Below are 57,671 nucleotides of genomic sequence, written 5' to 3'. Positions count from 1 at the left end.
AAATACTCTTAAAAATTATGTATATGTCATTAAATTGTTGGTTGATTTTAATTAAAAGTATGGAAATTAAGGGGCTCTTATGTATATAAAAAAATGAATTATGATAAAATGTAAGAAAATATTTAGGTCGATTGGAGAGATACAAGTGTACCAATTAGAAGACGACAGTTTAATGTTACATAATGACTTATATCAAATAAATATGGCTGAAAGTTATTGGAATGATAATATTCATGAAAAAATGGCTGTATTTGATTTGTATTTTAGAAAAATGCCATTTAATAGTGGCTATGCTGTTTTTAATGGTTTAAAACGCGTCATTGATTTTATAGAACATTTTGGATTTTCAGAATCTGATTTGGAATATTTAAAGTCTATTGGCTACAAGGATGATTTCTTATCATATTTAAAAGATTTAAAATTCACAGGAAGCATCCGTTCGATGCAAGAAGGCGAGTTATGCTTTGGTAACGAACCATTGTTACGCGTAGAAGCACCATTGATTCAAGCGCAATTAATAGAAACAATTTTATTAAACATTGTAAATTTCCATACACTAATTACAACAAAGGCAAGTAGAATTCGTCAAATTGCATCAAATGATAAATTAATGGAGTTTGGTACACGTCGTGCGCAAGAAATTGATGCAGCATTGTGGGGCGCTAGAGCTGCTTACATCGGGGGCTTTGATTCTACAAGTAATGTTAGGGCGGGGAAATTATTTGGTATACCTGTGTCTGGTACACATGCACATGCATTTGTCCAAACTTATGGAGACGAATATGTTGCCTTCAAAAAATATGCTGAAAGACATAAAAATTGTGTGTTCCTAGTAGATACATTCCATACTTTAAAATCTGGCGTGCCAAATGCAATAAAAGTTGCAAAAGAATTAGGTGACAAAATTAACTTTGTAGGTATTCGATTAGATTCTGGAGATATCGCTTATTTATCTAAAGAGGCAAGACGTATGCTTGATGAAGCAGGATTTACTGAAACTAAAATTATCGCGTCTAATGATTTGGATGAAGAAACGATTACGAGTTTGAAAGCACAAGGTGCAAAAGTAGATTCTTGGGGCGTTGGTACAAAGCTGATTACAGGATACGATCAACCAGCATTAGGTGCAGTATATAAACTTGTAGCTATTGAAAATGAAGATGGTTCATATAGTGATCGTATTAAATTATCAAATAACGCTGAAAAGGTTACGACGCCAGGTAAGAAAAATGTATATCGCATTATAAACAAGAAAACAGGTAAAGCAGAAGGCGATTATATTACTTTGGAAAATGAAAATCCATACGATGAACAACCTTTAAAATTATTCCATCCAGTGCATACTTATAAAATGAAATTTATAAAATCTTTCGAAGCCATTGATTTGCATCATAATATTTATGAAAATGGTAAATTAGTATATCAAATGCCAACAGAAGATGAATCACGTGAATATTTAGCACAAGGATTACAATCTATTTGGGATGAAAATAAGCGTTTCCTGAATCCACAAGAATATCCAGTCGATTTAAGCAAGGCATGTTGGGATAATAAACATAAACGTATTTTTGAAGTTGCGGAACACGTTAAGGAGATGGAAGAAGATAATGAGTAAATTACAAGACGTTATTGTACAAGAAATGAAAGTGAAAAAGCGTATCGATAGTGCTGAAGAAATTATGGAATTAAAGCAATTCATAAAAAATTATGTACAATCACATTCATTTATAAAATCTTTAGTGTTAGGTATTTCAGGAGGACAGGATTCTACATTAGTTGGAAAATTAGTACAAATGTCTGTTAACGAATTACGTGAAGAAGGCATTGATTGTACGTTTATTGCAGTTAAATTACCTTATGGAGTTCAAAAAGATGCTGATGAAGTTGACCAAGCTTTGCGATTCATTGAACCAGATGAAATAGTAACAGTCAATATTAAGCCTGCAGTTGATCAAAGTGTGCAATCATTAAAAGAAGCCGGTATTGTTCTTACAGATTTCCAAAAAGGAAATGAAAAAGCGCGTGAACGTATGAAAGTACAATTTTCAATTGCTTCAAACCGACAAGGTATTGTAGTAGGAACAGATCATTCAGCTGAAAATATAACTGGTTTTTATACGAAGTACGGTGATGGTGCTGCAGATATCGCACCTATATTTGGTTTGAATAAACGACAAGGTCGTCAATTATTAGCGTATCTTGGTGCGCCAAAGGAATTATATGAAAAAACGCCAACTGCTGATTTAGAAGATGATAAACCACAGCTTCCAGATGAAGATGCATTAGGTGTAACTTATGAGGCGATTGATAATTATTTAGAAGGTAAGCCAGTTACGCCAGAAGAACAAAAAGTAATTGAAAATCATTATATACGAAATGCACACAAACGTGAACTTGCATATACAAGATACACGTGGCCAAAATCCTAATTTAATTTTTTCTTCTAACGTGTGACTTAAATTAAATATGAGTTAGAATTAATAACATTAAACCACATTCAGCTAGACTACTTCAGTGTATAAATTGAAAGTGTATGAACTAAAGTAAGTATGTTCATTTGAGAATAAATTTTTATTTATGACAAATTCGCTATTTATTTATGAGAGTTTTCGTACTATATTATATTAATATGCATTCATTAAGGTTAGTTTGAAGCAGTTTGGTATTTAAAGTGTAATTGAAAGAGAGTGGGGCGCCTTATGTCATTCGTAACAGAAAATCCATGGTTAATGGTACTAACTATATTTATCATTAACGTTTGTTATGTAACGTTTTTAACGATGCGAACAATTTTAACGTTGAAAGGTTATCGTTATATTGCTGCATCAGTTAGTTTTTTAGAAGTATTAGTTTATATCGTTGGTTTAGGTTTGGTTATGTCTAATTTAGACCATATTCAAAATATTATTGCCTACGCATTTGGTTTTTCAATAGGTATCATTGTTGGTATGAAAATAGAAGAAAAACTGGCATTAGGTTATACAGTTGTAAATGTAACTTCAGCAGAATATGAGTTAGATTTACCGAATGAACTTCGAAATTTAGGATATGGCGTTACGCACTATGCTGCGTTTGGTAGAGATGGTAGTCGTATGGTGATGCAAATTTTAACACCAAGAAAATATGAACGTAAATTGATGGATACGATAAAAAATTTAGATCCGAAAGCATTTATCATTGCGTATGAACCTCGAAACATACATGGTGGATTCTGGACTAAAGGCATTCGTCGTAGAAAGCTTAAAGATTATGAACCAGAAGAACTGGAAAGTGTAGTAGAACATGAAATTCAAAGTAAATGAGAATGAAACAATTGCTGATTGTTTGTCACGAATGAAAATGCAAGGGTATATGCCGGTAAAACGTATTGAAAAACCCGTGTTTCAAGAGCAAAAAGATGGCACGGTTGAAGTATCACATCAAGAAATCATTTTTGTAGGTAAGAAAATCCAATAACATAATCCAATTTAAATAAAGACTATTTGAAGAGGAAAGGCTATTCAAAGTTTGAGTAATTTTACTTTGAATAGCCTATTTGTTTATACATGCAAGATGCTCGATCCATATTGTATGAGAAATCCCCAGCAAGCTATATAAAGCATATGCTGGGGGTTCTTAATATTTTAAAAATTATTGTTAGATTATATATATCGTCGCTTTTTCTAAAACAATCTCATCGCATGAAATTTTTTCTTCCTAGAGACCTTTAATAAGATTAATAGTTTACTTAATCATATCTAGATAGTCTTATGACTTATGCTTAATGAAAGTCATTCTAGGAGAAGTTCCCAAAGCTTCTGTGTTCATAATTGTTAGTAGTATTTTATTATCATTTGGTATAAATATTTCAATAACAATTGAGCTATTATTTTTATTATATAATGTGAGTTGTTTGTGTTCTGTATTTATATATTTGCAAATGTAATCAGAATCGTCTGAGGTACTGAGAATAAATTTTAAAGGACTATCATTTAAATCTTGAGGATGCCATTCTCCCTCAATAATATTAAGATAATACTTAGCCTCTGAATTACATTTGAATTTATCAATACTAAATAATTCAATTTGTTCCATAATATTATTTACCTTTCTAAAATACAAATTTTAATAACCATAAATAGATGAATACCATCGATAATGGTCGCCATTGGATACTGGAATAACATTGTTTTTAGCATCTTGAGTCATAAAACCATTATCCCATGGATTCCATATAATTATAACCTCTTGTCCATTATCTAATTTAGCGTTCCCAACAACTGCCATGGCATGCCCTGCGTGCATACCATTTCTTGATTCTACTCTACTACCTAAAACAGCAATTCCTTTATTATTTTTAGTAAGATTGTCAACTTCATTATATGTAGTCATTCTATTAAGAAGTTGTGGACTTCTTCCCTGAGTTTGTCCAAAATAAATCATCTCTCTTGGCGTTAAACCAGTAAATTGGAATCGTTGTCCTTGTAAGTTTGGGTGTAAAAATCTCATCACAGCTTCTGCATGATATTTGTTAGTATTATAAGTCGCATTTAGTAATGCAGACATCGTATAGCCTGCACACCAACCATTGTTACCTTGAGTTTCTCTTATCTTGAAATTCTCAAGTTTATTTATATATTGCTCGTTGTAAGTATAATTATTACTTTTAAATTGACTAGTTGGCATAGTGACAGAAGCTTTTTGCTTTAGTTGCGTTACATTATTGCCAGTAGGTATACTCTCAGTCTTTTTTAACTTTTTATCTTCTAGACGTGGTGTTTTTAGTACTAGTTTAGCTTTATGATTTTGAGTAACCACATAGTAACCTTTTGAGTTTGTCAAAATAGTAATTTGTTGATCTTTATATTGATTTAAGACTTTAGATAAAAATGGAGAAACATTGATTGTGTATTTAGAAGATGAACTAGAATACTTAGTGATTTTTGGTGAAATTGTAACTATATAATCGATATTACCTTCAGTGTTCAAAACTGGAAAATAATAATTACCATCACTCTTTTTGTTGAATTTATAAATTTTAAAAGGTTCACCAAGTGTATACGAGGCTTTCTCTTTATTATAGATTTTATCAAGTGAAGTAACATAAGAAAGATAGTCTTTTTGCGCTAAATTACGTACGTCAGTAGGAACACTCTTGTCCTCGACATTAACTTGCACATGCTTCTTATCTTTTGCTTTGATATTTGAATTGCTCTCAGCGTTTGCAATAGGGGTAACACTTAAAGAAAACATTAAACTTAAAGCTATTAATTTTGGAAAGTTTCTTTTCATATAAAAACTCCTTTATTTTATTATAAAATAATTATATTAAATTTAGTTAAGAGTTTCAATATAAAATTTTAATCTATGTTTAAAAAATAATTAATTTTTACACATTATCAGTTTATGTAATAATTTAGTAGCTTATTTACTAAATTGCAAACATCTCATTCAATAATTAATATGATCGAAAGTTTCATGAAAATATATTAGTCGATTTTGAAAGAAGCGTAGTCAATTTATGTCTTTCTATAAAAATTTACTATTAAAAAAATCTCTGCGTATTTTTCTATAATCAGTTTCGTATTTATACGATTCTGGAGTTCAATATTAATGTCTTATATTTAAAATGCCACACCTATGCAATAGAATATATATTCTTTTTGTGAGTAGAAAATTTGTTATATTAGAAGCGAATAATTTTAAAACATATTATGAAATGTAAGAAGAAATATTATGAAACTAGGAAAAGTAGATTGTTGAAAATTCCATACAATAGGAGAAGTAAAGTGAATAAATTCTGGTATTACTAAAGCTATTGATTGTCCTAATTGTAATAAAAAGTTGGATAGTGTAGTTGAGGGGAGAAAAACTAAAATGCAAAAATATATTCTTAATGGATCATTATAAATACCAATTAGATTAAAGTATTGCGAACATTTACAATTAGAAATCAGTATTAATCTGCCATAGATAATTGTATTAATGTAAAAAATAAAATAGAATGAGAATATACGGAAATTTTTTATACATTTATAACCAATTCTGTTAAACTGTGAAGAGTAGAGTTAAAAACGAACTTTTTATTTATTTTTATTAAAAATGTTCTGTTTTTGAAAATTCGAGTATACATACGATAGGAGTTAAAAAAATGATTGAACGCTATTCTAGAGAAGAAATGTCTAATATTTGGACTGATCAAAATCGCTATGAAGCATGGTTAGAAGTGGAAATTTTAGCATGTGAAGCATGGAGTGAATTAGGACATATACCGAAAGCTGACGTACAAAAAATTCGTCAAAACGCAAAGGTAAATGTCGAACGTGCACAAGAAATTGAACAAGAAACGCGCCATGATGTTGTAGCCTTTACTAGACAAGTTTCTGAAACGCTAGGTGAAGAACGTAAGTGGGTACATTATGGTTTAACTTCTACTGATGTTGTAGATACAGCTTTAAGTTTCGTTATTAAACAAGCAAATGACATTATTGAAAAAGATTTAGAAAGATTTATCGACGTTTTAGCTGAAAAAGCAAAAAATTATAAATATACATTGATGATGGGACGTACACATGGAGTGCATGCAGAACCAACTACATTTGGTGTCAAAATGGCATTGTGGTACACGGAAATGCAACGTAACTTACAACGTTTCAAACAAGTAAGAGAAGAAATTGAAGTAGGGAAAATGAGTGGTGCAGTAGGTACTTTTGCTAACATTCCTCCTGAAATAGAAAGTTATGTGTGTAAACATTTAGGTATTGGCACAGCGCCTGTATCAACGCAAACATTGCAACGCGATCGACATGCATACTATATTGCGACATTAGCATTAATCGCGACGTCACTAGAAAAATTTGCCGTTGAAATTCGTAACCTTCAAAAAACCGAAACAAGAGAAGTTGAAGAAGCATTTGCAAAAGGCCAAAAAGGTTCATCTGCAATGCCTCATAAACGAAATCCAATTGGTTCTGAAAATATCACAGGTATTTCAAGAGTCATTCGTGGTTATATTACTACAGCTTATGAGAATGTGCCATTATGGCATGAAAGAGATATTTCTCATTCTTCTGCTGAGCGTATTATGTTACCAGATGTTACAATAGCACTAGATTATGCATTGAATCGTTTCACAAATATTGTGGACCGTTTAACTGTATTTGAAGATAATATGCGTAATAACATAGATAAAACATTTGGTCTGATTTTCTCACAACGTGTCTTATTAGCATTAATTAATAAAGGTATGGTTCGTGAAGAAGCATACGACAAAGTACAACCAAAAGCGATGATATCTTGGGAAACGAAAACACCTTTCCGTGAATTAATCGAACAAGATGAGTCTATTACAAGTGTTTTAACAAAAGAAGAATTGGATGAATGTTTCGATCCTAAACATCATTTGAATCAAGTTGACACTATTTTCGAACGCGCTGGATTAGCATAAAATTAAATAAAGTAACGATTCAGATTTAATAAAATATAAATCGCTACACTTTAATAGATTAATGCGTTAAAATGACATAAAGAATAAAATTATAGGGGTTGTTTCGATATGCAAATTGAAAAATTACGAGGTGCAGCGTTAGATGAATTGTTTGATGCAATACTAACGTTAGAAAATAGAGAAGAATGTTACCAATTTTTCGATGATTTGTGTACTGTAAATGAAATTCAATCACTGTCTCAAAGATTACAAGTTGCTAAAATGATTAAGCAAGGTTATACCTATGCAACGATTGAACAAGAATCTGGAGCATCGACTGCAACGATTTCTAGAGTGAAGCGTTCATTACAATGGGGTAATGATGCTTATACAATGATTTTAGATCGTATGAATATTGAAACAAATGAATAATAAATGAACGATAAACAATGGTTATCTATCTGCACTAATAAGGTAGATAATCATTGTTTTTTCACGAAAAAATTTACAGAGTAAAAGAACTTAAATTTCATATTAAGTCTTTAGAACTCGACACTTAAAAATGCTATAATCATATGTATGTTAAAAAAGGAGTTTCGGAAAATGTATGACATTAAAAAATGGCGCCATATTTTTAAATTAGACCCAGCTAAACATATTTCAGATGATGATTTAGATGCGATTTGTATGTCTCAAACAGATGCAATTATGATTGGTGGAACTGATGACGTTACTGAAGATAATGTCATTCATTTAATGAGCAGAGTAAGAAGATACCCATTGCCTTTAGTACTTGAAATATCAAACATCGAAAGTGTAATGCCTGGTTTTGATTTTTATTTTGTACCTACAGTACTGAACAGTACAGATGTTGCATTTCACAATGGTACATTATTAGAAGCGCTTAAAACATATGGACATAGTATAGATTTTGAAGAAGTAATATTTGAAGGGTATGTCGTGTGCAATGCTGATAGCAAAGTGGCAAAACATACCAAAGCAAATACAGATTTAACAACAGAAGATTTAGAAGCATATGCCCAAATGGTCAATCATATGTATCGATTACCGGTTATGTATATAGAGTATAGTGGCATTTATGGCGACGTATCAAAGGTTCAAGCTGTCTCAGAACATCTAACAGAAACGCAACTTTTTTATGGTGGCGGTATTTCCTCAGAACAACAAGCGACAGAGATGGCAGCTATTGCAGATACAATTATCGTCGGTGATATTATTTATAAAGATATTAAAAAAGCTTTAAAAACAGTAAAAATAAAGGAGTCTAGTAAATGAATGCGTTATTAAATCATATGAATACAGAGCAAAGTGAAGCTGTAAAGACAACAGAAGGACCATTGTTAATTATGGCAGGTGCTGGTTCAGGGAAGACACGTGTTTTAACACATAGAATTGCTTATTTATTAGACGAAAAAGATGTCTCACCATACAATGTTTTGGCTATTACTTTTACAAATAAAGCTGCAAGAGAAATGAAAGAACGTGTTCAAAAATTAGTAGGTGATCAAGCAGAAGTTATTTGGATGTCAACATTCCACTCAATGTGTGTTCGTATTTTACGTCGTGATGCAGATCGAATTGGTATAGAACGCAATTTTACGATAATTGATCCTACAGACCAAAAATCTGTTATTAAAGACGTCTTAAAAAATGAAAATATTGATAGTAAAAAGTTTGAACCTCGTATGTTTATCGGTGCGATCAGTAATTTGAAAAATGAACTTAAAACACCTGCAGATGCTCAAAAAGAAGCCACAGATTATCACTCGCAAATGGTAGCAACGGTTTATAGTGGATATCAACGCCAATTGTCGCGTAATGAAGCGTTAGATTTTGATGACCTTATTATGACAACGATTAACTTATTTGAGCGTGTACCAGAAGTTCTAGAATATTATCAGAACAAATTCCAATATATTCATGTAGATGAGTATCAAGATACTAATAAAGCACAATATACATTAGTTAAATTATTAGCAAGTAAGTTTAAAAACTTATGTGTTGTAGGTGACTCAGATCAGTCAATTTATGGTTGGCGTGGTGCTGATATTCAAAATATCTTATCATTTGAAAATGACTACCCAGAAGCGAATACAATCTTTTTAGAGCAAAATTATCGTTCGACGAAAACGATTTTAAATGCGGCTAACGAAGTGATTAAAAATAATTCTGAACGTAAGCCAAAAGGACTGTGGACTGCAAATACGAATGGTGAGAAAATTCATTACTATGAAGCAATGACAGAACGTGATGAAGCGGAATTTGTAATACGAGAAATTATGAAGCATCAACGTAATGGTAAGAAATATCAAGATATGGCAATTTTATATAGAACAAATGCACAATCACGTGTACTTGAGGAAACATTCATGAAATCTAATATGCCATACACAATGGTTGGTGGCCAAAAGTTCTATGACCGTAAAGAAATCAAAGATTTATTAAGTTATTTGCGTATAATTGCCAATAGTAATGATGACATTAGTTTGCAACGTATTATTAATGTTCCAAAAAGAGGTGTAGGTCCTTCATCTGTTGAAAAAGTTCAAAACTATGCACTTCAAAACAATATCAGTATGTTTGATGCACTTGGAGAAGCTGATTTTATCGGATTGTCAAAAAAGGTGACACAAGAGTGTCTTAATTTTTACGAGTTAATCCAAAGCTTGATAAAAGAACAAGAATTTTTAGAAATTCATGAAATAGTTGATGAAGTATTACAAAAGTCTGGCTACCGAGAAATGCTTGAACGTGAAAATACATTAGAATCTCGAAGTAGATTAGAAAACATCGATGAATTTATGTCAGTACCAAAAGACTATGAGGAAAATACCCCATTAGAAGAACAGTCATTAATTAACTTTTTAACGGATTTATCGTTAGTAGCTGATATTGATGAGGCAGATACTGAAAATGGCGTAACACTAATGACGATGCACTCGGCTAAGGGTCTTGAATTTCCAATCGTCTTTATAATGGGGATGGAAGAATCTTTATTCCCACATATTAGAGCGATTAAGAGTGAAGATGATCATGAAATGCAAGAAGAACGTCGTATTTGTTATGTAGCAATCACAAGGGCTGAAGAGGTGTTATATATCACTCATGCGACATCAAGAATGTTATTTGGTCGCCCTCAGTCAAATATGCCATCTAGATTTTTAAAGGAAATTCCAGAATCACTATTAGAAAATCATTCAAGTGGCAAACGACAAACGATACAACCTAAGGCAAAACCTTTTGCTAAACGTGGATTTAGTCAACGAACAACGTCAACGAAAAAACAAGTATCGTCATCTGATTGGAATGTAGGTGACAAAGTGATGCATAAAGCTTGGGGAGAAGGTATGGTGAGTAATGTAAACGAGAAAAATGGCTCAATCGAACTAGATATTATCTTTAAATCACAAGGGCCAAAACGTTTGTTAGCGCAATTTGCACCAATTGAAAAAAAGGAGGATTAAGGGATGGCTGATTTATCGTCTCGTGTGAACGAGTTACATGATTTATTAAATCAATACAGTTATGAATACTATGTAGAGGATAATCCATCTGTACCAGATAGTGAATATGACAAATTACTTCATGAACTGATTAAAATAGAAGAGGAGCATCCTGAGTATAAGACTGTAGATTCTCCAACAGTTAGAGTTGGCGGTGAAGCCCAAGCCTCTTTCAATAAAGTCAACCATGACACGCCAATGTTAAGTTTAGGGAATGCATTTAATGAGGATGATTTGAGAAAATTCGACCAACGCATACGTGAACAAATTGGCAACGTTGAATATATGTGCGAATTAAAAATTGATGGCTTAGCAGTATCATTGAAATATGTTGATGGATACTTCGTTCAAGGTTTAACACGTGGTGATGGAACAACAGGTGAAGATATTACCGAAAATTTAAAAACAATTCATGCGATACCTTTGAAAATGAAAGAACCATTAAATGTAGAAGTTCGTGGTGAAGCATATATGCCGAGACGTTCATTTTTACGATTAAATGAAGAAAAAGAAAAAAATGATGAGCAGTTATTTGCAAATCCAAGAAACGCTGCTGCGGGATCATTAAGACAGTTAGATTCTAAATTAACGGCAAAACGAAAGCTAAGCGTATTTATATATAGTGTCAATGATTTCACTGATTTCAATGCGCGTTCGCAAAGTGAAGCATTAGATGAGTTAGATAAATTAGGTTTTACAACGAATAAAAATAGAGCGCGTGTAAATAATATCGATGGTGTTTTAGAGTATATTGAAAAATGGACAAGCCAAAGAGAGTCATTACCTTATGATATTGATGGGATTGTTATTAAGGTTAATGATTTAGATCAACAGGATGAGATGGGATTCACACAAAAATCTCCTAGATGGGCCATTGCTTATAAATTTCCAGCTGAGGAAGTAGTAACTAAATTATTAGATATTGAATTAAGTATTGGACGAACAGGTGTAGTCACACCTACTGCTATTTTAGAACCAGTAAAAGTAGCTGGTACAACTGTATCAAGAGCATCTTTGCACAATGAGGATTTAATTCATGACAGAGATATTCGAATTGGTGATAGTGTTGTAGTGAAAAAAGCAGGTGACATCATACCTGAAGTTGTACGTAGTATTCCAGAACGTAGACCTGAGGACGCTGTCACATATCATATGCCAACCCATTGTCCAAGTTGTGGACATGAATTAGTACGTATTGAAGGCGAAGTAGCACTTCGTTGCATTAATCCAAAATGCCAAGCACAACTTGTTGAAGGATTGATTCACTTTGTATCAAGACAAGCCATGAATATTGATGGTTTAGGCACTAAAATTATTCAACAGCTTTATCAAAGCGAATTAATTAAAGATGTTGCTGATATTTTCTATTTAACAGAAGAAGATTTATTACCTTTAGACAGAATGGGGCAGAAAAAAGTTGATAATTTATTAGCTGCCATTCAACAAGCTAAGGACAACTCTTTAGAAAATTTATTATTTGGTCTAGGTATTAGGCATTTAGGTGTTAAAGCGAGCCAAGTGTTAGCAGAAAAATATGAAACGATAGATCGATTACTAACGGTAACTGAAGCGGAATTAGTAGAAATTCATGATATAGGTGATAAAGTAGCACAATCTGTAGTTACTTATTTAGAAAATGAAGATATTCGTGCTTTAATTCAAAAATTAAAAGATAAACATGTTAATATGATTTATAAAGGTATCAAAACATCAGATATTGAAGGACATCCTGAATTTAGTGGTAAAACGATAGTACTGACTGGTAAGCTACATCAAATGACACGCAATGAAGCATCTAAATGGCTTGCATCACAAGGTGCTAAAGTTACAAGTAGCGTTACTAAAAATACAGATGTCGTTATTGCTGGTGAAGATGCAGGTTCAAAATTAACAAAAGCACAAAGTTTAGGTATTGAAATTTGGACAGAGCAACAATTTGTAGATAAGCAAAATGAATTAAATAGTTAGAGGGGTATGTCGATGAAGCGTACATTAGTATTATTGATTACAGCTATCTTTATACTCGCTGCTTGTGGTAACCATAAGGATGACCAGGCTGGAAAAGATAATCAAAAACATAACAATAGTTCAAATCAAGTAAAAGAAATTGCAACGGATAAAAATGTACAAGGTGATAACTATCGTACATTGTTACCATTTAAAGAAAGCCAGGCAAGAGGACTTTTACAAGATAACATGGCAAATAGTTATAATGGCGGCGACTTTGAAGATGGTTTATTGAACTTAAGTAAAGAAGTATTTCCAACAGATAAATATTTGTATCAAGATGGTCAATTTTTGGACAAGAAAACAATTAATGCCTATTTAAATCCTAAGTATACAAAACGTGAAATCGATAAAATGTCTGAAAAAGATAAAAAAGACAAGAAAGCGAATGAAAATTTAGGACTTAATCCATCACACGAAGGTGAAACAGATCCTGAAAAGATTGCAGAAAAATCACCAGCCTATTTATCTAACATTTTAGAGCAAGATTTTTATGGTGGTGGAGATACAAAAGGTAAGAATATTAAAGGTATGACGATTGGTTTAGCTATGAATAGTGTTTATTACTATAAAAAAGAAAAAGATGGATCGACTTTTAGTAAAAAACTAGATGATAGCGAAGTTAAAAAGCAAGGTAAACAAATGGCTAGTGAGATATTATCAAGGTTACGTGAAAATGATGATTTAAAAGATATACCAATTCATTTTGCAATTTATAAGCAATCAAGTGAAGATTCAATCACACCAGGTGAATTTATCACTCAAGCGACTGCAGAAAAGAGTCAAACAAAGCTTAATGAATGGCATAATATCAATGAAAAATCAGCTTTATTACCTTCTTCAACAGCAGCAGATTATGATGAAAATTTAAATAATAATTTCAAGCAATTTAATGATAATTTGCAATCATATTTTTCTAATTTCACACAAGCAGTAGGGAAAGTTAAATTTGTTGATAAAAAGCCACAACGATTAGTAGTAGATTTACCAATCGATTACTATGGACAAGCTGAAACAATTGGTATTACACAGTACGTTACTGAACAAGCGAATAAATATTTCGATAAAATCGATAACTATGAAATTCGTATTAAAGATGGTAACCAACCACGTGCTTTAATTAGTAAGACAAAAGATGACAAAGAACCGCAAGTTCATATTTACAGTAATTAATTGTAAATTAAAGATAATAAAAAGGTACCAATGTTAGTCATAATTTTGATTAACATTAGTACCTTTTTAATTTGTTAAGACTTATGAATTATTTTTCTCTAACGATGTCACGAACTTTGTTTAAGTCAGTTTCAACAAATGCACCAGGTTTTTTAGTAAGTTTACTTACAACATATGTAACGATTACACTTACAATAAATCCAGGAATAATTTCATATAAGCCGAATATTTCGTTGATATGTGCCAATGGTTTAATCCACGCAATCCAAACGATAACGACTAAGGCACCTGAAACCATTCCACTTACAGCACCGGCACGTGTCAAACCTTTCCAGTAAAGTGCAAATAGCACAAGTGGACTGAACGATGCACCAAATCCGGCCCAAGCGTTACCTACTAAGTTTAGAATTGTGTCGTTTGGATTCCATGCAATCGCGATGGCAACAATTGCTACAACTAATACAGATAATCTTCCAATCATAACAAATTCTTTTTGGTGCGTTTTAGCTTTTTCTTCACCACGAATTAATTTATAAAAGTCTTCCGTTAGTGAACTAGATGTTACAAGTAATTGTGAAGAAATCGTGCTCATAATTGCAGCTAGAATCGCAGCAAGTAAGAAACCACCTACAAGAGGATGGAAGAGTACTTGACTCATCACGATGAATAATGTCTCAGGATCTTCTAGTTTAATATGATAAGCAGGTACGAATGCAATACCTGTTAAACCAACAGCCACAGCGCCTAATAAACCAACAGCCATCCAGCTAATACCTAAACGTCTAGCTTTAGGTAGCATCTTGTGTGATTTAATAGACATAAATCTTACAATGATATGAGGTTGACCGAAATAACCTAATCCCCATGAAAATAGAGAGATAATTCCTATAAATGATAACCCTTTAAATAAATTTAAATTTGTAGGTTTCATAGCTGCTACATCATGAAACGTTCCCCAGCCGTTTAAATTCATCATAGCAACAATAGGGACCATAACCATCGCAATTAACATAATGACACCTTGGAAGAAATCTGTAATTGATACAGCTAAATATCCACCAAAGAAAGTATAGAAAATGACAATGAAAGCAACTAATATTAAACCGAAATGATAATCTAATCCAAAAGCACTTTCAAATAATTTACCACCAGATACGAAACCAGAATGTGTATATAATGTAAAGAATACTACGATAATCAATCCAGAAATAATCTTTAACACATTATTTTTATCGTTTAAACGATTTTTAAAGAAATCTGGTAATGTAATTGCATCTCCAGCTAATTCGGTATAAACACGAAGTCTAGGAGCAACAACAAAGTAATTTATATAAGCACCTAATGTTAAACCGATTGTAATCCACATAGCTGATAGACCAGTGCTATAGACAGAACCAGGTAGCCCCATAATCATCCATCCACTCATATCTGAAGCTCCAGCTGATAATGCAGTAATATACGGTCCAATACTACGTCCACCTAACATGTACTCGCTTAGGTTACCAGTTGCTTGCTTGTAACCGTAAAAGCCAATAACGATTAGTATCAAGAAGTAGACGGCAATCATAATATAAGTTTGCCAATTGGCATCTACTTGTTGACTTAATGCTGTCCCCATTGTAAGCATGATAAACACTCCCTTTATTTAATTTATAATTTAGTTACTTGAAAACATTATACATAAAGATAAATGTTTAGAAAAGTAGGAAAATTAAATTTATTCTTTTTGAAATACTTGCATACCAATATAGAAAGCGCTTTCGTATTTTTTGGATATGAGCAAATTTTTATAATTAAAATTGCATAATCATAATATTGAATTGGGTTGTCTAATATTAAAAGAGTGTTGTTTTCATAAAAAATGATTTGATAAACGAATGATAATGTTTATACAGTTTATATGAAATTAAAGTAGCACCTCATAAATACTTAGATTTTTAATTGGAAATTTGATACAATTTAGTGATGAATGACTTAAAGGAGGCTTTTATTAATGACAAAAGTAACACGTGAAGAAGTTGAGCATATCGCGAATCTTGCAAGACTTCAAATTTCTCCTGAAGAAACGGAAGAAATGGCCAACACATTAGAAAGCATTTTAGATTTTGCAAAACAAAATGATAGCGCTGATACAGAAGGCGTTGAACCTACATATCACGTTTTAGATTTACAAAACGTTTTACGTGAAGATAAAGCAATTAAAGGTATTCCGCAAGAATTAGCTTTGAAAAATGCCAAAGAAACAGAAGATGGACAATTTAAAGTGCCTACAATCATGAATGAGGAGGACGCGTAAGATGAGCATTCGCTACGAATCGGTTGAGAATTTATTAACTTTAATAAAAGACAAAAAAATCAAACCATCTGATGTTGTTAAAGATATATATGATGCAATTGAAGAGACTGATCCAACAATTAAGTCTTTTCTAGCGCTGGATAAAGAAAATGCAATCAAAAAAGCGCAAGAATTGGATGAATTACAAGCAAAAGATCAAATGGATGGCAAATTATTTGGTATTCCAATGGGTATAAAAGATAACATTATTACAAACGGATTAGAAACAACATGTGCAAGTAAAATGTTAGAAGGTTTTGTGCCAATTTACGAATCTACTGTAATGGAAAAACTACATAAAGAGAATGCCGTTTTAATCGGTAAATTAAATATGGATGAGTTTGCAATGGGTGGTTCAACAGAAACATCTTATTTCAAAAAAACAGTTAACCCATTTGACCATAAAGCAGTACCAGGTGGTTCATCAGGTGGATCTGCAGCAGCAGTTGCAGCTGGCTTAGTACCATTTAGCTTAGGCTCAGACACAGGTGGTTCAATTAGACAACCGGCTGCATATTGTGGCGTTGTCGGTATGAAACCAACATACGGTCGTGTATCTCGATTTGGATTAGTTGCTTTTGCATCTTCATTAGACCAAATTGGTCCATTGACTCGAAATGTAAAAGATAATGCAATCGTATTAGAAGCTATTTCTGGTGCAGATGTTAATGACTCTACAAGTGCACCAGTTGATGATGTAGACTTTACATCTGAAATTGGTAAAGATATTAAAGGATTAAAAGTTGCATTACCTAAAGAATACTTAGGTGAAGGTGTAGCTGATGACGTAAAAAAAGCAGTTCAAAACGCTGTAGAAACTTTAAAATCTTTAGGTGCTGTCGTTGAGGAAGTATCATTGCCAAATACTAAATTTGGTATTCCATCATATTACGTGATTGCATCATCAGAAGCTTCGTCAAACCTTTCTCGTTTTGACGGAATTCGTTATGGTTATCATTCTAAAGAAGCTCATTCATTAGAAGAATTATATAAAATGTCAAGATCTGAAGGTTTCGGTAAAGAAGTAAAACGTCGTATTTTCTTAGGTACATTTGCATTAAGTTCAGGTTACTATGATGCTTACTATAAAAAATCTCAAAAAGTTAGAACATTGATTAAAAATGACTTTGATAAAGTATTCGAAAATTATGATGTAGTAGTTGGTCCAACAGCGCCTACAACTGCGTTTAATTTAGGTGAAGAAATTGATGATCCATTAACAATGTATGCCAATGATTTATTAACAACACCAGTAAACTTAGCTGGATTACCTGGTATTTCTGTTCCTTGTGGACAATCAAATGGCCGACCAATCGGTTTACAGTTCATTGGTAAACCATTCGATGAAAAAACGTTATATCGTGTCGCTTATCAATATGAAACACAATACAATTTACATGACGTTTATGAAAAATTATAAGGAGTGGAAATCATGCATTTTGAAACAGTTATAGGACTTGAAGTTCACGTAGAGTTAAAAACGGACTCAAAAATGTTTTCTCCATCACCAGCGCATTTTGGAGCAGAACCTAACTCAAATACAAATGTTATCGACTTAGCATATCCAGGTGTCTTACCAGTTGTTAATAAGCGTGCAGTAGACTGGGCAATGCGTGCTGCAATGGCACTAAATATGGAAATCGCAACAGAATCTAAGTTTGACCGTAAGAACTATTTCTATCCAGATAATCCAAAAGCATATCAAATTTCTCAATTTGATCAACCAATTGGTGAAAATGGATATATCGATATCGAAGTCGACGGTGAAACAAAACGAATCGGTATTACTCGTCTTCACATGGAAGAAGATGCTGGTAAGTCAACACATAAAGGTGAGTATTCATTAGTTGACTTGAACCGTCAAGGTACACCGCTAATTGAAATCGTATCTGAACCAGATATTCGTTCACCTAAAGAAGCATATGCATATTTAGAAAAATTACGTTCAATTATTCAATACACTGGTGTATCAGACGTTAAGATGGAAGAGGGATCTTTACGTTGTGATGCTAACATCTCTTTGCGTCCATATGGTCAAGAAAAATTTGGTACTAAAGCCGAATTGAAAAACTTAAACTCATTTAACTATGTACGTAAAGGTTTAGAATATGAAGAAAAACGCCAAGAAGAAGAATTGTTAAATGGTGGAGAAATCGGACAAGAAACACGTCGATTTGATGAATCAACAGGTAAAACAATTTTAATGCGTGTTAAAGAAGGTTCTGATGATTACCGTTACTTCCCAGAGCCTGACATTGTACCTTTATATATTGATGATGCTTGGAAAGAGCGTGTTCGTCAGACAATTCCTGAATTACCAGATGAGCGTAAGGCTAAGTATGTAAATGAATTAGGTTTACCTGCATACGATGCACACGTATTAACTTTGACTAAAGAAATGTCAGATTTCTTTGAATCAACAATTGAACACGGTGCAGATGTTAAATTAACATCTAACTGGTTAATGGGTGGCGTAAACGAATATTTAAATAAAAATCAAGTAGAATTATTAGATACTAAATTAACACCAGAAAATTTAGCAGGTATGATTAAACTTATCGAAGACGGAACAATGAGCAGTAAAATTGCGAAGAAAGTCTTCCCAGAGTTAGCAGCTAAAGGTGGTAATGCTAAACAGATTATGGAAGATAATGGCTTAGTTCAAATTTCTGATGAAGCAACACTTCTAAAATTTGTAAATGAAGCATTAGACAATAACGAACAATCAGTTGAAGATTACAAAAATGGTAAAGGCAAAGCTATGGGCTTCTTAGTTGGTCAAATTATGAAAGCGTCTAAAGGTCAAGCTAATCCACAATTAGTAAATCAACTATTAAAACAAGAATTAGATAAAAGATAATTTAAATCATCAAACTATGAAGATTTAAAAAATAAACCCTTGATTGCTGACTTAGATGCAATCGAGGGTTTATTTATATCTATAGAAGTCATATTACTTTTAACTTAATTCATTGTACATGTTAATGGTAAAAATATTAATTTTATTAATGCGTTAGCTTTAATTATATTAAGGCAAACTGTATAATAAAAAGGTATAAAACATTTTTGTATAAAGACAACATTATATTTACAACATCATTTTAAAGGTAAAATAGCATAACTGACGAAGTCTATATAATGAAGAACGGCAAAAAATGCTGAATAAATAACAAGCTTTGTACATATTGAGATAGTATTTGTTTAAGATACAAGTTGGTCTTTAACGATATTAAGAATGATGAAATAAGACTGAGCCTGGGTCATAAATTCAATGTCCTAGGCACTACAATGTTATATTGGCAGTAGTTGACTGAAAGAAAATACGCTTGTAACAAGCTTTTTTCAATTCTAGTGGGCCCCAACATAGAAGCTGACTTTCTGTCAGCATACAATAATGTGCAAGTTGGGGGGGTCCCAAACAAAGAGAATTTCGAAAGGAAATTCTACAGACAATGCAAGTTGGGCTGGGGCCCCAAACAAAGAAGCTGACTTTCTGTCAGCTTACAATAATGTGCAAGTTGGGGTGGGGCCCCAAACAAAGAGAATTTCGAAAGGAAATTCTACAGACAATGTAAGTTGGGGTAGAACGAAATAAATTTTGTTAAATATTATTTCTGTCCCACTCCCTATTAGACGAAACAAAGATGAAGTTAAAATATATGAATTTTAAGTAGAGGGATAAGATATGAGGAAACGTGCTAGAATCATTTATAACCCGACATCAGGTAAAGAGCTATTTAAAAGAGAATTACCTGATGCCTTAATAAAATTAGAAAAAGCGGGATATGAAACGAGTGCATATGCAACCGAGAAAATAGGTGATGCCACACTTGAAGCAGAAAGAGCTATGCATGAAAATTATGATGTATTAATCGCTGCAGGTGGTGATGGAACATTAAATGAAGTAGTTAATGGTATCGCAGAAAAGCCTAATCGTCCTAAGCTAGGTGTCATTCCTATGGGTACTGTTAATGACTTTGGACGTGCATTGCATATACCTAATGACATCATGGGGGCACTTGATGTCATCATTGAAGGTCATTCTACTAAAGTAGATATTGGTAAAATGAATAATCGATACTTTATTAATTTAGCTGCAGGCGGACAATTGACGCAAGTCTCTTATGAAACACCGAGTAAATTGAAATCTATTGTTGGTCCATTTGCTTATTACATCAAAGGTTTCGAAATGTTACCTCAAATGAAAGCTGTAGATTTAAGAATTGAATATGATGGTAATGTTTTCCAAGGAGAAGCATTATTATTCTTTTTAGGTTTAACAAATTCAATGGCAGGATTTGAAAAATTAGTGCCGGACGCTAAGTTAGATGACGGCTATTTTACGTTAATTATAGTTGAAAAATCAAACCTTGCAGAACTTGGTCATATTATGACTTTAGCTTCAAGAGGAGAACATACTAAGCATCCTAAAGTTATTTATGAAAAAGCAAAGGCAATTAATATTTCATCATTCACAGACTTACAACTAAATGTAGATGGAGAATATGGTGGTAAATTACCAGCGAATTTCTTAAATCTAGAACGTCATATAGATGTCTTTGCACCTAATGATATTGTAAATGAAGAGTTAATAAATAATGATCATGTTGATGACAATTTAATCGAAGAATAAACAGAAATAGTGAAATATATAATGGCAGGTTAGGAAGCGCATAATTTTGTTCCTAACCTGTTCATTTTGGAGGTAAAATTTTGCAAGCAATAGCTAAAAATGACATAAAAACGGGAACAGTTGTTGATTTAACGCATGAAGGCCATGGTGTCGTAAAAATAGATCGCTTTCCTATTTTCATACCACAAGCTTTAATTAATGAACAAATTGAATATAAAATTATCAAAGTAAAAAAGAACTTTGCGATAGGTAAGTTGCTTAATATAAATACGAGAAGTGAGAATCGTGTTGCACCGCCATGTATATATTATGAACGTTGTGGTGGGTGCCAACTTCAACACTTATCATACGAAGCACAACTTGAAATGAAAAAGGAACAAGTGATTAATTTGTTTCAGCGAAAAGCGCATTTTGATAATTCTAAGATTAACGATACAGTTGGCATGACAGATCCTTGGAGATATCGAAACAAGTCCCAGATTCCAGTTGGTAAGAATGAACAGAATGAAGTTATTATGGGCTTTTATCGTCAAAGAAGCCATGACATTATTGACATGGAAAGTTGTTTAATACAAGATTCACAACATCAAGAAGTGATGAATGAAGTTAAATCTATTTTAAAAGATTTAAATGTAAGTATTTATCAAGAACAATTGAAAAAAGGTTTAATGAGACATTTGGTTGTAAGAACAGGATATCATACAGACGAAATGATGATTATTTTTGTAACTAATGGTAAAAAGTGGCCACAAAAAAATGCTGTTGTTGAGAAGATATTAGATGCATTTCCTAATGTGACAAGTATTAAACAAAACATTAATGATAGCCACTCTAATGTTATTATGGGACGTCAATCTATAACGCTATATGGTAAAGATACAATTATTGATCAATTAACAGATAGTACATTTAAAATAAGTGATCAGTCATTCTACCAAATTAATTCTGAACAAACAGAGAAATTATATAATAAAGCAATTGAGTATGCGCAATTGACAGGTAATGAAGTTGTATTAGATACCTATTGTGGTATTGGAACAATAGGGCTATATATGGCACCACATGCAAAACATGTATACGGTGTTGAAGTAGTACCTTCTGCAATTGAAGACGCACAACAAAATGCGACTATAAACCAATGCAATAATACAACTTTTGTCTGTGGGAAAGCTGAAGAAGTTATTTTACAATGGAAAGCACAAGGGATTAAACCAGATGTTGTAATGGTTGATCCGCCAAGAAAGGGCTGTGACGAAACGTTTATTCAGACTTTGCTTACATTAGAACCTAAGCGTATTGTCTATATTTCATGTAATCCCGCAACACAGCAACGTGATGCATTATTATTAGCTGAAAAATATCAACTTGAAGAGGTAACACCGGTAGATATGTTTCCACAAACAACACATGTTGAGACAGTGGCATTATTCAATTTGAAATAGCGCACATGATTTGAGATAAAATTTCGCCTTAATAAGTGAAGAAAGAAGTCGTATATTAAAATTTTATTACAGCCAATTTACTTTCTTGATATGAACTTTTTAAATTAAATGTGACATTGTATACTATATTTAAAGAAGAATAAGAATGTCATGATCGGGAGGGTTGGTAATGCATAAAATTGATTTAACGACAAATAATTTTCAAATGCGAAGGTTTATTATCTTGCAACTTGTTATTGCGTTATTCGTGATTTTATTTACGTATAAGTGGGCGTTAGGTGTCACAGCGGTTGTCGATCAAAATATCATCATCAATCTTGTATATGGGTTTGCTGGATTCATTATTTTATTGATTTTACATGAACTTATCCATAGAGCATTATTTCTTTTATTTAAAAAAGATAGCAAACCTATGTTTAATATAAAAAAAGACAGAATCTTATTCCAAACAGCAGATGCTTGCTTCAACAAATGGCAATTCTCAATTATTATGCTGTCACCACTAATCCTATTAAGTACTGGCTTGCTTATTTTAATTAAGGTATTTGGTTATTCATCACTTATTTTTATGTTTAGTATGCATACTGCTTATTGCTTTATAGATATTCTGCTTGTTGCATTAACAATATCTAGTAGTTTTAAATATGTTCAACAAGATGAAGATAGTATTTATTTGTATCATCAAAAGCCGACTCAATAATAAATTTTAATATGATGATACCAACAAAATGAATTTGCTTGAATTATTTCAGATTACCTATGTTTTCTTACTCAATCGTCTTCATCATCATGCTTAAATAGCAATTGATTTTATAACAACTTGTAGTTATCTCAATATAGTTATCGCTAAGTGCAAGATTTATGTAAAAAAATCGTACACAGCGTATAATTATGTTGAGATATTTTTGTGCGTTATAAAAGTAAAAATTAGTAGGGAGGTGAGCACTTGACTGAGAGACGAATTATTCATATAGATATGGACTATTTTTTGGCACAAGTCGAAATGAGAGATAACCCCAAATTGAAAGGGAAACCAGTCATTGTTGGTGGTAAAGCAAGCAGTAGGGGTGTTGTCTCTACGGCATCCTATGAAGCACGAAAATACGGCGTCCATTCAGCAATGCCTATGTCACAAGCGCATAAATTATGTCCAAATGGATACTTTGTCACAAGTAATTTTGGTGCTTACCGAGAAACATCTGCGCAGATTATGTCTATTTTCCGAAGTTATACAGATAAGGTAGAACCGATGTCATTGGATGAAGCGTATTTAGATATTACAGAATTAGTGAGACCAGACCTTCCTGCTTCGAAAATTGCTCAGTATATTAGAAAAGATATTCTAGAGCAGACACATTTAACAGCATCTGCAGGTGTTTCTTATAACAAATTTTTAGCTAAATTAGCGAGTGGTATGAATAAACCTGATGGTATGACTGTGATTGATTATCAAAATGTCCATGATATTTTGATGACATTGGATATTGGAGATTTTCCAGGCGTAGGTAAAGCTTCCAAAAAAGTAATGCATGATAATGGTATTTTTAACGGTAGAGATTTATATGAGAAAACGGAATTTGAATTAATACGTTTGTTTGGAAAAAGAGGTCGGGGTTTATATAACAAGGCACGCGGTATTGACCATAGTGAAGTGAAATCATCAAGAGTAAGAAAATCAGTAGGGACTGAACGCACATTTGCAACAGACGTGAATGATGATGAAGAGATTTTAAGAAAAGTATGGGAATTGTCAGGTAAAACAGCTGAACGTCTAAATAAATTACAGAAGTCAGCTAAAACTGTAACGGTTAAAATTAAAACTTATCAATTTGAAACGCTATCTAAACAGATGAGTTTAAGAGATTCGGTTAGTTCTGAAGAAGATATTTATAATATTGCATATTTACTTTATAACGATTTAAAAGACCCTGATGTACCAATTCGACTTATTGGTGTCACTGTAGGTAATTTAGAACAATCAACTTATAAAAATATGACGATATATGACTTTATATAAAATAAAGCTCCCTGCAAAGTTTACATTTTTACAATGCTTACTTTGAAGGGAGTATTTTATTTAGTCCTAGCCTTTATCTTTTAGATTTTTACCATAAATATTAGTTACATATGTTATATTTTCATAATTTTTCAGTAGCCTAAAAGTAATCATTGCGCATGCTTTGGCATCATTCAATGCATCATGATGACCATGAAAATCTAATTGATAAAACTCCATCATATGTTTTAAACCGTATCGATACGAATCAACGGTTCTTTTAGCAAGTTGATAACTACAAAAGTAAGTTAAATTTGGAGTTGGTAAACCAATATTTTGAATGCTTTGATGTAAGACGTTCATATCAAATGCCGCGTTATGTGCGACAACAGGTAAATCTGCAATAAATTGCATCATATATGGAAATACGTAGTCAAACGTAGGTGCATTTTCAACATCTTCTGGTTGTATGCCATGAACTTTAATATTTTGTTGTGAAAAATAGTCTTGCGGATTCACAAGAGTATGAAATGTTTCTGTTATTTGACTATCAATGACTTTAACCATTCCGACAGAACAAATACTTGTACGTTTACCATTTGCTGTTTCAAAATCAAGTGCAACAAACGCATCTTGTATCATGTAGTCAATCCTTTCAATTAATTAAATGTATATATTAATAGACTTTTAGTCATTTGCTTACAAACGATACATAATATTATACGTGAAGGTATAACGTGAAATCTATCATTTGGATGTAACTCTGATTAAAAAGTAAATGATGATATGCTTTAAAATCGTCAAATTAATTCAACATCAAATTTAGAGTTATTAACATTAGTAGTTTAAAAAATAAATGACTAAAAATACAATAATTAGCCTTGAAAATGAAAAAACGCAGATCAATGATTCAGAAAATGAATCTAGTGATCTCCGTAAAGCAAAATAATATAGACATTGGGTTATTGTAAGTGACCCAAATGCCTATCATGTCGTATGATATTTATCTGTCTATTGTAGTGATGTTTAATTATTCTTCGTCGAATGTACGAGCGCCAAGTTCTTTTTCGTAAAGATATAATGCATTGCTGTCATCGCCGATACGAGTTAAATAATTGATGTGAGTTTCAAACATTGATTCTTCTTCGACTTGTTCATCTAAGAACCAGTTTAAGAATGAGATAGTTGCATAATCTTTATCTTGACGAGCGATTTCAGATAAGTTATAGAAACGTCTTGTTACTTCTTGTTCTTGAGATAAGCTGTCTTTGAAAGTTTCTAGTATGCTTGAAAAGTCAATTTTTGGTGCTGAAACTGCTCTGAATTCTGCATGTGCACCTCTGTCGTTAATATAGTTATAAATCTTTTGTCCATGGAAACGTTCTTCTTTAGCTTGTTGAATGAAGAAGTTTGCAAATCCTTCGTACGATTCTTTATCACAGTATGCTGCCATTGCCATATATGCGTGTGCTGCAAAGTACTCATGGTTCATTTGATCATTTAATGCTTCTAATAAATTTTTACTTAACATTTTGATACACCTCTTATTTGTAAATTAAAATTACTATGAATTAAACTTAGTATAACAAACTCATTCTCAATTGTAAATAATAATAATTATAATTTAATGCCTTATTTTAGCGCTCTAATTGAGAAAATGTATCATTTAGCGATATTTAATTGATAATAAATATCATTTTTAATTATCTAAATGAGAATGATTATAATTTAGAAACACTGTATCAATTTGTGATTGAGAAACTTTTTTGAAGTTGCCTTGTCATGTTATAATGATGCGAGTGGAAATTTGAGGAGGAAACACATGAGACAGTGGACGGCAATCCATCTAGCGAAATTGGCGCGTAAAGCAAGTAGAGCAGTAGGTAAAAGAGGAACAGATTTACCTGGACAAATCGCTAGAAAAGTGGATACAGATATATTAAGAAAATTAGCAGAGCAAGTTGATGATATTGTATTTATCAGTGGAACAAATGGTAAAACAACGACTTCAAACTTAATTGGACATACTTTAAAAGCAAATAATATTCAAATTATACACAATAATGAAGGTGCTAATATGGCTGCAGGTATAACTTCTGCATTCATCATGCAATCAACACCTAAGACTAAAATTGCGGTAATCGAAATTGATGAAGGTTCGATTCCACGTGTGTTAAAAGAAGTTACACCTTCAATGATGGTATTTACTAATTTCTTTAGAGATCAAATGGATCGCTTCGGTGAAATTGATATTATGGTTAATAACATTGCAGAGACAATTAGTAATAAAGGCATCAAATTATTGCTAAATGCTGATGATCCATTTGTGAGTCGTTTGAAAATCGCAAGTGATACGATTGTGTACTATGGTATGAAAGCACATGCCCATGAATTTGAACAAAGTACGATGAATGAAAGTAGATATTGTCCAAACTGTGGTCGCTTATTGCAATACGATTATATTCATTATAATCAAATTGGTCATTATCACTGTCAGTGTGGTTTCAAACGAGAGCAAGCAAAATATGAAATATCAAGTTTTGATGTGGCACCGTTTTTATATTTAAATATCAATGATGAAAAATATGATATGAAAATTGCAGGTGACTTTAACGCTTATAACGCGTTAGCAGCATATACTGTTTTAAGAGAGCTAGGGTTAAATGAACAAACAATTAAAAATGGCTTTGAAACGTATACATCAGACAATGGTCGTATGCAGTACTTTAAAAAAGAACGAAAAGAAGCGATGATCAATTTAGCTAAAAATCCTGCAGGAATGAATGCAAGTTTATCAGTTGGTGAACAATTAGAAGGCGAAAAAGTGTATGTTATTTCGCTAAATGATAACGCTGCAGATGGTCGAGATACTTCATGGATTTATGATGCAGATTTTGAAAAATTATCTAAGCAACAAATTGAAGCTATCATCGTGACAGGTACACGAGCAGAAGAACTTCAATTGCGATTGAAGTTAGCAGAGGTTGAAGTACCAATTATAGTTGAGCATGATATTTATAAAGCAACGGCAAAGACTATGGATTATAAAGGTTTCACAGTTGCAATACCAAACTATACATCATTAGCGCCTATGCTTGAACAATTAAACCGTTCGTTTGAAGGAGGTCAATCATAATATGCATGAATTGACTATTTATCATTTTATGTCAGATAAATTGAATTTATACAGTGATATAGGAAATATTATTGCTTTAAGACAACGTGCTAAAAAACGAAATATTAAAGTTAATGTCGTAGAAATCAATGAAACAGAAGGTATTACCTTTGATGAATGTGATATTTTCTTTATCGGTGGTGGAAGTGATAGAGAACAAGCATTAGCAACAAAAGAATTAAGTAAAATTAAGACACCACTTAAAGAAGCGATTGAAGATGGTATGCCGGGATTAACGATTTGTGGAGGCTATCAATTTTTAGGGAAAAAATATATCACGCCTGATGGTACAGAATTAGAAGGGTTAGGTATTTTAGATTTTTATACTGAATCAAAGACAAACCGATTAACAGGAGATATTGTTATCGAAAGTGATACTTTTGGAACTATTGTAGGTTTTGAAAATCACGGTGGTAGAACATATCATGATTTCGGTACACTTGGTCATGTTACTTTTGGTTATGGTAATAATGATGAAGATAAAAAAGAAGGCATTCATTATAAAAATTTATTAGGTACTTATTTACACGGACCAATTTTACCTAAAAATTACGAAATCACTGATTATCTGTTAGAAAAAGCTTGTGAACGTAAGGGTATTCCGTTTGAGCCTAAAGAAATAGATAATGAAGCGGAAATACAAGCGAAACAAGTATTAATAGACAGAGCAAATAGACAGAAGAAATCTCGTTAACTCTGAACATCGCATCAATGGATTTAATATTGATAAACGATGAAGTTTAGTAATTAATCATATATGTATAAACACACACATTATTTTGGATGGAAACAACCAAATTGATGTGTGTTTTTTTGTTCTAGTGAATAATTATTATACAATGAGTATCTATCCTAGAATTATCAATAGTAATGGTGATTATGCAACATGAAAAAATGAATGATGAAAGGAATTTGACGATGAAGCCTACTAAATTGATATTAAAAGATGCATCTTATTTACATAGCAAAACATCGATAACATTTATTTTAAAAGATGTAGTTATCGAAGAAGATAATAAAATTTATTATTTCGACACTAGTGCAACTTTCGAAGATCAAGAAGTTAAATTTGAATTTGCACTTTTTGATAGTGACATGGACAATTTGAAACATATGGATTACGACAATCCTGTTACTGAAATATATTTTATAGAACCTGATTTACATTTTACAATTATTGATTTTAATCAAGAACTGCTTTGTATTTATATTGATTTTGATTCTGGTTTAAGGCATTCAAACATGGCAACAGAATCTGGTATTTCATTAAGGATAAATGTTGCTAAATCAGATTTTACTAAATTTATTAATGAATTAGCCTCTTTACATTAATGATTTAAATCTGATACATAATTACAAACAAAAAAGACAGCCACATCCCTCCGTAGTTTAGGGGTGTGGCTATATTTGAGTCTGAATATTTATGCTTGTAATTTTAAAAAGGGACATGCTATATACGATAAAAAGAGGCGGGGACATAAATCAATGTTCTATGCTCTACGAAGTTATATTGGCAGTAGTTGACTGAACGAAAATGCGCTTGTAACAAGCTTTTTTCAATTCTAGTCAGGGGCCCCAACAAAGAGAAATTGGATTCCCAATTTCAACAGACAATGCAAGTTGGGGTGTGGGCCCCAACAAAGAGAAATTGGATTCCCAATTTCAACAGACAATGCAAGTTGGGGTGTGGGCCCCAACACAGAGAATTTCGAAAAGAAATTCTACAGGCAATGCGAGTTGGGGTGGGACGACGAAATAAATTTTACGAAAATATCATTTCTGTCCCACTCCCATGGTGCCAATTAGTATAAGGTACTTAAATTAAGCATATCTGCTGTCTAGCAGTCGATAAATCATTAGAACTTCGTATAGTATATGACTTTTAATTTGATTTTCACCACTAATTTCAAGTGCTTTTATTGTCGAACGTAAAGTTTCTACAGAATCATCTTCTCTCTTAAAAGAACCATCATAAAATATATCTTTGATGCTACTACTAATTTTTAGCAATGCCATTTTTTCGTCACCTGAAAAGTTAACACGAGTATTTTTAGGTAAGTAAATGATATTTGATAAATGAGTGATAAACAAACGATTCGTATATGCACGTTTAGTTAATTGATTGAGTAATTTCCAATCACATTCTTTTTTCTTATGATAGCTTAATTCATCACGTTGATAACTTATTAACGTTTCAACTTGATTATTTAAATTGAAAATATTTTTATATGATTTTTCGCTTTTATCAGATTGCAGTCTTGATAAGATAAGTTCTTGGCAGCGATTGTAAAATAATTTATACATCAAGGCATCTGTCTTACTTAATTTTTCTTCGACCTGACCATAATACTTAGGTGGAAACACCATGAAGTTAATTAAACCTGATGTCACGAGTCCAATAATTGCTGTCAATGTTCGAGACAAAAAGTTGAATATGTAGGCATCATGAATACCTGGAATCATAGCTAATGATGTTAGTACAGCGACATTCGTACCAACTTGCAATTTGAGTTTTGTACAGAATAAAATCGTGAACGTTGCACTCAATGCATATGTAAAAGGTGATTGATCGCCGAATAAATATGTAAATAATACTGCAAAGCCTGCACCAATTACCGTAGCAGGTAATCTACGATAACCTTTAATAAGTGATGCCTTGGCAGTTGGTTCAATTGTGACTACAGCTGTTAAAATGGCATAGATGGGTGTTAAATCTAGTGCCATACAAAAGACAGCTGTTAAAAAAATGGCAATACCAGTTTTAATTGTTCTGGCACCAATTAAATGTTTATACCATTGATCGTTCATTTTTTAACCTCTAATCATCGTAAAATCTTAGCGAGCGCTTTATAATAATAGTATCGTACATTGGAAAAGTTCATGTATGTAAAATATTTGAAATAATCATACTTAAGCATTACTTTGATTTTCATATACATTAATCAAAGTTCTGGGCTCCACAATGTTATATTGTTAGTAGTTGACTGAAATAAAATGCACTTGTAACAAGCATTTTTCAATTATAGTCCGGGGCCCCAACACAGAAGCTGACGAAAAGTCAGCTTACGATAATGTGCAGGTTGGCGGGGCCCCAACATAGAGAAATTGGATCTACAATTTCTACAGGCAATGCAAGTTGGGGTACAACGATAAAGAAATATTTTTTCTTTATCACACTATGTCTCACTCACTTTCCAAAATACTAAAGTAACATCTTTAGTATATCAAAGAATTTTTGCTATAATAAGTTATAATTATATAAAAAAGGAACGGGATAAAATGATTGTAAAAACAGAAGAAGAATTACAAGCGTTAAAAGAAATTGGATACATATGCGCTAAAGTGCGCAATACAATGCAAGCTGCAACCAAACCAGGTATCACTACGAAAGAGCTTGATAATATTGCGAAAGAGTTATTTGAAGAATACGGTGCTATTTCTGCGCCAATTCATGATGAAAATTTTCCTGGTCAAACGTGTATTAGTGTCAATGAAGAGGTGGCACATGGGATTCCAAGTAAGCGTGTCATTCGTGAAGGAGATTTAGTAAATATTGATGTATCGGCTTTGAAGAATGGCTATTATGCAGATACAGGCATTTCATTTGTCGTTGGAGAATCAGATGATCCAATGAAACAAAAAGTATGTGACGTAGCAACGATGGCATTTGAGAATGCAATTGCAAAAGTAAAACCGGGTACTAAGTTAAGTAACATTGGTAAAGCGGTGCATAATACAGCTAGACAAAATGATTTGAAAGTCATTAAAAACTTAACAGGTCATGGTGTTGGTTTATCATTACATGAAGCACCAGCACATGTACTTAATTACTTTGATCCAAAAGACAAAACATTATTAACTGAAGGTATGGTATTAGCTATTGAACCGTTTATCTCATCAAATGCATCATTTGTTACAGAAGGTAAAAATGAATGGGCTTTTGAAACGAGCGATAAAAGTTTTGTTGCTCAAATTGAGCATACGGTTATCGTGACTAAGGATGGTCCGATTTTAACGACAAAAATTGAAGAAGAATAGTTCAACATATACTAAGACTAAAGTATGAACATCATTTAGTTCCGGAGCCTATTCATATTGGTTTCGGAACTGTTTTATAATAATTAAGAACACAATCAATGCGTCATTTCAAAAATATGTTGTAATAAAGTAGTTTTTAAGCAAACATATCATCGACATCAACGAAGATACATAGCGCATTTGGTATTTTAAAACTTATTATAAAAGGTGATAGTTATGAACTATGTTGAACGTTATATTGAACAGTTTTTGAGAGCAACAGTAAGAAATAATATCAAGCACTACCTTTTAATGCTAGATGAAAAAATGAAAAATTTAGATGATTATATGCGTTATTTAATTACTAAAAAAGAACAACTTAGCAAGTTAATTGACAGTCTAATGCTAACATTAGAAAATAAATATATTGATATTGCTGAAGCATTTCAAATTCAATGTGCAAGAGAAATCAATAATCAAGAAATTGAAAATATTAAATCAGAGTTGAATAAAGTTGAAGCATATTATGCACAAATTGAAACTCAAATTCAACAAACTTCAACTGAAAAAATAGCAACAGAAAAAACATCGTATCTAATAAATTATATGAACGCTGTGGCATAGAAAGGCGGCGAAACATGACACACAAATATATATCAACGCAAATGTTGATCATTTTTACTGCATTAATGATTATTGCCAATTTTTACTACATATTTTTTGAAAAAATTGGCTTTTTACTCGTTCTATTATTGGGATGTGTATTAGTTTATGTAGGATATCTTTATTTTCATAAAATACGTGGCCTTTTGGCGTTTTGGATAGGCGCGCTATTAATTGCATTCACATTATTGTCTAATAAGTATACAATCATCATCTTGTTCGTCTTTTTATTACTACTTATTGTGCGTTATTTAATACACAAATTTAAACCAAAAAAAGTAGTTGCGACGGATGAGGTTATGACTTCACCATCTTTTATTAAACAAAAGTGGTTTGGTGAGCAACGTACACCAGTTTATGTATATAAATGGGAAGATGTCCAAATTCAACATGGAATTGGCGACCTACATATTGACTTAACAAAAGCTGCAAATATTAAGGAAAATAATACCATTGTTGTTAGACACATTTTAGGTAAAGTGCAGGTTATATTGCCGGTTAATTACAATATTAATTTACATGTAGCTGCTTTTTATGGAAGTACTTACGTGAATGAAAAATCATATAAAGTTGAAAATAACAATATTCATATTGAAGAAATGATGAAACCGGATAACTATACAGTTAATATCTACGTATCAACGTTTATCGGAGACGTAGAGGTGATTTATCGATGAACCACTACATTAGAACAATTGGTTCAATGCTCATCTTAGTATATAGCATGCTAGCTGCATTTCTATTCATCGATAAAGTTTTTGTAAATATCATCTATTTTCAAGGTATGTTTTATACACAAATATTCGGAATACCAGTCTTTTTATTTTTAAATCTCATCATCATATTATTGTGTATTATTGTTGGTTCGGTACTCGCATACAAAATCAATCAGCAAAATGATTGGATTAAGACGCAAATTGAGCGTTCAATGGAAGGCGAAACAGTTGGCATTAATGATCAAAATATAGAAATATATAGTGAAACGTTAGATTTATACCATACACTCGTACCTTTAAATCAAGAATTGCATAAGTTGCGACTTAAAACTCAAAATTTAACCAATGAAAATTATAATATTAATGATGTGAAAGTTAAAAAGATTATTGAAGATGAACGTCAAAGACTAGCTCGAGAACTTCACGATTCTGTTAGTCAGCAACTTTTTGCGGCAAGTATGATGCTTTCTGCTATCAAAGAAACGAAGTTAGAACCACCATTAGACCAACAAATTCCGATTTTAGAGAAAATGGTTCAAGATTCGCAGTTAGAAATGCGTGCTTTGCTGTTACATTTAAGACCGCTTGGTTTAAAAGACAAATCTTTAGGTGAGGGTATTAAAGATTTAGTTATTGATTTACAAAAAAAAGTGCCGATGAAAGTTGTGCATGAAATACAAGATTTTAAAGTGCCTAAAGGTATTGAAGATCATTTGTTCAGAATTACACAGGAAGCAATTTCGAATACATTGCGTCATTCAAACGGTACAAAAGTGACAGTAGAATTGTTTAATAAAGACGATTATTTATTGTTGAGAATTCAAGACAATGGTAAAGGTTTTAATGTTGATGAAAAATTAGAACAAAGTTATGGACTTAAAAATATGCGTGAAAGAGCTTTGGAAATTGGTGCAACGTTCCATATTGTATCATTGCCAGATTCAGGTACACGTATCGAGGTGAAAGCACCTTTAAATAAGGAGGATTCGTATGACGATTAAAGTATTGTTTGTGGATGATCATGAAATGGTACGTATAGGAATTTCAAGTTATCTATCAACGCAAAGTGATATTGAAGTAGTTGGTGAAGGCGCTTCTGGTAAGGAAGCAATTGCCAAAGCCCATGAGTTGAAGCCAGATTTAATTTTAATGGATTTACTTATGGAAGACATGGATGGTGTAGAAGCGACGACTCAGATTAAAAAAGATTTACCGCAAATTAAAGTATTAATGTTAACTAGTTTTATTGAAGATAAAGAGGTATATCGTGCATTAGATGCAGGTGTCGATAGTTACATTTTAAAAACAACAAGTGCAAAAGATATCGCCGATGCAGTTCGTAAAACTTCTAGAGGAGAATCTGTTTTTGAACCGGAAGTTTTAGTGAAAATGCGTAACCGTATGAAAAAGCGCGCAGAGTTATATGAAATGCTTACAGAACGAGAAATGGAAATATTATTATTGATTGCGAAAGGTTACTCAAATCAAGAAATTGCTAGTGCATCGCATATTACTATTAAAACGGTTAAGACACATGTGAGTAACATTTTAAGTAAGTTAGAAGTGCAAGATAGAACACAAGCTGTCATCTATGCATTCCAACATAATTTAATTCAATAGTTCGTATTGAATTAAGAAAAGTTACTTACGCCAATCACAATATAACATCAAATAGACACCAAAAACAGAGGTCTTCGCAATCATTAGCGAAAACCTCTGTTTTGTTGGTGTTTAGTCTTTTTTAAGCTTATCAACGATTTTGTCTTTTATATTTTTATCATCTTCTGGATAGGTATCACTAGGATGTTCATCAACATGGTACGTACGTTGATGTGTTGCATTACTATCTTCATCATATTCGTATCTAGTGTTCTCATTATAATGATTTTTATTATTGTCATCATGTTCTAATGCTGCTTCTTCAGGTGTTTTACCTTTAATTACACTACGCTGATGAATGATTGCATTGATTTCAGCACCGACAATTATAATAAAACTTGTGATATATAACCATAGTAACAAAATGATGATACCCGCGATACTGCCATATGTTTTAGAATAGTTACCAAAATTTGAAATATACCAACCAAAACCAAATGAACCAGCTAACCAAATAATTGAAGTAAATACTGCACCTGGTAATACTGACTTAAGCTTCGTTTTAACGTTAGGTGCAACCGAATATAACACGATAAATACGATAAATATAATAATGATTGGTAACACAATTCTAATAAGGTTAAAAATCCATTTCACTTGTTCGTCAAATCCAAGTGGACCGAATAGGAAATGACTAATTACAGAACCAAGCGTTGGTAATGCTAGAGCAACTACAAACACAACGCCCATAACTACAGTGAAGACAACACTTAGTAGTTTTAATACGATTCCATTACGGCTATCTTCTACATCGTAAGCAACATTGAAAGAATTCATAATTGCAGTCATTCCATTTGAAGCTGACCAAATTGCTAAAATCAAACCGATAGATAATAAGCCACCACTGGAGTTTTGAGTTATATCACCAATTACACTCTTAATTAGAGTAGATGTTTCAGCGGGTGCATTGCTTAACATATTAGTAATTTGACTCTGCTTAATATTGAAAAATGGTAATAATGTTAATAGGAAAAGCAACATAGGGAACATAGCAAGTACGAAATGGTAAGTCATTTGTGCTGCTAGTCCTGAGGCATCATCTTTTCCTATGCGATAGATGAGATATGATAAGAAATTAGAGTCTTTCTTATATTTTGCAGGTTTATTTAATCTTGATAAGAAGAAAACCTGATCATCTTTTTTAGGTTTCTTAGATTGGAATTGTTGAGGTTCAATATATGTACGATCAACATCAATTTTGGGATTACTTTTATTTTTCTTTTTTGACTCCTCTTGTGCTTCCTTAACAGAATTAAGATATTTTGAAGAAGAGTGATCCTTTTTCGACATGTGCACTCCTTAACCTTTCTCTATGTAATGTTTTATAAAGTAACTATTAGTATTTATCCAATTATAAAAAAACTAAACAATGATATGCTTTAAAAATGATAATATTATAGAAATTAATTGATTTAAATCTTTCATAGGCTATTTTGATTTAAAATTAAAACAAAGGCAATACTGAAACAATGCAGTTTGGCCAATCATTGTATTATCATTTAATAATGATAACTATGAAAGGCGTACACCAAATTGTTAAGTATTGCCTTATAAAAACAAAATCATCTTAGCGTTGATTTTTTCTATTAACAAATGTTTCTTTCGCATCTTTTAATGAACGTTCTAATTCAGGATTATTACGACGAATTTCTTCAACAACATCTTTCCAGTATAAAACTTCGTCTTTAATCTTGCTGACTTTAGAAGGCTTACGAGTGCGGTTACCATTTTTTGCATCTTTAACTGATTGAACTAAAGCTTGACGTGTAGATTTATCAGCTAAACTAATTGCACCACCAATTACGGCACCAATTAAAATACCAGGAACAAATTTATTTTCCATAAAAAACTACCCCTCTTTCAAATTTGCATCTTTTACGATGTAGTCTATTAAATTATCACAAGATGATAATACCATGTCGTATACACCTTCAAAATTATTCGTGTAGTATGGATCTGGTACATCACTCTCTTCCATATTACTAAATTCTAACAGTTTGAACAATTGTCCCTTAAGATTAGGATTGATAGATTTAATATTATCAACGTTACTTTGATCCATAGCCACAATGTAATCAAAATCATCTGTCGCTTCGAATAATTCACTAATCATGCCATCAAATGGAATATTGTGTTTGTTGAGAATTTTTTGTGTACCTTCATGAGGCGGCTCTCCTAAATTCCAGCTACCAGTACCTCTTGAATGTACTTTAATATCATGAATATTTCTGTCTTTAAGTCTTTGTCGCATGATTGCTTCTGCCATTGGAGAACGACATATATTGCCAAGACAGACAAATGCTACATCTACCATTTTGATTCCTCCAAACTATGTAGTTATATCCCCATTTTATAGCGACTTTAAACAATAAGAAAGCAGATTATATAAAATTCTATTAAAGTTTATTAAATTGTGATACTTTGATAACATAACTATTATTAGAGGTGAACATTGTGGCTATGACAAATGAAGAGAAAGTATTATCTATTAGAGAGAAGTTAAATATTGTTAATCAAGGATTATTAGATCCTGAAAAATATAAAAATGCAAATGAAGAAGAATTAACAGATATATATGATTTTGTTCAATCAAGAGAAAGATTGTCGCCAAGTGAAGTGACAGCTATTGCTGACGCTTTAGGACAATTGCGACACGACTAGGAGTGGGAATTTTGACTAATTACAAAGAAAAGTTACAACAATACGCTGAACTATTAGTTAAGGTTGGTATGAATGTTCAACCAAAACAGCCAGTATTTATTAGATCATCAGTAGAAACATTAGAATTAACGCATTTAATTGTAGAAGAAGCATATCATTGTGGCGCTTCAGATGTACGTGTTGTATATAGCGATCCAACCTTAAAACGCTTAAAATTTGAAAATGAATCTGTGGAACATTTTGCTAATCATGAGATAAAATCATATGATGTTGAAGCGAGAATGGATTACGTTAAACGTGGCGCTGCTAATTTAGCACTTATTAGTGAAGATCCTGATTTAATGGATGGTATCGATAGCCAAAAATTACAAGCATTTCAACAACAAAACGCACGCGCATTTAAAGGATATATGGAAAGTGTACAAAAAAATCAATTTCCATGGGTCGTAGCTGCTTTTCCATCTAAAGCTTGGGCGAAGAGAGTGTATCCTGAACTATCTGTGGAAGAAGCATATATTAAGTTTATTGACGAGGTATTCGATATTGTGCGAATTGATGGTAACGATCCAGTTGAAAATTGGCGTCAACACATCGCTAATTTAAGTGTTTACGCTCAAAAGTTACAACAAAAAAATTACCATGCGTTGCATTATGTATCTGAAGGTACTGATTTAACAGTAGGTTTAGCGAAAAATCATATCTGGGAAGATGCTACAAGTTATGTTAACGGCAAGGAACAAGCTTTTATTGCTAATATACCAACTGAAGAAGTATTTACAGCACCAGATCGAAATAGAGTAGATGGATATGTTACTAATAAATTGCCTTTAAGTTATAATGGCACAATTATCGATCAATTTAAATTGATGTTTAAAGATGGAGAGATTATTGATTTTTCAGCTGAAAAAGGTGAAGCGGTATTGAAAGATTTAATCAATACTGATGAAGGTTCAAGAAGATTAGGTGAAGTAGCATTAGTACCTGATGATTCACCGATATCAAATCGTAATACCATTTTTTACAATACTTTATTTGATGAAAATGCAGCATGTCATTTAGCGATTGGATCTGCTTACGCCTTTAATATTCAAGGTGGAACGGAAATGACTGTTGAGGAAAAGATTGCAAGCGGATTAAATGATTCAAACGTACATGTCGATTTCATGATTGGTAGTAGTGATTTGACTATTTATGGCATATTCGAAGATGGTTCAAAAGAACTAGTATTTGAAAATGGAAATTGGGCATCAACATTTTAATAAATGTATTTTGAGGTGCTGAGTAGGAAATGAAACATGTATTTAAAGGTCAAATACGTGATTAAAGTATAGATTGGGAGATAAAATAATGACAAATCAGGACAGACCAATGAAATCTATGTCAGAATCAAAATGTTATAAAAATAGACAAGTTTTCCCTCAAGATACGAATCACCATCATACAATGTTTGGTGGTACATTGATGGCTAATATTGATGAAATTGCAGCAATCACAGCTATGAAACATGCTGGTGCGCAAGTAGTTACCGCATCTACAGACTCAGTAGATTTCTTAAAGCCGATTAAAACAGGGGACATATTACAATACGTAGCGATGGTTTCATACGCTGGGACTAGTTCAATGGAAGTGGTCGTTCAAATTAGAATTGACGATGTATTTAATAACAAGCATGATTTAGCTGCATTAAGTTACCTAACATTTGTTGCGTTAGATGATGAAGGCAAACCTAAACATGTACCTGGTGTATATCCAGAAGATGATGTTGAAAAATGGTTTTATGATACAGCACCACAACGTGTTGAACGAAGAAAAGCACGTCGCATTGAAAGTAAACAAACAATTGAATATTTAGCTCAAGTGCAACATATTAGAGACTAAAAATATAAAGACAGATTGTTAAGGATGAATTGAACTGTTATGTTCGAATATTCCACCTACAATCTGTCTTTTTGATTATGCACGTTTATGCTTTTAGTTAAAATTTAACCCTTTTATTATAGACTATTAGTCCTATTAAATGACCTTTATTATTAAAGTAGAGTACTGCCAGCAATTAATTGCTTTTTATTTTATAATAGCATTAAAATATGCGGAGACTACTTATCGATAAAGTGCTTCTCCGCATAATTAAGAGTTTTTAAAATTGTATAATTTGTGGTTGTTTGTGCATATGACGCTCATTATCTTTAAAATCCATATTCGGATAGTACATATTTTTAACAAGAACATTTGGTCCTAAACAACTAAACTCGGAACAATGACAATTTAATGATTTAGCAAGATTAGACGATAACCATTTATCAAATACATCTGTTAATTTATCTTTTTGTATATTCGAAATTGTACCTGTTTCATCTCCGAAATCAGTTACGATTACATTACCTGTAAATACATTGACATTTAAACGACTACGGCCATCCGGGTCATTTCTAGTCGTTACATTTTTAGCAGTTCTTAAACGTGATAGTAACTTTTGATCTTCATCATCTTTTAAGCATGGAAACACAGGCAAAGTACCAAATAACATCCAAATATCTTCATCTCTGAAATCCAATATATCATGAATTGTCTTTTTCATTTCCGCTAGAGTTAACACATTTAATTGACTTGCAAAGTCAGCTGGATACATAGGGTGAATCTCGTGTCTGCTACATTTCATATCATGAACGACTTCTTGATGTATTTTTCGTAAATGTGGTAGCGTACTTTGATTGAGCATTGTTTCCGCAGATACAAACATTCCTTGTTCTGATAATGTACGTGCATTCGAAATCATTTGTTCATATAATTTTAACTTAGCTTTTAACGGTGGTTGCTTCTTCATTGCGCCAAAGCCAACATTTGCGAATTCATCAGTTGTTCCCCAGTTATGTGAGATATGCATAACATCGATATATTCAGCAATATCTAAATAACGATCTTGAGGCAATGTTAGGTTTGAATTCATTTGTGTATATATACCTCGATGATGTGCATACTTTAATAGAGGTTTAACAACATTTCTAATAGACTTTTTAGAAAACATTGGTTCGCCACCTGTAATTGACATCGTTCGCAGATTTGGAATTTCATCAAGTCTACGATAAATTAAGTCCATATCTAAAGGCTCGGGGTCGACAGTTTGTAAAGTATAACCAACTGCACAGTGGCTACAACGCATATTACAAAGATTTGTAGTTGTAAATTCAATGTTACTTAAAGTTAATTGGCCATGTTCTTTAACATCGTTATATGATTCCCATGGATCATTGTAAATGCTAACAGGTTGCTTCAATTTGACGCTATTCATCGTCTTAAACTTCCTTCTTTCTATTTGGTTCATATCGGTATGATACCACTTCGTATTATCACTCGTAACAAATTATCTCTTAATTTTAGTTAATTGAAAAGGGGATTTTTAAAAGTCAAAATAATTTGAATGTCATAAATATAGCTAAGATTATATCGCTTTAACGCAATTTCTGTTAGGATAATAATGAAAAAGAAAACAAAATAAAAGGAGTTAACTTTTTATGAATGAACAGCAAACAATCGAACAGATAAAAGCGCGTTTAAATAAGTTTATTGAGGATATCGATCATGTAAATCCTGATGAAGTACGTGTTGAAGATATAGATGAATGGATTGGATTGTTAGATCAGCTTGAAGAAAAGGTTAAATTAGTATCTAAGTAAATGCCACATAAGATGTGTTAGGGTTAGATATCGCGACAGTCGCTTAATAATTTTTATATCTTGTATGTTTAATCACTGATTTACTTGTCTATAGTAATTATATCAATGATATATAGAAAGGTGATTTTCAATGACTAAAAAAGTAGCAATTATTCTAGCAAACGAATTTGAAGATATAGAATATTCAAGCCCTAAAGAGGCATTAGAGAATGCAGGCTTTAATACTGTAGTGATTGGAGATACTGCAAATAGTGAAGTTGTTGGTAAACACGGTGAAAAAGTTACTGTCGATGTAGGCATTGCAGAAGCTAAACCAGAAGATTATGATGCATTATTAATTCCTGGAGGATTTTCACCAGATCATTTACGTGGAGATACAGAAGGTCGATATGGCACATTTGCTAAATACTTTACTAAAAATGATGTACCAACATTTGCCATTTGTCATGGGCCACAAATACTAATAGATACAGACGATTTAAAAGGTCGTACGTTAACAGCAGTATTAAATGTACGCAAAGATTTATCAAATGCAGGCGCACATGTAGTTGATGAGTCAGTAGTTGTAGACAACAATATTGTAACAAGTCGAGTACCAGACGATTTAGATGATTTTAATCGAGAAATCGTTAAACAATTACAATAGAAGTATTGTGGTTATCGATTGTTAAAATTTATATATTTTCGTTTGAAATGAAATATGGATTTTAGTTTTAATAAATGAATAACAAATAAAAGGTCGTCTCTATTGGCATTTAATAGGGATGGTCTTTTATTTTTACAAAATATAACAATATTTGACATGATTAATATTTAAAATTGCAATGATTTATCTATAATTTTTTCAAAAAACAAAAAAGTAAGTATGATGGCGTATACGATTGTAAGCCCTTGGACTGATTTTCCCAAAAAGTGTAGCCTATTTGTGATAGTACTGGTAAACTCAAGGTATATACTAAGTGAGTTTTAAAAGAAGGAGCAAACGCATGAAAAGAAGCGATAGGTACTCAAACTCAAATGAACATTTTGAGCATATGAAACACGAACCTCACTATAATACGTATTATCAACCAGTTGGCAAACCGCCGAAAAAGAAAAAAAGTAAACGAATACTATTGAAAATATTATTAACCATTCTAATCATTATCGCATTGTTTATTGGTATCATGTATTTTTTATCTACACGCGATAATGTGGATGAACTAAGAAAAATTGAAAATAAAAGTAGTTTTGTGTCAGCTGATAACATGCCAGAGTATGTTAAAGGTGCCTTTATTTCAATGGAAGATGAACGATTCTACAATCATCATGGATTCGATTTGAAAGGTACAACTAGAGCTTTATTTTCAACGATTAGCGACAGAGATGTGCAAGGTGGTAGTACCATTACACAACAAGTTGTCAAAAATTATTTTTATGATAATGATCGTTCATTTACTAGAAAAGTAAAAGAATTATTTGTAGCTCATCGAGTTGAAAAACAATATAATAAGAACGAAATTTTAAGCTTTTATTTAAATAATATTTACTTTGGGGATAATCAATATACGCTTGAGGGCGCAGCAAACCATTACTTTGGAACAACCGTGAATAAAAATAGTACAACAATGTCTCACATAACAGTTTTACAAAGCGCTATTTTAGCTAGTAAAGTCAATGCACCTAGCGTATATAATATCAATAATATGTCAGAGAATTTTACGCAACGTGTAAGCACGAACTTAGAAAAAATGAAGCAACAAAATTATATCAATGAAACACAATATCAACAGGCTATGTCACAATTAAATCGTTAAATACTTGCATTCATGTGTAAGATGCTTGGAACTATAATGTAGAAGGTTTAATTGAAATGTCATAATGATAAAGTTGAATTGTTTCTGCTTTATAAATTTTACAGATTTGCTTGTAATCACACTTTCATTTTAAAAGATGATAGTGTGATTTTTTGTTAGCATCGAAAAATATTTAAAGTTAAACATTTGCTATAGGAAGTGGCTTATTGAATAATAAAAGAGTATTGTATTAAAACTTGAGAAAGTAACGGGGTGATCCAATGCCGAAGATTACTAAAATAGAAGTTCAAAAGAAAAACAAAGAACGGTTTAATCTTTTTTTAGACGAACAATTTGAAATGGGTATAGATATTGATACATTAGTCAAATTTAATTTAAAAAAAGGGCAACAACTTGAAGCTGCTGACATGGCAGAGATTCAAAAGTATGATCATTATCGCATAGGTTTAAATAAAGCAATCCAATATTTATCATATAAAAAGAGAACTGAAAAAGAAGTTATACAATATTTACAAAAAGAAGAGATATCAGAGCAAGCGATTTCTGAAGTGATTGAATATTGTTATCGCGAAAAGTTAATCGACCATCAAGATTATGCGGAAAGTTTAAAAAATACAATGATTCGCACGACAGATAAAGGACCTAAAATTTATCAACAAAAACTATATCAACTTGGTATAGAACCAAATATCATTGAAATATTTACAGAACTTTATAGAGAACAACAGGAACTTGATGATATTATCCAAATTGCTGAAAAAATATCTAAAACAAAAAAAGGGCCACAAAATAAAGTTAAAGAAAAAGTAATGCAATCTTTAATTCAAAAAGGGTTTGAAATGGAAACCATTCATGCTGTATTGAATGAAATGGATTTTACACAAGATGAAGCGGTTTTAGACGATTTATTACAACGAGATTTAGAAAAAATTTATAATAAAAATCGAAAGAAGTACACGCAACAGAAATTAATTTCAAAAACTATCGAAGGCCTTATGAGAAAAGGATATAAATATGATAAAATTAAAGCTAAATTAGAAGAAAGTGGTATTGCCGATGGAACAGAAGAAATTGAGTGAGATGTCTGAGCCAGAATTAAGACACGAAATACAACTTTATAAAGAGAAAATGAGAAAAGCTGAGATGAATGGTATTTTAAATGAATATGACGTTTATCAAAGTAAAGTAATTGTTGCCGAAAGTTACTTAGTAGACAGAAAAAAGATAGAAATTGGTAAAATTTATAAACTGACTGATGGCAGTAATCAATATTTTAAAGTAGAAAGATTAAAAGGTATTTTTGCGTGGGGGTTTAGATTTAATAGCGATGAACCCGAAGAAGGCTTACCTATAGCGTTATTACAATTATAGAAGGATGAAAATAGATGGGAAGTTCAATTGTTTTAAAGTTACTAAAAGTAACACACTACTATAGGAATAAACAGAATAAGAAATGGTATTTACCTTTTGGATATGATGCTGAAGATATCGATTTAAACAATATTAGTTTACATATTTATCAAGGAGAAGCATTAGGTATAATTGGTGAACCTGAATCTTCCAAAGCGTTGGTAGGTCAATTGTTGGCAGGTGCAATTAAACCTGATAAAGGTAAAGTAGTTTGTACTGAAGATTTGTTCTACGGATATATTGAAGATCAATCGTTAATTCATCAAACTGTTGAAGCTTATACAGCGCAGTTAGTTCAACTATTTCCATATGAAATTAATGATCATAAAGCTGAACAGATTATTCAATATGCACATTTAGGTGATTATAAAACGAAGCCGGTTAACCATATTTCGAAAGCGGCATACGCTCAATTACTATTAAGTATTGCACGCTCATCAAAATCAAATATTATTATTTTAAATCATGTTATTGACTATTTAACACCACAATTTATGGAACGTGCGATTGAATTAACAAATGATTATATTGAAAATAATTTAACGATTGTGTCAATTGGTGATGATATTGATAAAATTTCACAAGTGAGTAACTACATAGCTTGGTTTTCACATGGTCAATTAAGAATGGAAGGGTCACTTAAACAAGTTATTCCATCTTTTAAAGAACATGAACGTGATCGATTAAGTCTAAACTCAAAAGAAGAAATTGAAAACTTTGATTTAGATTGGAAAAAGAATCGTACAAGAATACCAGAGATGACCTATAATTTCAAACGTGTTGAGCGCTATAATCATGCAAAACCGCCTAAGTTTTTAGTGCGTTTTTGGACTTTAGCCTCAGGTACTATTTTAGGCTTAGCATTGATGATGTTGCTCATTTTCAATAATATAGGAATTATTTCGATAACAGATTTTACGAATCGTGCTACGATGCAAAATGAAAATAAAGATCCATATGGCGAAAAGTTAGCTTATGGAATTGCTTTTAATGGCAGTGTGGATATGCAAGGGGATAAACAAGTCACAATTCCAAAATATAGTGTAGTTACAATTACTGGCGAAAATAGTAAAAATTATCGTGTTACCGCTGATAATAAGACTTACTATGTTAGTAAAGATAAATTAGAATATTTTAACCCGGCAGGTTTATATCAAACGCATAGTTTTAAAAAATTAGCACCATATATGAAATCAAATTATAGTAATTACTATGCATACTTTAATAGTCAATTACATAAAAAGCATAGTTCAGTTATAAAAACTTTAGTTCCTGATGATGATAACCGTTTCGTTGCATCCGTTACACAACAACCGATACAATTACTTTTCAATGATAATAATCAGTTATACGGTTTTGTTTATCCAATTGTAGATAAAAAAGAATTAAAAGATAAGTTTAATATTAACAATAACATTTGGATTACTAAAGTTGGGAATGGATATTGTATTGCCAATTTGAAAGAAGACAAATGGATTTATATTGAATTGTAGGTGTAAAGATGCTAGATAATATTATTTTATATTTTAAAAACTTACCGCATACTAAAAGGTATGTAACAGAACGTTTAAAACAAAGTTGGAAAAGTTTTCTAATCGTATTAGCTGCATGTTTAATACTTATTATTGCAAGTGAAACGCTATTTTCCTTTAGTCATTTGACCGATGTTAAAGAGGTGAGATGGTTATTTAGAATCATTGTATTGATTGTTTTTGCGGTAGTGATGTTCACAATTTATATCTCTTATCATCATTATATGAATGACTTTTTAGTTACTAAGTTATTTAATATTTCCGCAGCGACGCCAGTAGTTATTATGTCTATTTTAAGTTTTATTATGCTAGTCATTTTGACGATGATTAGTGCATTGGTTAAACCAGTAAACTTCGAAACATCATATATAGCGCTATTCTATTTTATTGTGATGGCAACTATTTTTGTAGGATTAATATCCGTTACTTTTGGTCTTATTCGACTGTTAACTGAAAAAATAAATATCATATTTTATGGGGTTTGTGTATTGTGTTTCTTATTGTTACCAATTATTTTCATACCAAATCCAAATCATGTATTTATCAATCACATCCTAATGCTAAATCCAATGTATTACATTGTTAATGGTATAGCACAATCTATCATATTTGGTATATCAAGTATGGAAAACATTCCATATCATTTTTACTTTATTTTATTCTTATGTTTAATAGCTGCAGTAAATTTCGTATTAGCAAGGTATACGACACACGCAATTTATAATAAAACATCTAAAGTGACACAAACTGATAATCAACAGGATGTTTCAAATGATAGTACAGACGAGGCGGATACTTCTTCATGATGTTTAGCTGACCTGTTGTGTAAATTAATCTGTGAGAATCAGAAACAATTAGAATATCATCTAGATATTGTTTTCCTATACTGATTTTGATATTTCGAGTCATTAAAGGTAGTTTGTTAGCAACAATATAAATTTTAGATTTTGTAAAAGCATTCATAGTTTTACATTAAAAAACCGGACAGAGTAAAAATCGTTTTGATTTTCATTCTGCCCGGTTGTTCATTTTTTATAGATTAACTTTAGTGAATAATAACTTGAAATTATTTAGCATACAGTTTATGTTGTAACTTATCTTCTGTAAATACCCAGCCAATATAAGAGTGGTCTATGACATTATCGTTTGTTACATGTGCAATTGCCACAAATGAATAATGATCATTTTTTAAATAACGCAAATCAATCAAACGAATTTCAGTAGAACCATCTGCTAACGTTGTTGTTTGCCAACGATAGATTGATGAAAAGTTTAAAAAAGTACGTATATCTTTATTACCTTTGACTTTCCATAAAATGGAGTCTGTTGATAATGTTTGACGTTCCACTTTATCACTAAACACCACATTCCTACCATATGCTTTTCCAACATAGTCATGTGCATCAGTTTGTATCGCGACACGCCATTCCATAAATTTTATTGTTGGCGCAACAAATACTTTAACAGGGTGATGCTCTTGTTGAATTGCTTTTAAAGCTTGTTGCTTAATTACGGCTCTCATTTTAAAACGAATCATGTAATAAATGATTAGTAAAGCGATTATAGGAAAGAAGACTGCAAATGGATGCAAGCCTATAACCCATAATACAATACCAATACAAAGAACTGTGAAAATAATAGGGTCAAATGTGTTAATCACACTTAATTGAATCCATTTGTTTGTGATAGGTCTAAGTGCTTGTGTACCATAAGAATTGAATATATCTACAAAGACATGTAAAAATACTGCGAGCTGAGCCCACATCCATACATGAAATGGGTTGGTTCCACTAAAGAACGTGAATATTAAAAATGTAATTAAAATTGGCCATAGTATTGTGAAAGGGAGGGAATGCGTGATACCTCTATGATGCGAAATATATGTTGCATTGTCCTTTAATTTAAGAACAGTATCCCCATCAGGAATTAATGAACCAACGATAAGGGTTGTAGCTGTTGCACCAAACGTAGAAGCCATTGCTGGATCTTGAGTTGCAAGTGCTGTAAGGCCCACCCCAATTGCGATATGTGTTGCAGTGTCCATATCAGTTCACTCATTTCATAATATTATATATACTATTATAATCCAATTTCGCAAATAACTAAATTAACTTACATACTAACCATGATTTTAATGTACAATAAAAACATTATGAGTAAAGACAATTAATTTTGGTGAGGAAAGGGTTTTATAAATGTATCAGCAGTCTAGTTTTAAAGAAAATTTGATACACTGGTTTGATGAAAATCAAAGAGAAATGCCATGGCGACAAACGACCAATCCGTACTATATTTGGTTAAGTGAGGTCATGTTACAACAGACACAAGTTAAAACAGTTATTGACTATTATCATCGTTTTGTTGAACGATTTCCAACTGTGGAAGTTTTGAGTCAAGCTTCGGAAGATGAAGTGTTAAAGTATTGGGAAGGCTTAGGATATTATAGTAGAGCTCGAAATTTTCATACGGCGATTAAAGAAGTTTATGATAAATATGAAGGCTTAGTTCCCAAAGATCCTGATCAATTTAAAGCGTTAAAAGGTGTTGGCCCATACACACAAGCTGCAGTAATGAGCATTGCATATAATGTACCACTAGCAACTGTAGACGGAAATGTTTTTCGAGTATGGTCTAGATTGAATGATGACTATCGAGATATTAAATTACAATCGACGAGGAAATCGTACGAACAAGAATTGTTACCGTATGTTACTACAGAAGCTGGAACGTTTAATCAAGCTATGATGGAATTAGGGGCATTAATTTGTACACCGAAAAATCCATTATGCTTATTTTGTCCAGTTCAAGAAAACTGTGAGGCATTTGATAAAGGTACATTTGAAAAGTTACCTGTTAAATCTAAAAATGTAAGTAAAAAAGTAATTGAGCAATCCGTCTTTTTAATTAGAAATAATCAAGGTCAATATCTGTTGCAAAAGCGTAGCGAAAAATTATTGCATGGTATGTGGCAATTTCCTATGTTTGAAAGTGAGCATGCTAGGCGTGAAATGACCGAAAAAATCGGACATGACATTCAACCAGTAGAAACACCTATTTTTGAGTTGAAGCATCAATTTACTCATTTAACATGGAAGATAAAGGTATACGCCGTTTCAGGAACAATTAACATTGAAACATTACCAGATGACATGATTTGGTTTGATTTAAGTGATCGAGATCAATATACGTTCCCTGTACCTATGTCAAAGATTTATCAATTTATAAATGGGTAACATTCGATGATTGGTAATATTATCGGAAAACATAGTGACATTAATTTTAAAAAGTATAAATGATATCTTTAAATCTCATAGAATAACAATGTCAAAAAGTTAAAGTGTTGATATATAAAAGTGATGATTTTATATACTTTAAATGGGACATGTAAATCTCTGTTGTAGTACTTAGCAATATTACCGAGTTTAATTATTAAGTAGTAAAATCTTATTTCGTAAAAATATGTATTTATATAATACTATTTCTGAAATATGCTATAATTTATAATGGTTAAATTAACAGAAGGTGGTGTGGAGTATGGTCAGAGAATCCATACCTAAAGAAGGGGAAAACATTAAAATTCAGAGTTATAAACATGATGGTAAGATTCATCGCGTTTGGTCTGAAACAACAATATTAAAGGGTACTGATCATGTTGTCATTGGTGGCAATGATCATACGTTAGTAACTGAAAGTGACGGAAGAACTTGGATAACACGTGAACCGGCAATTGTTTACTTTCACTCAGAATATTGGTTTAATGTTATCTGCATGTTTAGAGAAGATGGAATTTATTACTATTGCAATTTGTCATCACCATTTGTTTGTGATGAAGAGGCATTAAAATATATAGACTATGATTTAGATATTAAAGTATATCCAAACGGAAAGTATCATTTATTAGATGAAGATGAATATGAACAACATATGAATCAAATGAATTATCCGCATGATATTGATATTATTTTAAGACGCAACGTGGACATTCTTCAACAATGGATAGAACAGAAGAAGGGCCCATTCGCGCCAGATTTTATCAAAGTTTGGAAAGAACGTTACAAAAAAATTAGACAGTATTAAGCAAATAAAGTGTAAATACTGATTAAATCATTTATATTGACTTAGTGATGTAAAGAAGTATGATAACTTTTGCTGTCGTGTGGGGACACAGTATCCATAGATTAAATTGAATAGAATATAACATACGAATAAGACAACGTATTTAATCACATGAATATGACAGAGGTTGAGATATCTTAATTTTAAAAATGTAAATTGTAAGAAGAATTTACATCTACAAATTATGTATCCAACCTCTATTCATTTTTATGCTTATGAATAGGATAGGGCAATAGATTAGGGGGGATTGTATGATTAAACGATATTTGCAATTTGTTAAGCCATACAAATATCGTATTTTTGCAACGATTATTGTTGGGATAATTAAGTTTGGTATACCAATGCTTATACCACTTTTAATTAAATATGCAATAGATGGCGTGATTAATAACCACGCACTAACGACTGATGAAAAAGTTCATCATTTAACTATTGCCATTGGTATCGCATTATTTATTTTTGTAATAGTGAGACCACCAATTGAATTTATACGTCAATATTTGGCGCAATGGACAAGTAATAAAATATTGTATGATATACGTAAAAAGTTATACAACCATTTACAAGCTTTAAGTGCGAGGTTTTATGCTAATAATCAAGTAGGTCAAGTAATATCTAGAGTGATTAATGATGTTGAACAAACAAAAGATTTCATTTTAACCGGGTTAATGAATATTTGGTTAGATTGTATAACAATTATTATTGCACTATCCATAATGTTCTTTTTAGATGTGAAATTGACTTTAGCAGCACTGTTTATCTTCCCATTTTACATTTTAACGGTGTACGTTTTCTTTGGAAGATTAAGAAAATTGACGCGTGAAAGATCGCAAGCATTAGCTGAGGTTCAAGGATTCTTGCATGAACGTGTTCAAGGTATTTCAGTCGTTAAAAGTTTTGCGATTGAAGACAATGAAGCGAAAAACTTTGATAAAAAGAACACTAATTTCTTAACACGTGCTTTGAAACATACAAGATGGAATGCCTATTCCTTTGCCGCAATTAATACAGTTACAGATATTGGACCAATAATTGTCATCGGTGTTGGTGCATATCTTGCTATTTCTGGATCAATCACAGTAGGTACACTTGCAGCATTTGTTGGATACTTGGAGTTATTGTTCGGGCCTTTACGTCGTTTAGTCGCATCATTTACAACTTTAACGCAAAGTTTTGCTTCAATGGACCGTGTATTCCAATTAATTGATGAAGATTATGACATCAAAAATGGTGTTGGTGCTCAACCTATTGAAATTAAACAAGGTCGTATTGATATTGATCATGTTAGTTTTCAATATAACGATAACGAAGCTCCAATTTTAAAAGATATTAATTTGAGTATTGAAAAAGGAGAAACAGTTGCTTTCGTAGGTATGAGTGGTGGTGGTAAATCAACATTAATTAACTTAATACCGAGATTTTACGATGTAACTTCTGGGCAAATTTTAATAGATGGTCACAACATTAAAGATTTTTTAACGGGAAGTTTAAGAAATCAAATAGGATTGGTGCAACAGGATAATATTTTATTCTCTGATACAGTTAAGGAAAATATTTTACTTGGTCGTCCAACAGCAACAGATGAAGAAGTAGTTGAAGCGGCGAAAATGGCTAATGCACATGACTTTATTATGAACTTGCCACAGGGATATGACACTGAAGTAGGTGAACGAGGTGTTAAATTATCAGGTGGTCAAAAACAAAGATTATCGATTGCTAGAATATTTTTAAATAATCCGCCAATTCTTATCTTGGATGAAGCAACAAGTGCACTTGATTTAGAAAGTGAATCCATTATTCAAGAAGCATTAGATGTGTTGAGTAAAGATCGAACGACACTTATCGTAGCGCATCGCTTGTCCACTATTACACATGCTGACAAAATTGTCGTAATTGAAAATGGACATATTGTTGAAACAGGTACGCATCGTGAATTGATTGCAAAACAAGGTGCTTACGAGCATTTATATAGCATTCAAAACTTATAAAGTATTAGTTGTTTGACTTCAGTACAATCCTGAAGAGAAAATTTGTAACAGGATGGTGGGGTCATAACATAAGAAAAAGCAGTAAGAGATTTTCTTAATTGAAAATAATCTTACTGCTTTTTTAAATTTAATTTCGAGATTCAATATTACTTTATCTCATTGTGGCATTAATTATAGGAATTTTTTTAATGTTATAAATCAAAGTCTTCTTCAACAATTTCAATGTCTGCATCAGATCTATGATATGTGAAAAAGCTAATTCTTATGCGGTCTAAATGCTCTAAATGGTGTCGATACTCTTCGATGGCTGCAACAATTTGCATAACATTGGCAAACGAATATTCCGTTTGATAAGGATGATTTATTAACTCATGCTGAAATGTAGACAATAAATCTTTTTTCTGCGGATTATCTAACTCATAATCAACATGTGTCACATTATAACGTGCTTTTTTAGAAAGGCTAGCTAAAATTTGCTCGTGAAAAGCAGTTAATGAATCTAAATCTAATTTGATTTGTAATAGGAAATTGTTATTAAGTAAATATAAGTCGTTTTGATAACGCGACAATTTGTTTAATACTTCATAAGCTTGTCTAGTCGTCTGAACTACTTCTCTGAAAAGTATTTTCTTTCTATTCTGTTGGTGAATATGTTTTTTTGTAATAGGACGTTCTTCGCTATAGTAATCATAAATTTTCTCTAACTTTTCGACACGTTGTTTTAAATTATGACTATCTTGTTTAATATTATTAAACTCCGTCGTATCATTTAATACTAATTTAAACCACATAAAAATATCTGAGGATATATTTAATGAATTATAGTAAATTTTTGTTTCAAATTTAGGTGGTAGAAACACAAAGTTAACTAGAGATGAACTTATGACACCAATCATTACAAGTACAAACCTGTAAAAGGCGGTAATATAGAAAGAACCGGTATGTTGTCCCATAATGATTAATGCTGTTACACTCGCCAAAGTAGCAACATGTGCTAAATTAAATTTAAATAAAATAGCAATAAGTACTATGACGGTAACACCCATAATGATAAAATTATCACTAAAAATTGTTACCATTGTAACAGATAGTATGGCACCTATAATGTTACCCAATGCTTGATCAGAAACTGTTTTAAATGAACGATAAATACTAGGTTGCATTGCAACAACAGCACTGACACCAGCTAAGGCTTTCAGACCAACATCATCCGGTAGTAAAGAAGCGATAGACATAGCTAAAATAATGGCTATACCAGTTTTAAAAATCCGAGCTCCTAGTCTCAAAAATAATGACGCCCCTTTTAAGTTTATTGAATATCTAATATTCGTATTCATTACTGTTATACACTTACTAGTTACAAAATTCAAGCTTATTTATAGTTGTTAAAATAAATCATACATAATACTGATAGCGATGTAAAACTTTAGTCAGAGATTAAAAGAGTATAAATTTGTAAAATAAAAACTCACATAGTGACATATCAAGTTAAACGTTAATAGTTAACGATATAAAATGAATCTACTATGTGAGCATTTGTTTTATTTTAATTCAATTAAAAATATACTTCCTTAAAAGTTATTTCATTTGACTAAAAGCATAGTCTGCAGCTTTTAAAGTTTGTTGAATATCTTCTTCTGTATGTTCAGTTGTTAAGAACCAAGCTTCAAACTTAGAAGGTGCTAAATTGATACCTTGATTTAACATTAATTTGAAAAATTTACCGAACGCTTCGCCGTCAGAATGTTCAACTTGATCATAATGTGTGACTTTTTCATCTGTAAAGTACAATGTTAAAGATCCATAAATACGATTAATTGTAGCTGTGATATTATGTTTTTCGATTAATTTAAGTAAACCTTCTTCTAGTTGTTGGCCTAAGCTGTCTAATTTTTCATAAACACCGTCTTGTTCTAGTACTTCGAGTAATGCAATACCTGCTTTCATAGATAACGGGTTACCAGCCATTGTACCAGCTTGATATGCAGGTCCTAGAGGTGCTACTTGTTCCATAATATCTTGACGTCCACCATAGCCTCCAATTGGTAAACCACCGCCAACAATTTTACCAAATGCAGTTAAATCAGGGATAACACCTAATAAATCTTGAGCGGCACCGTAATGGAAACGGAATGCGGTAATTACTTCATCATAAATCACTAGTGTCCCATTGTTATGCGAAATTTCATTAACCTCTTCTAAAAATCCAGGTTGAGGCATTACCATTCCAAAGTTACCAACAATTGGTTCTATTAATACTGCGGCAATTTCATCACCCCAAAATTCAATTGCTTCTTTATATGCGTTAATATCATTGAAAGGTACAGTAATGACTTCACGTGCGACGCTTTCTGGAACACCAGCTGAGTCTGGAGAACCGAGCTGAGATGGGCCACTACCTGCTGCAACCAATACTAAATCAGAATGGCCATGATAAGATCCAGCAAATTTTATAATTTTATTTCTTTTAGTATATGCACGTGCAACACGAATTGTTGTCATGACTGCTTCTGTTCCAGAATTTACAAAGCGAATTTTCTCAAGAGATGGAATTGCATCACGTAATTTTTTGCTGAATTCAATTTCTAGTTCAGTCGGTGTACCAAATAAAACACCTTTGGCTGCTTGTTCTTGAATTGCTTTAGTAATATGAGGATGTGCATGCCCCGTAATAATTGGACCGTATGCTTGAAGGTAATCAATAAATTTATTGCCATCGACATCATATAAATATGCACCGTGTCCTTCTTTCATAACAACAGGTGCACCGCCTCCTACAGCTTTATAAGAACGAGAAGGGGAATTGACACCGCCTAGAATATATTCGTTTGAAAGTTGTTGTAAACGTTCACTTTCACTAAAATTCATTTATATCAACCTCTTTTAATTTAATATTTTCATCTAATATCGTATCATAAAATTATTATAATGAAGAAAAAGGTGATTATATGTTGCAAAAAGGAGAACAATTTCCAATATTTAAATTAGAAAATCAAGACGGAACTGTCATTACAAATGATACATTAAAAGGTAAAAAGGCGATTATATATTTTTATCCTAGAGATAATACACCTACTTGTACCACAGAAGCTTGTGACTTTAGAGACAATTTAGAAATGTTCAATGATTTAGATGTTGCAGTATATGGTATAAGCGGTGATTCAAAGAAAAAACACCAAAATTTTATTGAGAAACACGGATTGAATTTCGATTTATTAGTAGATGAAGATTTTAAATTAGCTAAAGAAACTGGCGTATATCAGTTGAAAAAATCATTTGGCAAAGAAAGTATGGGCATTGTAAGAACGACTTTTATAATAGATGAACAAGGTAAAGTATTAGATGTTATCGAGAAGGTTAAGGTTAAAACACAAATAGAAGAACTTAAAAACATTTTGGGGTGACATATATGAAAGTTGTTGGGTTGAATCGTATGCGTGAAGTTGAAACTGAATTACAACAACGCTTTTCAGATTTAGATTTTAAATTTTATAAAAAAGCATCAGAAATACCTGAGAGTGACTTGGCTGATTTAGATATATTAGTTGGTTATGATGGCGGTATCAATGAGGCATTTTTACAACGTTGCCCGAATTTAAAATGGATTGCATGGTTTGCAACGGGTGTAAATACATTACCGTTAGATTATATTGCAGATCACGGCATACTTTTAACTAATGGAAAAGGTGTTCAAGCTAAACAATTATCTGAATACATTTTAGCTTTCATTTTAGATGATTATAAAAAGATGAAACTATCATATGATAACCAACGACAACATATATATGATTCGAAAATAACTGGTAAACGCCTATCAGGACAAACAGTTTTATTTTTAGGTACAGGTGCAATTGCTACTAGAACTGCGAAGTTAGCAAAGGCTTTTAATATGAATTTAATTGGTCTGAGCAAGTCAGGTCAGAACAAAGATGAGTTTGACGAGATATATACTATCGAATCACTTGAAAGCACATTACCAAATGCTGACATTATTATAAATGCTTTACCAGAAACGCAAGAAACGATTCATTTACTAAAGAAAAAACATTTTGAATTAATGAAAGATGAAGCACTTTTTATAAATATAGGACGAGGTAGCATAGTTAAAGAAGCGGTCTTAATAGAAGTATTAAAAAGTAAAGTTATTCGACATGCATATTTAGATGTGTTTGAAAATGAACCTTTGAAACCTAATCATGAATTATATGAATTGGAAAATGTAACCATAACAGCACATATAACTGGTAATGATTATGAAGCAAAGTATGACTTATTAGATATTTTTAAAAACAATCTAGTTAATTTTCTCAATAAGAATGGTCTAATTGAGAATGAAGTGGATACTAAAAAAGGCTATTAAATGAAATCATCATGTAAATATTGACACGCGCGCAATACTACAGTTATATTTATAGTAAGTAATAATTATTATTATATAAGAAAGATGGTGATATAGATGAGTGTTGAAATAGAATCAATTGAACATGAACTAGAAGAATCAATTGCATCATTGCGACAAGCAGGCGTAAGAATTACACCTCAAAGACAAGCAATATTACGTTATTTAATTTCTTCACATACTCATCCAACAGCTGATGAAATTTATCAAGCACTTTCACCTGATTTTCCAAATATAAGTGTTGCGACAATATATAATAACTTAAGAGTGTTTAAAGATATTGGAATTGTAAAAGAATTAACATATGGAGACTCATCAAGTCGATTCGACTTTAATACACATAATCATTATCATATTATATGTGAACAATGTGGTAAGATTGTTGATTTTCAATATCCACAGTTAAATGAAATTGAAAGATTAGCTCAGCATATGACTGACTTTGACGTAACACATCATCGAATGGAAATTTATGGAGTTTGTAAAGAATGCCAAGATAAATAATTTAACTTTGGTAGTATGACAAATTAAAAAAGCGTTAGCTTACTTCATATAAGTAAGTGTAATATTTAAGAAGTTAAACGACATGAAAGTTGTTTAACTTCTTTTTTATGCTTATTCTGAAAAATATTTAAATTGAAGAAAAGAATATTCTAACTACGGAAGTGGTATTAACTAATAACTAGTATCCTTTATAAATAAACATAAAAATATTCAAACGAAGGTCTACTAAATAACTATCCATAAAGTGAGTATAAGTTTGTTTGTAAAACTGAAGTAAAAAGCATAAGGAATTACACTTTAAATACATATAGTACTTACGAATAGAAAATAATCCCTTCAACAGTAATTTTTAAACAAAAATAAGTGTTGTTTTATGTTGACTCTACTAGAATAACTTGATATTATATAAAAGTCGTCAAACGGCACTAATATTTAAAAAACAAATGTTTTAAGTTGTTGATTTAAAATATTAATAAAGTGTAAATTTGACTATTGAAATTCGAACAAATACATAATAAAATAATATTTGTTGAATTAATTGAGTTAGGAAATTTATTTTTTAGAAATAAAATAATTAAAAATAATTCTTGACTTACAAAAACTTACGAGTTATAATTAAATCTTGTAAGTGACAAACGAACATTGAAAACTGAATGACAATATGTCAACGTTAATTCCAAAAACGTAACTATAAGTTACAAACATTATTTAGTATTTATGAGCTAATCAAACATCATAATTTTTATGGAGAGTTTGATCCTGGCTCAGGATGAACGCTGGCGGCGTGCCTAATACATGCAAGTCGAGCGAACGGACGAGAAGCTTGCTTCTCTGATGTTAGCGGCG

The 57,671-nt window shown here is 31.9% G+C and carries 56 protein-coding genes, 1 rRNA gene and 2 pseudogenes; 46 read left to right on the top strand and 13 right to left on the bottom strand.

What is annotated here, in order from left to right:
* The first annotated feature begins 145 nt into the window (after window positions 1-145).
* From IDG64_RS05515 to IDG64_RS05500, 4 genes are all read left to right on the top strand, one after another.
* Window positions 146-1,615, top strand: coding sequence for a nicotinate phosphoribosyltransferase (locus tag IDG64_RS05515; RefSeq protein ID WP_000284433.1), 1,470 nt, complete (start codon window positions 146-148; stop codon window positions 1,613-1,615).
* A complete protein-coding gene (gene nadE, locus IDG64_RS05510; protein WP_000040866.1) occupies window positions 1,608-2,429 on the top strand; it encodes an ammonia-dependent NAD(+) synthetase in 822 nt (273 codons plus the stop codon). The genes IDG64_RS05515 and nadE overlap by 8 nt, the downstream gene beginning before the upstream one ends.
* A gap of 270 nt (window positions 2,430-2,699) precedes the next feature.
* Complete coding sequence (locus IDG64_RS05505; RefSeq protein WP_000011542.1) at window positions 2,700-3,302, top strand: DUF2179 domain-containing protein; 603 nt, start codon at window positions 2,700-2,702, stop codon at window positions 3,300-3,302.
* On the top strand, window positions 3,283-3,456 hold the full coding sequence (locus IDG64_RS05500; protein WP_000669861.1) for an NETI motif-containing protein: 174 nt from the start codon (window positions 3,283-3,285) through the stop codon (window positions 3,454-3,456). Before IDG64_RS05505 ends, IDG64_RS05500 begins: the two co-directional genes overlap by 20 nt.
* 291 nt (window positions 3,457-3,747) lie before the next feature.
* Here IDG64_RS05500 and IDG64_RS05495 read toward each other — a convergent pair whose 3' ends face one another.
* Together IDG64_RS05495 and scpA are read right to left on the bottom strand one after the other, a co-directional pair.
* Complete coding sequence (locus IDG64_RS05495) at window positions 3,748-4,074, bottom strand: staphostatin A (protein WP_000434933.1); 327 nt, start codon at window positions 4,072-4,074, stop codon at window positions 3,748-3,750.
* Window positions 4,075-4,104: 30 nt separating this feature from the next.
* The gene (scpA, locus tag IDG64_RS05490) at window positions 4,105-5,271 is read right to left on the bottom strand and encodes a cysteine protease staphopain A (protein ID WP_000827767.1); all 1,167 of its coding nucleotides are present in this window, start codon (window positions 5,269-5,271) and stop codon (window positions 4,105-4,107) included.
* Between the two features lie 859 nt (window positions 5,272-6,130).
* On the opposite strand from scpA, the gene purB reads away from it, so the two are divergent.
* The 6 genes from purB to IDG64_RS05460 all read left to right on the top strand — a co-directional run bounded on the left by purB (window position 6,131) and on the right by IDG64_RS05460 (window position 14,109).
* On the top strand, window positions 6,131-7,426 hold the full coding sequence (gene purB, locus IDG64_RS05485; protein WP_000572878.1) for an adenylosuccinate lyase: 1,296 nt from the start codon (window positions 6,131-6,133) through the stop codon (window positions 7,424-7,426).
* Between the two features lie 108 nt (window positions 7,427-7,534).
* The gene (locus IDG64_RS05480; RefSeq protein ID WP_001165363.1) at window positions 7,535-7,837 is read left to right on the top strand and encodes a YerC/YecD family TrpR-related protein; all 303 of its coding nucleotides are present in this window, start codon (window positions 7,535-7,537) and stop codon (window positions 7,835-7,837) included.
* Between the two features lie 171 nt (window positions 7,838-8,008).
* Window positions 8,009-8,701, top strand: a complete 693-nt coding sequence (gene pcrB / locus IDG64_RS05475; RefSeq protein WP_000272064.1) for a heptaprenylglyceryl phosphate synthase — start codon at window positions 8,009-8,011, stop codon at window positions 8,699-8,701.
* The gene (pcrA, locus tag IDG64_RS05470) at window positions 8,698-10,890 is read left to right on the top strand and encodes a DNA helicase PcrA (protein ID WP_000992931.1); all 2,193 of its coding nucleotides are present in this window, start codon (window positions 8,698-8,700) and stop codon (window positions 10,888-10,890) included. The genes pcrB and pcrA overlap by 4 nt, the downstream gene beginning before the upstream one ends.
* A 3-nt stretch (window positions 10,891-10,893) precedes the next feature.
* The gene (gene ligA / locus IDG64_RS05465; protein WP_000774565.1) at window positions 10,894-12,897 is read left to right on the top strand and encodes an NAD-dependent DNA ligase LigA; all 2,004 of its coding nucleotides are present in this window, start codon (window positions 10,894-10,896) and stop codon (window positions 12,895-12,897) included.
* Between the two features lie 12 nt (window positions 12,898-12,909).
* Window positions 12,910-14,109: a CamS family sex pheromone protein gene (locus IDG64_RS05460; RefSeq protein WP_000831698.1), complete on the top strand. Its 1,200-nt coding sequence runs from the start codon at window positions 12,910-12,912 to the stop codon at window positions 14,107-14,109.
* An 88-nt stretch (window positions 14,110-14,197) separates the two neighbouring features.
* Here IDG64_RS05460 and putP read toward each other — a convergent pair whose 3' ends face one another.
* Complete coding sequence (gene putP, locus IDG64_RS05455) at window positions 14,198-15,736, bottom strand: sodium/proline symporter PutP (RefSeq protein ID WP_000957020.1); 1,539 nt, start codon at window positions 15,734-15,736, stop codon at window positions 14,198-14,200.
* A 366-nt stretch (window positions 15,737-16,102) separates the two neighbouring features.
* On the opposite strand from putP, the gene gatC reads away from it, so the two are divergent.
* The 8 genes and pseudogenes from gatC (at window position 16,103) to dinB (ending at window position 24,536) form a co-directional block, all read left to right on the top strand.
* Entirely contained in the window at window positions 16,103-16,405 is a 303-nt protein-coding gene (gatC, locus tag IDG64_RS05450; RefSeq protein ID WP_000170162.1) for an Asp-tRNA(Asn)/Glu-tRNA(Gln) amidotransferase subunit GatC, read from the top strand.
* 1 nt (window position 16,406) lies between these two features.
* Window positions 16,407-17,864, top strand: coding sequence for an Asp-tRNA(Asn)/Glu-tRNA(Gln) amidotransferase subunit GatA (gatA, locus tag IDG64_RS05445; RefSeq protein WP_000027918.1), 1,458 nt, complete (start codon window positions 16,407-16,409; stop codon window positions 17,862-17,864).
* A 12-nt stretch (window positions 17,865-17,876) separates the two neighbouring features.
* Window positions 17,877-19,304, top strand: coding sequence for an Asp-tRNA(Asn)/Glu-tRNA(Gln) amidotransferase subunit GatB (gene gatB / locus IDG64_RS05440; protein ID WP_000545370.1), 1,428 nt, complete (start codon window positions 17,877-17,879; stop codon window positions 19,302-19,304).
* 39 nt (window positions 19,305-19,343) lie between these two features.
* Window positions 19,344-19,490: pseudogene (locus IDG64_RS05435) on the top strand (hypothetical protein).
* A 639-nt stretch (window positions 19,491-20,129) separates the two neighbouring features.
* Window positions 20,130-21,077 carry a diacylglycerol kinase gene (locus tag IDG64_RS05430; RefSeq protein ID WP_001231451.1) on the top strand — a complete coding sequence of 316 codons (948 nt, stop codon included), beginning with the start codon at window positions 20,130-20,132 and terminating at the stop codon, window positions 21,075-21,077.
* Window positions 21,078-21,157: 80 nt separating this feature from the next.
* Complete coding sequence (gene rlmD / locus IDG64_RS05425) at window positions 21,158-22,519, top strand: 23S rRNA (uracil(1939)-C(5))-methyltransferase RlmD (RefSeq protein WP_001147864.1); 1,362 nt, start codon at window positions 21,158-21,160, stop codon at window positions 22,517-22,519.
* A gap of 169 nt (window positions 22,520-22,688) precedes the next feature.
* Window positions 22,689-23,219 (top strand): DUF3267 domain-containing protein, encoded by a 531-nt coding sequence (locus IDG64_RS05420; RefSeq protein WP_000548781.1) that lies wholly within the window; start codon window positions 22,689-22,691, stop codon window positions 23,217-23,219.
* 246 nt (window positions 23,220-23,465) lie between these two features.
* Complete coding sequence (gene dinB / locus IDG64_RS05415; RefSeq protein WP_000140182.1) at window positions 23,466-24,536, top strand: DNA polymerase IV; 1,071 nt, start codon at window positions 23,466-23,468, stop codon at window positions 24,534-24,536.
* Between the two features lie 66 nt (window positions 24,537-24,602).
* On the opposite strand, the gene IDG64_RS05410 is transcribed toward dinB, so the two are convergent.
* Window positions 24,603-25,157: a 3'-5' exonuclease gene (locus IDG64_RS05410; RefSeq protein ID WP_000613736.1), complete on the bottom strand. Its 555-nt coding sequence runs from the start codon at window positions 25,155-25,157 to the stop codon at window positions 24,603-24,605.
* A 214-nt stretch (window positions 25,158-25,371) separates the two neighbouring features.
* Here IDG64_RS05410 and IDG64_RS05405 point away from each other — a divergent pair, with 214 nt between their 5' ends.
* Window positions 25,372-25,464, top strand: coding sequence for a hypothetical protein (locus tag IDG64_RS05405; protein ID WP_001790679.1), 93 nt, complete (start codon window positions 25,372-25,374; stop codon window positions 25,462-25,464).
* 81 nt (window positions 25,465-25,545) lie between these two features.
* Here IDG64_RS05405 and ftnA read toward each other — a convergent pair whose 3' ends face one another.
* Window positions 25,546-26,046, bottom strand: a complete 501-nt coding sequence (gene ftnA / locus IDG64_RS05400) for an H-type ferritin FtnA (protein WP_000949467.1) — start codon at window positions 26,044-26,046, stop codon at window positions 25,546-25,548.
* A 291-nt stretch (window positions 26,047-26,337) separates the two neighbouring features.
* Here ftnA and murT point away from each other — a divergent pair, with 291 nt between their 5' ends.
* The 4 genes from murT (at window position 26,338) to IDG64_RS05380 (ending at window position 29,022) form a co-directional block, all read left to right on the top strand.
* Complete coding sequence (gene murT, locus IDG64_RS05395) at window positions 26,338-27,651, top strand: lipid II isoglutaminyl synthase subunit MurT (protein WP_001250335.1); 1,314 nt, start codon at window positions 26,338-26,340, stop codon at window positions 27,649-27,651.
* A 1-nt stretch (window position 27,652) separates the two neighbouring features.
* Window positions 27,653-28,384, top strand: coding sequence for a lipid II isoglutaminyl synthase subunit GatD (gatD, locus tag IDG64_RS05390; RefSeq protein ID WP_000544969.1), 732 nt, complete (start codon window positions 27,653-27,655; stop codon window positions 28,382-28,384).
* Between the two features lie 85 nt (window positions 28,385-28,469).
* Window positions 28,470-28,580: a hypothetical protein gene (locus tag IDG64_RS05385; protein WP_001790257.1), complete on the top strand. Its 111-nt coding sequence runs from the start codon at window positions 28,470-28,472 to the stop codon at window positions 28,578-28,580.
* Window positions 28,581-28,608: 28 nt separating this feature from the next.
* On the top strand, window positions 28,609-29,022 hold the full coding sequence (locus IDG64_RS05380) for a hypothetical protein (RefSeq protein ID WP_001837236.1): 414 nt from the start codon (window positions 28,609-28,611) through the stop codon (window positions 29,020-29,022).
* A 489-nt stretch (window positions 29,023-29,511) separates the two neighbouring features.
* Here the strand turns inward: IDG64_RS05380 and IDG64_RS05375 are convergent, their stop codons facing one another.
* On the bottom strand, window positions 29,512-30,498 hold the full coding sequence (locus tag IDG64_RS05375; protein ID WP_000999718.1) for an FUSC family protein: 987 nt from the start codon (window positions 30,496-30,498) through the stop codon (window positions 29,512-29,514).
* 471 nt (window positions 30,499-30,969) lie between these two features.
* Between IDG64_RS05375 and map the strand changes: the two genes are divergently transcribed.
* The 5 genes from map (at window position 30,970) to vraR (ending at window position 34,706) form a co-directional block, all read left to right on the top strand.
* Window positions 30,970-31,728 (top strand): type I methionyl aminopeptidase, encoded by a 759-nt coding sequence (gene map / locus IDG64_RS05370; RefSeq protein ID WP_000636142.1) that lies wholly within the window; start codon window positions 30,970-30,972, stop codon window positions 31,726-31,728.
* Window positions 31,729-31,944: 216 nt separating this feature from the next.
* Window positions 31,945-32,331 carry a hypothetical protein gene (locus tag IDG64_RS05365; protein WP_001110179.1) on the top strand — a complete coding sequence of 129 codons (387 nt, stop codon included), beginning with the start codon at window positions 31,945-31,947 and terminating at the stop codon, window positions 32,329-32,331.
* Between the two features lie 14 nt (window positions 32,332-32,345).
* Entirely contained in the window at window positions 32,346-33,047 is a 702-nt protein-coding gene (vraT, locus tag IDG64_RS05360; RefSeq protein WP_000149064.1) for a cell wall-active antibiotics response protein VraT, read from the top strand.
* On the top strand, window positions 33,044-34,087 hold the full coding sequence (vraS, locus tag IDG64_RS05355) for a sensor histidine kinase VraS (RefSeq protein WP_001017131.1): 1,044 nt from the start codon (window positions 33,044-33,046) through the stop codon (window positions 34,085-34,087). Before vraT ends, vraS begins: the two co-directional genes overlap by 4 nt.
* Window positions 34,077-34,706, top strand: a complete 630-nt coding sequence (gene vraR / locus IDG64_RS05350) for a response regulator transcription factor VraR (protein ID WP_000153535.1) — start codon at window positions 34,077-34,079, stop codon at window positions 34,704-34,706. Before vraS ends, vraR begins: the two co-directional genes overlap by 11 nt.
* 111 nt (window positions 34,707-34,817) lie before the next feature.
* Here vraR and IDG64_RS05345 read toward each other — a convergent pair whose 3' ends face one another.
* The 3 genes from IDG64_RS05345 to IDG64_RS05335 form a co-directional block, all read right to left on the bottom strand.
* Window positions 34,818-36,035 (bottom strand): YihY/virulence factor BrkB family protein, encoded by a 1,218-nt coding sequence (locus IDG64_RS05345; protein ID WP_000037079.1) that lies wholly within the window; start codon window positions 36,033-36,035, stop codon window positions 34,818-34,820.
* 277 nt (window positions 36,036-36,312) lie between these two features.
* Window positions 36,313-36,588 carry a YtxH domain-containing protein gene (locus tag IDG64_RS05340; RefSeq protein WP_000428172.1) on the bottom strand — a complete coding sequence of 92 codons (276 nt, stop codon included), beginning with the start codon at window positions 36,586-36,588 and terminating at the stop codon, window positions 36,313-36,315.
* A 6-nt stretch (window positions 36,589-36,594) separates the two neighbouring features.
* Window positions 36,595-37,059 carry a low molecular weight protein-tyrosine-phosphatase gene (locus tag IDG64_RS05335; protein ID WP_000228666.1) on the bottom strand — a complete coding sequence of 155 codons (465 nt, stop codon included), beginning with the start codon at window positions 37,057-37,059 and terminating at the stop codon, window positions 36,595-36,597.
* A 146-nt stretch (window positions 37,060-37,205) separates the two neighbouring features.
* On the opposite strand from IDG64_RS05335, the gene IDG64_RS05330 reads away from it, so the two are divergent.
* From IDG64_RS05330 to IDG64_RS05320, 3 genes are all read left to right on the top strand, one after another.
* Entirely contained in the window at window positions 37,206-37,406 is a 201-nt protein-coding gene (locus tag IDG64_RS05330) for a DUF1128 family protein (protein WP_000180463.1), read from the top strand.
* A gap of 2 nt (window positions 37,407-37,408) precedes the next feature.
* The gene (locus IDG64_RS05325; RefSeq protein WP_001793428.1) at window positions 37,409-38,665 is read left to right on the top strand and encodes an aminopeptidase; all 1,257 of its coding nucleotides are present in this window, start codon (window positions 37,409-37,411) and stop codon (window positions 38,663-38,665) included.
* An 88-nt stretch (window positions 38,666-38,753) separates the two neighbouring features.
* Entirely contained in the window at window positions 38,754-39,284 is a 531-nt protein-coding gene (locus tag IDG64_RS05320; RefSeq protein WP_000184383.1) for an acyl-CoA thioesterase, read from the top strand.
* Window positions 39,285-39,543: 259 nt separating this feature from the next.
* Here the strand turns inward: IDG64_RS05320 and yfkAB are convergent, their stop codons facing one another.
* On the bottom strand, window positions 39,544-40,695 hold the full coding sequence (gene yfkAB / locus IDG64_RS05315; protein ID WP_001089623.1) for a radical SAM/CxCxxxxC motif protein YfkAB: 1,152 nt from the start codon (window positions 40,693-40,695) through the stop codon (window positions 39,544-39,546).
* 223 nt (window positions 40,696-40,918) lie between these two features.
* On the opposite strand from yfkAB, the gene IDG64_RS05310 reads away from it, so the two are divergent.
* The 7 genes from IDG64_RS05310 (at window position 40,919) to IDG64_RS05280 (ending at window position 46,624) form a co-directional block, all read left to right on the top strand.
* Window positions 40,919-41,080, top strand: coding sequence for an SE1561 family protein (locus IDG64_RS05310; RefSeq protein WP_001005407.1), 162 nt, complete (start codon window positions 40,919-40,921; stop codon window positions 41,078-41,080).
* A 130-nt stretch (window positions 41,081-41,210) separates the two neighbouring features.
* On the top strand, window positions 41,211-41,726 hold the full coding sequence (locus IDG64_RS05305) for a type 1 glutamine amidotransferase domain-containing protein (RefSeq protein ID WP_000163283.1): 516 nt from the start codon (window positions 41,211-41,213) through the stop codon (window positions 41,724-41,726).
* A gap of 340 nt (window positions 41,727-42,066) precedes the next feature.
* Complete coding sequence (gene sgtB / locus IDG64_RS05300) at window positions 42,067-42,876, top strand: monofunctional peptidoglycan glycosyltransferase SgtB (protein WP_000830380.1); 810 nt, start codon at window positions 42,067-42,069, stop codon at window positions 42,874-42,876.
* Between the two features lie 260 nt (window positions 42,877-43,136).
* Entirely contained in the window at window positions 43,137-43,955 is an 819-nt protein-coding gene (gene recX / locus IDG64_RS05295; RefSeq protein WP_001124419.1) for a recombination regulator RecX, read from the top strand.
* Complete coding sequence (locus IDG64_RS05290; RefSeq protein ID WP_000435806.1) at window positions 43,933-44,247, top strand: YfhH family protein; 315 nt, start codon at window positions 43,933-43,935, stop codon at window positions 44,245-44,247. Before recX ends, IDG64_RS05290 begins: the two co-directional genes overlap by 23 nt.
* 14 nt (window positions 44,248-44,261) lie before the next feature.
* Window positions 44,262-45,779, top strand: a complete 1,518-nt coding sequence (locus IDG64_RS05285) for an ABC transporter ATP-binding protein (RefSeq protein ID WP_000535834.1) — start codon at window positions 44,262-44,264, stop codon at window positions 45,777-45,779.
* A gap of 8 nt (window positions 45,780-45,787) precedes the next feature.
* Complete coding sequence (locus IDG64_RS05280; RefSeq protein ID WP_000886468.1) at window positions 45,788-46,624, top strand: membrane protein; 837 nt, start codon at window positions 45,788-45,790, stop codon at window positions 46,622-46,624.
* Between the two features lie 260 nt (window positions 46,625-46,884).
* Here the strand turns inward: IDG64_RS05280 and IDG64_RS05275 are convergent, their stop codons facing one another.
* Window positions 46,885-47,862 carry a metal-dependent hydrolase gene (locus IDG64_RS05275; protein ID WP_000379103.1) on the bottom strand — a complete coding sequence of 326 codons (978 nt, stop codon included), beginning with the start codon at window positions 47,860-47,862 and terminating at the stop codon, window positions 46,885-46,887.
* Window positions 47,863-48,013: 151 nt separating this feature from the next.
* Between IDG64_RS05275 and mutY the strand changes: the two genes are divergently transcribed.
* From mutY to IDG64_RS05255, 4 genes and pseudogenes are all read left to right on the top strand, one after another.
* Window positions 48,014-49,051, top strand: coding sequence for an A/G-specific adenine glycosylase (gene mutY / locus IDG64_RS05270; RefSeq protein ID WP_000284764.1), 1,038 nt, complete (start codon window positions 48,014-48,016; stop codon window positions 49,049-49,051).
* A gap of 301 nt (window positions 49,052-49,352) precedes the next feature.
* On the top strand, window positions 49,353-49,895 hold the full coding sequence (gene ntdP, locus IDG64_RS05265; RefSeq protein ID WP_000251253.1) for a nucleoside tri-diphosphate phosphatase: 543 nt from the start codon (window positions 49,353-49,355) through the stop codon (window positions 49,893-49,895).
* Window positions 49,896-50,185: 290 nt separating this feature from the next.
* Window positions 50,186-51,922: an SAV1866 family putative multidrug efflux ABC transporter gene (locus tag IDG64_RS05260; RefSeq protein ID WP_000597238.1), complete on the top strand. Its 1,737-nt coding sequence runs from the start codon at window positions 50,186-50,188 to the stop codon at window positions 51,920-51,922.
* An 8-nt stretch (window positions 51,923-51,930) separates the two neighbouring features.
* A pseudogene (locus IDG64_RS05255) lies at window positions 51,931-52,024 on the top strand (hypothetical protein).
* 89 nt (window positions 52,025-52,113) lie between these two features.
* Here the strand turns inward: IDG64_RS05255 and IDG64_RS05250 are convergent.
* Window positions 52,114-53,208: an FUSC family protein gene (locus tag IDG64_RS05250; protein WP_001236371.1), complete on the bottom strand. Its 1,095-nt coding sequence runs from the start codon at window positions 53,206-53,208 to the stop codon at window positions 52,114-52,116.
* 292 nt (window positions 53,209-53,500) lie between these two features.
* Window positions 53,501-54,790 (bottom strand): glutamate-1-semialdehyde 2,1-aminomutase, encoded by a 1,290-nt coding sequence (locus tag IDG64_RS05245; protein ID WP_001011596.1) that lies wholly within the window; start codon window positions 54,788-54,790, stop codon window positions 53,501-53,503.
* Between the two features lie 80 nt (window positions 54,791-54,870).
* Here IDG64_RS05245 and bcp point away from each other — a divergent pair, with 80 nt between their 5' ends.
* The 4 genes from bcp to IDG64_RS05225 all read left to right on the top strand — a co-directional run.
* Complete coding sequence (gene bcp / locus IDG64_RS05240) at window positions 54,871-55,326, top strand: thioredoxin-dependent thiol peroxidase (RefSeq protein WP_000939521.1); 456 nt, start codon at window positions 54,871-54,873, stop codon at window positions 55,324-55,326.
* A 5-nt stretch (window positions 55,327-55,331) separates the two neighbouring features.
* Window positions 55,332-56,282 (top strand): phosphoglycerate dehydrogenase, encoded by a 951-nt coding sequence (locus tag IDG64_RS05235; RefSeq protein ID WP_000869450.1) that lies wholly within the window; start codon window positions 55,332-55,334, stop codon window positions 56,280-56,282.
* Between the two features lie 96 nt (window positions 56,283-56,378).
* Window positions 56,379-56,825, top strand: coding sequence for a peroxide-responsive transcriptional repressor PerR (gene perR, locus IDG64_RS05230; RefSeq protein WP_000110011.1), 447 nt, complete (start codon window positions 56,379-56,381; stop codon window positions 56,823-56,825).
* A 741-nt stretch (window positions 56,826-57,566) separates the two neighbouring features.
* A 16S ribosomal RNA gene (locus IDG64_RS05225) occupies window positions 57,567-57,671 on the top strand; the annotation flags it as partial.

The organism is Staphylococcus sp. EG-SA-15 (assembly GCF_017151895.1).
In the GTDB taxonomy this organism is placed as follows: Bacteria; Bacillota; Bacilli; order Staphylococcales; family Staphylococcaceae; genus Staphylococcus; species Staphylococcus aureus.
Note: the sequence above shows the minus strand (reverse complement) of the source record. Positions and strands in the feature narration are given on the sequence as shown.

Coding starts and splice junctions, on each gene's coding strand:
- nadE (WP_000040866.1), top strand. CDS start 1,608: ATGAGTAAATTACAAGACGTTATTGTACAAGAAATGAAAGTGAAAAAG.
- IDG64_RS05505 (WP_000011542.1), top strand. CDS start 2,700: ATGTCATTCGTAACAGAAAATCCATGGTTAATGGTACTAACTATATTT.
- IDG64_RS05500 (WP_000669861.1), top strand. CDS start 3,283: ATGAAATTCAAAGTAAATGAGAATGAAACAATTGCTGATTGTTTGTCA.
- IDG64_RS05495 (WP_000434933.1), bottom strand. CDS start 4,074: ATGGAACAAATTGAATTATTTAGTATTGATAAATTCAAATGTAATTCA.
- scpA (WP_000827767.1), bottom strand. CDS start 5,271: ATGAAAAGAAACTTTCCAAAATTAATAGCTTTAAGTTTAATGTTTTCT.
- purB (WP_000572878.1), top strand. CDS start 6,131: ATGATTGAACGCTATTCTAGAGAAGAAATGTCTAATATTTGGACTGAT.
- IDG64_RS05480 (WP_001165363.1), top strand. CDS start 7,535: ATGCAAATTGAAAAATTACGAGGTGCAGCGTTAGATGAATTGTTTGAT.
- pcrB (WP_000272064.1), top strand. CDS start 8,009: ATGTATGACATTAAAAAATGGCGCCATATTTTTAAATTAGACCCAGCT.
- pcrA (WP_000992931.1), top strand. CDS start 8,698: ATGAATGCGTTATTAAATCATATGAATACAGAGCAAAGTGAAGCTGTA.
- ligA (WP_000774565.1), top strand. CDS start 10,894: ATGGCTGATTTATCGTCTCGTGTGAACGAGTTACATGATTTATTAAAT.
- IDG64_RS05460 (WP_000831698.1), top strand. CDS start 12,910: ATGAAGCGTACATTAGTATTATTGATTACAGCTATCTTTATACTCGCT.
- putP (WP_000957020.1), bottom strand. CDS start 15,736: ATGCTTACAATGGGGACAGCATTAAGTCAACAAGTAGATGCCAATTGG.
- gatC (WP_000170162.1), top strand. CDS start 16,103: ATGACAAAAGTAACACGTGAAGAAGTTGAGCATATCGCGAATCTTGCA.
- gatA (WP_000027918.1), top strand. CDS start 16,407: ATGAGCATTCGCTACGAATCGGTTGAGAATTTATTAACTTTAATAAAA.
- gatB (WP_000545370.1), top strand. CDS start 17,877: ATGCATTTTGAAACAGTTATAGGACTTGAAGTTCACGTAGAGTTAAAA.
- IDG64_RS05430 (WP_001231451.1), top strand. CDS start 20,130: ATGAGGAAACGTGCTAGAATCATTTATAACCCGACATCAGGTAAAGAG.
- IDG64_RS05420 (WP_000548781.1), top strand. CDS start 22,689: ATGCATAAAATTGATTTAACGACAAATAATTTTCAAATGCGAAGGTTT.
- IDG64_RS05410 (WP_000613736.1), bottom strand. CDS start 25,157: ATGATACAAGATGCGTTTGTTGCACTTGATTTTGAAACAGCAAATGGT.
- IDG64_RS05405 (WP_001790679.1), top strand. CDS start 25,372: ATGACTAAAAATACAATAATTAGCCTTGAAAATGAAAAAACGCAGATC.
- ftnA (WP_000949467.1), bottom strand. CDS start 26,046: ATGTTAAGTAAAAATTTATTAGAAGCATTAAATGATCAAATGAACCAT.
- murT (WP_001250335.1), top strand. CDS start 26,338: ATGAGACAGTGGACGGCAATCCATCTAGCGAAATTGGCGCGTAAAGCA.
- gatD (WP_000544969.1), top strand. CDS start 27,653: ATGCATGAATTGACTATTTATCATTTTATGTCAGATAAATTGAATTTA.
- IDG64_RS05380 (WP_001837236.1), top strand. CDS start 28,609: ATGAAGCCTACTAAATTGATATTAAAAGATGCATCTTATTTACATAGC.
- IDG64_RS05375 (WP_000999718.1), bottom strand. CDS start 30,498: ATGAACGATCAATGGTATAAACATTTAATTGGTGCCAGAACAATTAAA.
- map (WP_000636142.1), top strand. CDS start 30,970: ATGATTGTAAAAACAGAAGAAGAATTACAAGCGTTAAAAGAAATTGGA.
- IDG64_RS05365 (WP_001110179.1), top strand. CDS start 31,945: ATGAACTATGTTGAACGTTATATTGAACAGTTTTTGAGAGCAACAGTA.
- vraT (WP_000149064.1), top strand. CDS start 32,346: ATGACACACAAATATATATCAACGCAAATGTTGATCATTTTTACTGCA.
- vraS (WP_001017131.1), top strand. CDS start 33,044: ATGAACCACTACATTAGAACAATTGGTTCAATGCTCATCTTAGTATAT.
- vraR (WP_000153535.1), top strand. CDS start 34,077: ATGACGATTAAAGTATTGTTTGTGGATGATCATGAAATGGTACGTATA.
- IDG64_RS05345 (WP_000037079.1), bottom strand. CDS start 36,035: ATGTCGAAAAAGGATCACTCTTCTTCAAAATATCTTAATTCTGTTAAG.
- IDG64_RS05340 (WP_000428172.1), bottom strand. CDS start 36,588: ATGGAAAATAAATTTGTTCCTGGTATTTTAATTGGTGCCGTAATTGGT.
- IDG64_RS05335 (WP_000228666.1), bottom strand. CDS start 37,059: ATGGTAGATGTAGCATTTGTCTGTCTTGGCAATATATGTCGTTCTCCA.
- IDG64_RS05330 (WP_000180463.1), top strand. CDS start 37,206: ATGACAAATGAAGAGAAAGTATTATCTATTAGAGAGAAGTTAAATATT.
- IDG64_RS05320 (WP_000184383.1), top strand. CDS start 38,754: ATGACAAATCAGGACAGACCAATGAAATCTATGTCAGAATCAAAATGT.
- yfkAB (WP_001089623.1), bottom strand. CDS start 40,695: ATGAATAGCGTCAAATTGAAGCAACCTGTTAGCATTTACAATGATCCA.
- IDG64_RS05310 (WP_001005407.1), top strand. CDS start 40,919: ATGAATGAACAGCAAACAATCGAACAGATAAAAGCGCGTTTAAATAAG.
- IDG64_RS05305 (WP_000163283.1), top strand. CDS start 41,211: ATGACTAAAAAAGTAGCAATTATTCTAGCAAACGAATTTGAAGATATA.
- sgtB (WP_000830380.1), top strand. CDS start 42,067: ATGAAAAGAAGCGATAGGTACTCAAACTCAAATGAACATTTTGAGCAT.
- recX (WP_001124419.1), top strand. CDS start 43,137: ATGCCGAAGATTACTAAAATAGAAGTTCAAAAGAAAAACAAAGAACGG.
- IDG64_RS05290 (WP_000435806.1), top strand. CDS start 43,933: ATGGAACAGAAGAAATTGAGTGAGATGTCTGAGCCAGAATTAAGACAC.
- IDG64_RS05285 (WP_000535834.1), top strand. CDS start 44,262: ATGGGAAGTTCAATTGTTTTAAAGTTACTAAAAGTAACACACTACTAT.
- IDG64_RS05280 (WP_000886468.1), top strand. CDS start 45,788: ATGCTAGATAATATTATTTTATATTTTAAAAACTTACCGCATACTAAA.
- IDG64_RS05275 (WP_000379103.1), bottom strand. CDS start 47,862: ATGGACACTGCAACACATATCGCAATTGGGGTGGGCCTTACAGCACTT.
- mutY (WP_000284764.1), top strand. CDS start 48,014: ATGTATCAGCAGTCTAGTTTTAAAGAAAATTTGATACACTGGTTTGAT.
- ntdP (WP_000251253.1), top strand. CDS start 49,353: ATGGTCAGAGAATCCATACCTAAAGAAGGGGAAAACATTAAAATTCAG.
- IDG64_RS05260 (WP_000597238.1), top strand. CDS start 50,186: ATGATTAAACGATATTTGCAATTTGTTAAGCCATACAAATATCGTATT.
- IDG64_RS05245 (WP_001011596.1), bottom strand. CDS start 54,790: ATGAATTTTAGTGAAAGTGAACGTTTACAACAACTTTCAAACGAATAT.
- bcp (WP_000939521.1), top strand. CDS start 54,871: ATGTTGCAAAAAGGAGAACAATTTCCAATATTTAAATTAGAAAATCAA.
- IDG64_RS05235 (WP_000869450.1), top strand. CDS start 55,332: ATGAAAGTTGTTGGGTTGAATCGTATGCGTGAAGTTGAAACTGAATTA.
- perR (WP_000110011.1), top strand. CDS start 56,379: ATGAGTGTTGAAATAGAATCAATTGAACATGAACTAGAAGAATCAATT.